Below are 57,671 nucleotides of genomic sequence, written 5' to 3' on the forward strand. Positions count from 1 at the left end.
CCAGGTAACTGTGTCGCTGTATAGTGACCGAGTCCACGCTTGCTGAGAATGTCGAGTGATGTGCCTTCTACAACATTGCGTTCCCACTGATTACCAAAGCGAGGTATATACAAACGGGCTACGAGTCCTTCAGGTTTTGGCTTATCTAATTTTGGTGGCTCACCAATTTGTGGTAGAGCAATCTTGGTTTTATCTCCAGTCCTCGGATTTTTCCATGATGTTTCTTGGCGAGCTTCTACTTGAGTATGCTCAGCTTGAGCTCCGGTCCACCACATTTGCCACGCAATGTATAGTGCACAAACAACTGCGAAAGCGATTAAAATTTCGCCTACAACTCCAGCAGCTTGCCACCAGAAGTTAGAGCTGCTGCTCTTCGTATCACTTTCCTGCGTGTCAGCAGACTGCATAATACGCTACTCCTTTATTGATGTACGAAAGTCTTGAGACATAATATCATGTATTTGATTTTTGGTTACCGTTGCATACCGTAACGGTTGTAATACGGCGGATGCTTCGGGAAAGCGTAATGTTTCTTTTCTTTCCACTTTCCAACCTAATCCAAACGAACTTACATACTCCTTGTAGGTGTGTATGGCTGGTGAACTATTAAGTGCATCAATCATACTATCTATTGGACCAATAGCAGATATCTTATATGGTGGCGAGTACTGATGACCTTGTAGCATAAGCACATTGCCAATACAAATTACTGCGGAATTAAACAATACACGTTGATCCTGTATGGTCATAGCTTCTGCGCCTCCACGCCATAAAGCATTAACCACGGCTTCAATATCTTGCTGGTGAATCACATAATCATTAATATTTGTAGATGTTCCAGAACCATTGACAGCACCTTTCCATAAGGGAGAGTCGTTCAGTGTTACGACAAGACCTGGTCCTTCAAGCTTTGGGAGTACAGTATTACTTCCTGTATCCGAAGATTTTTTGCTTTCATTAGTATTGCTGCCCAGTGTCTTATTGAGCAAAGTTATTTTAGAATCTAAAGATTTAATGTCTTCTCGTAAAGATTTTGTGCGTTGTGAGTTACTTTCAATCATTTGACTTGTGTTGGAGGTAACAAAAGATGAACGATTGACGCGTAAATTAGTGACAAACAAGTATCCAGTAAGAAATATTGCAAAAGCGAAAGCAAAACTACTCAACAACGAGCGTTGAGCGCGATGTTTTCCAGTTCTTTTCGCCATATTTTACCTTCATTCTTCACGCGTTCGAGTGTAACCACTATTATAGCGTGTAGCCGATTGATTGGAGAGTTACAGTTATGGCTGACGAAACATTGCACACGACTGCAGCTGACGACGCTGCAAAGACGAGCGATACGTCGAATGAGAATACTTATGGCGTTCCTATGGAAGAAGTTGAAGCTGTATTAAATGCTACTGCGGATAAAGCCTCACTTTCCCCTCAGATTCAGCATATGATGCAGCGTCAGGCAGAAAATAGGAGACGTGTTGAAGAAAGTATTAAGGGCACGAAAGCTAACGCTGCATGGTTTGTACCACTGTTCTGCACTTTGATGGTTATTGGCTTAGTGTGGGCTGTTGTGTATTACCTAAATCCTATGCTACCAATCCCTGGTATTGGAGCATGGAATTTATTGATTGCGCTGGTTGTCATTATGATTGGTTTCTTAATGACCATGTGGTGGCGTTAATACAATTACGTACTGCATACGCGAATTTAAGAATAATGCTATTAAAGTAGCTGCACATTTCGTGCGGCTACTTTTTTATCGTTACGAAAAGTTACGATATGCGAATTTGGTGTCGCGCTATTATTGCTGTACGGAACCTGCGCGAATAATCACATGATCTTTATTGCTGTCGGTTGTTGCAATAAGCCTAATATTTCCGCCGTCCTGTAAGTGCAAACGTTTCTTCAGCACTTCCGCTGGCATAGGAAAGTTTCGTGTAACAATATTTGCGTGAGTAAGATTGCTAAGCGTTTGCTTTATGTCGCGCTTGTTCATACTACACGTGCTCTCAATTTTCCATACTTTCCCCGGAAAATCAGCGTAATAATCGTGAGCAATGCAAATGTGGCTGTTAGGGCCAATTTCCTGGATCTTGTATTGTTCTTCTAAGTATTCAAAGCATCCAGCTTTCATAACTGCTGCGTTTGGTTCGTAAACGTACTGTGCCCATTGTTGCCAATTGCGTAAGTCGTTGCTCTGCCTGGTTTCAGTGCTGTCGCATGATTGTGCGGCACGCGTTGAAACTTGCTTGGTTACGGTATCGTAGAACGCTTTAATAGTGGTGCGCTGATTGTCGTTTACGCAGTGTATTGAAAGTTGGTTATGAATATGCGCATCAATAATGAGCAGTAGTTCTTTGCATTCGTTATTATGCGCAACAATATGCACTTCCGTAACGTTTCCACCAAAATCACTGACTGTTTTATGCCAGTCGAGCATTGGAGAAAGCTTAATCATAACAATTTGTGCTTTTTGAAGCAACTGATTTTTAAGTTCTAATACATTTGGTGTGCAATCTTCGATAGCGTACGTGCGTGCGCCCTGTGTATTCCTGCGAGCTGGGTCAACATATATCATCGTTACGTTGGAAATGTGGTTCAGTGCGTCAAGACTGTTGTTGTTATAGCATGCAACATGTGAAAGTCCCAAAGATTTCATGTTATGTTGCGCTATGCTAGAAAGTTCAGTTTGTTGTTCAATGCATATTGCAGAATCAAAAACCTCAGCCATTATTGCACAATCGACGCCAAATCCACCTGTAAGATCAACAAGAGTACGAGGAGTATTGGTATTTTCTTCACGTAGCTCACTAAGTAATTTTTGCGCAATATTAGCCTTATATTGCGCTGTGGCTTGCGAAGAGCATTGTTCCATAGATATATGTGCCGGATATATAATCTCTTCGCAGGAAGCCCATTTTGGCAGTTTTTGCTGTGCTATTTGTTTACCTGCGATTTGATTTACTGCAAAAGGAACATCAATTCCTGCGTTACGTGGTGCTTTAAGAGCTGCATTATTTGGATTTGATTTCGCATTTTCTTTTATAAAGGCAAGTGTTTGAGGCGTTGCGCAAGAAATTTCACAAGGTGCATGTAACTCAGAAAGCATAATCTTATTCTTACGTAACATATGGATGTGTTTGCATACTAAACATAAAGTGTTAAGTGAATAAGCGCTTGTTCTTCAGATTAATAGTAATTAGAATAAATTTTAGAGAGATAGCGTAGTCACAAAATTTTTACTCGATTTTCGCTAAATGGTTAAACAGTTGAAGAAGGAACAATGCGATTTTGTATTAAATGTGGTAATCAGCTTTCTGAAAATAGTAAGTTTTGCGATAATTGTGGAACTCCTGTTGAAGAAGACAAATTAGAAAATCAATTTGTTCAATCTAATAATTCTAAAAAATCTTATAAAAAAGTAATCGCTTATAGCATTTCTAGTTTTGTTATCGTAGTTCTTGTTGTGGTTGGAATTTTCTATTATTTGTATTCGCAGAAAAATGTTATTTCTTCTTTGAACGAAGGAAATGCTCAACAAATCATTGAGAAACTATCGTCATCAGGAGCTGCTGTAAAAGTAGTTAAAAAATTCTCCGCAAAAAATAAAGGTGAAATTCTCTCTATTAAAGGAATGAAAGAAGGCGAAAAAATATCACCTTCTTCGAGAATAACTGTGTATGAATCGTTAGGGCCTGGAGTTCCGGATGATATTACTAAATTGAAGCCAGAAGATGCTGTGCGCGAATTAAAAAAGATGAACGTTCCAGTAAAAGTGCATACTGCAACTGCTATTAATCCGGGTACGGTAATTGGAACTGAGCCTCAGCCTGGAAGTTCAATTAATGAGTCTACTGATCGCACTATTCATGTTTTAGTCGGCATTGAAGGTAAAGGTGTTCCAGCTGATTTGTACGGCATGGATTTTGCCAAGGCTGAGGATTTATTGAAGAGTCGAGGATTCAAAAATGTTGAAATGAAAGAACGACTTTCTTCTCGTAATAATATGTATAAAATAGTTGATTCAGATCCTGCGTTAGGAACTGAAACTACTAGTGATTCCATTACTCTTTATTACGGTGTTGGTGCAGGACAATCTTTGTTTACTGAATCTTCAGATACTTACGACGACCATATTTTGATGGATGCTATGAAACTAGATAGTTTTGCTGGTTTATGGTGCACGAATTCTGGAGATTGTCTTGATTTTCGTTTAGAGCCGTTTAATCCGCAAGATCCTGATTATAAGATTTTGAATTTATACGGGTCGCATGAAAAAGATTATATTAACATGCGAAAGGCTGACAATGCGAGCACTTATACAGGCCTGAATTTAAACAATGAATTGCATATGTGTCATGTTAATCAGAATGTTATTGGGTGCAGTGTTAATTACCCTCCGCGCGAAGAAAATTATATGAGGAATCATCTTATTTATGGAGATACAGGGGCTGTAGAACTGTATCGCGGAGGTTTTGAAACATTCTGTGGTAATTCTGAATTTGACGATATTACCGGTGATAAATGCGTGAACGGTAAACTCTATAAAACTGGTGATTACAGTTATGACTATCTCGATACGCTTGTGAACAATCCTGGCTACAATCACGGTTTAAGTTTTAGAATGGCTGATTTTTATCTTCTTGTCCCTGTAGGGGCTGATTTAATCAAATTAGAAAAAGACGGATACTTCCAAGGAATGGGAAAAAATAAGCCAAATATGGATAGGCCGTTTATTTTGCGTAGAGATCCCAAGTTATACAAGAAAACTGAAGAACCTATTAAGCCTGGTAAATCTATAGATCCTTTCCTAAATCCATTTATTCCATCATATAAGACTAAGCCTGTGAAGTTTGCACCTGCGCCTGATGACGATAATGCGTACTACTTAGTTGAACAGCCTTTTGATTGGAATAGATTGCCAGAAAAATAGTAGAATAGATTGTTTTTCTAGGTATGTTTCTGCGCTTTTCGAGGGTTAATTCACATAAAAACGTAATTGTGGATAACTCTTGTGCACTTATACACAGACTTGAAAAGGTGCAAGTTATCAACGTTTGTGTGTAACTATGTGGATAACTTGAGTAGTTGTTAGCAGCTTATACCCAACTTATCCACATGTCTGCGCACAGTAGTGGAAAACTACATACATGTAATTTGCTTAAGCTAATCATGCAAGACAAAATATTGCACATGCGCTGAAAATACCAAATAATAACGCAAAATAAACTAAAAAGCGCATGTTGAAAGAGAATTTTTGTAAAAGAGGATTTTGTGTACCAAGAAGTGCAGCGATAGCAGTTCCAGCAATTAATCCTCCAACATGTGCTTGCCAAGCAATATTAGGAACAATCAGTGGCATAGCAAGTGTAATAACAATCCAAATTAATGTACCTCGCATATTCTCGCCTAAACGCCACTGAGCTACGAGAAGTGCGCCGATAAGTCCCATAATGGCACCTGAAGCACCGTATGAAGCAACAAACCAATTGTTGGTGAGTTTACACCATATAATGTCTGCAACATCGCCACCTAACCCGGAAATTACATACAAGCCAAAGAACTTCCACTTGCCAAAGAATCGTTCTAATTCATCTCCTAGTGTCCAAAGACATAACATATTAAAGAAAATATGAGTAATATTCGGCGCATGGAAAAACATTGAAGTAAACCAAGTCCAAGGTGTTTGTAGTGCCGTTATAGGCGCAAAAGCGGTATATTCAATAAGTGTTGAATAAGTGTTTGGCGCTGTAAAATGCAGTACCATTTCTACAATCCACACAAAAACGCATGCATATACTAAAATTGCAGTAGTGGTATTGCAACGAAGCTTTATACGGTTCCAAAGATTTTTTATATCCAAATTATGCATATCTTTATAGTATCGGTTTTACTTCACAAATTTAATCAATAACATTACTTAAAAAGATGCAACTCTGAAGAAAAGCAACTATGATAGTGGGTAAGCGACAAAACGCTATGTAAATCGTTGACTTGGACGAGCAGGTCAGCTTAACCCGAAAGGAGCCATCATGGAGAACAGATCCTCTGGCGGTTGGAAGTTCTTTGCACTGCTCTTCGGAGCACTGCTCGCAGGTATTGCTGCGTTGTATGTGTATAAGCAGCACAATCCTGATTATGACCCATGGGAAGAGCCATGGGAGAACAGTTCTTCACCAATTGATTTAGGTGTTGAAAAGACGGATAAGGAAGAAGCTGAGGTTACTGATTCAACTGAAGCTTAGTAAGGGTAGTCAAGATTCCTACACTTAGTGTTCGTAATCGTATAGAGGGTGACATTTGCACTATGAATGCGAATGTCACCCTTTTATTTTGATACTTATTTTTAGATATTCGAGGAATAACCAAGGAAATAACCAGGAATTAGTCTAATATTTTATGTATTAACACAGAAGCGGTGACCAGCAGTAGTGCTAGTCACCGCTTCTGTTAGATCAAGCGTTTAAATGCTTTTCTATCTATACTCACTCAGCAACTGGAAGTGGGCCAGTGTGCCAAATGCGATCGAGGTAATCTTCGATAGAGCGGTCAGAAGAGAAGTAACCAGAATTGGCTACGTTCAAAACTGCCATGCGAGCCCACTTCATTGGATCGCGGTAAGTTTCCTCAATCTGAGCCTGAATGTCCATGTAAGAGCTGAAGTCAGCCATTGCCATGAAGTAATCGTGGGTAAGCCAATCGTTGACGAGTGGCTCATACACGCTCTTGTCGCCATTGGAGAAGGTGCCGTCAGCAACCATATCCACAGCAGTCTTCAAGCGAGGATCAGACTCGTAGTACTTACGGGATCCGCCGTGATCGTAGCCTTCAGCGTAGAGCTTATCAACTTCGTCAACGGTCATACCGAAGAGGAAGAAGTTCTCAGCGCCAACGCGCTCGCGAATCTCAACGTTTGCACCATCGAGAGTACCAACAGTCAAAGCACCGTTCAAAGCGAACTTCATGTTACCGGTGCCGGAAGCTTCCTTACCAGCCTGAGAAATCTGCTCGTCCAAATCGGTGGCAGGAATCAAGTTCATTGCCAACTCGATGTTGTAGTTTGGTGGGAAGAACACTGCAAGCTTGCCCTTGCATGCTGGATCGTTGTTCACCACGCGAGCAACATTGTTAATGAGCTGAATGGTGAGCTTTGCCATAGCATAGCCTGGAGCGGACTTAGCGCCGAAGAACACGGTGCGTGGAAGCATCTTGTCAACGTCGATTGTGCCGTTCTTAATTCCAGCGTACATGGAGATAACCTGGAGAATCTTCATGGACTGGCGCTTGTACTCGTGCAAACGCTTAATGATGGTGTTGAACATGGTGTCTGGGTTGATCTCAAAGCCATACTTCTGCTTTGCGAAATCAACGAAGGCAAGTTTGTTTTCGTGCTTAACTTTAGCGAACTTCTTTACGAAGGATGGATCATCAGCCAATGGCTTCAAACCTTCGAGAAGCTCCAAATCACCCTGCCATGCGTCGGTACCCAAGCCCTCAGTAATAAGAGCAGACATGCGTGGGTTGCTCAAACGTACGAAGCGACGAGGAGTTACGCCGTTAGTAACGTTCTTGAACTTATCTGGGTAAACGCTGGAGAAGTCTTTCAAAGTGACATCCTTCAACAACTCAGAGTGAAGCTCAGCAACACCGTTAACGTAAGAGCCTGCGTAGGTAGCCAAGTAAGCCATACGAACTACAGCACCTTCGCCATTTTCATCGGCGTCGGTAGCGATGCGCATACGCTCAACCTGATCCTCAGCAACGCCCTTGCCGCGAAGCTCGTTGCGGAACTGCTCGCTGATGCCCTGAATGATCTCAAGGTGACGTGGCAAAAGTTCGCCAATAAGCTTTGCTGGCCAAACTTCCAAAGCTTCTGGAAGCAAGGTGTGGCAAGTGTAGTTGAAGGTCTTAGTGGTGATACCCCAAGCGGTGTTCCAATCATAACCGTACTCGTCCATAAGAACGCGCATAAGCTCTGGAATACCGATAACTGGGTGAGTATCATTCAACTGGAAGTTGATCTTGCTTGGGAAGGTAGTGAGATCCGGCTTGTCTTGACCTGGATAGAATACGCGGATAGCGTCGTGAATAGAAGCAGCTACGAAGAAGTACTGCTGTTCAAGACGCAAAGCCTTACCTTCTGGAGTGGAATCTTCTGGGTAAAGAATCTTAGAAATGTTTTCTGCTGCAACCTGTGGCTTCACAGCGTCCAAATAATCAGACTTGTTGAAAGTGAGCAAATCAAACTCATCGTAAGACTTAGCAGTCCACAAGCGAAGAGTATTCACTCGACCAGAATTATAACCTGGAACCATGTAATCAACTGGTACTGCACGAACAGACCAAGCTGGTTTCCATACGCGTTTACCGTTCTCTTCGACAACTTCACCACCGAAGTTGACGCGCTGGTCACGACCGTAATCAATGTGACCCCATGGCTCTTCGTTGTTCAGCCAGTAATCAGGGGTTTCTACCTGCTTACCTTCTTCATCAAAACGCTGCTTGAAGATGCCGTAACGATACTGGATGCCGTAGCCGAATGCTGGCACGCCAATAGAGGCGAGCGAGTCGATAAAGCAGGCTGCGAGACGACCCAAACCGCCGTTACCTAAACCTGGCTCATACTCAGCATCGATAACAGCCTTTGGATCAAAACCAAGCTTAGTAACAGCCTTATTGAACTGGTCAGTAAGACCAGCGTTCAACAAAGCATTCTCAAGCTGCTTGCCCATCAAGAACTCTGCGCTCAAATAGCCTACAGCCTTAGTATTGCCGTTAACCATGTCATGCTGTGTCTGCATCCAAGAGTCCATCAAGTGACGACGAACTGCGGTAGCAGCGGCAACATACACATCTGCCGTAGTGGCCTGCTCTGGCGTTACACCTTGGGTGTACTTGAGGTGCTCTTGAAGTTCTTTGGCAAATGCCGTCGCAGTAGTTTTGGCTTTCGGCGCGACGTGTTTAGTCATATTTGACTCCTTGTGCCGTTTGATATATTTCCTTAAAGTGTGCAGCCTGAAACTTTATGCTTAGGCGATTAAACCACCACCGTATTGCAGGTAACTATAACAGATAACTACAAAAGGTACGTGAATGCACACGATGTTCCTAATAGTACCACTACCCGGTACCTTTATTTATTGGTATATAACGTTTTATGCTGAATATTTATGCAAAGTAGATTGTGTAGAAGATAATAAAAGGCATGAGTGTGATACTTGAACGGGATTTAAAACAAGGACAATATTCGTGGGAACGTTGGCGTAAAGCTGCACTAGAAGCATGTGATAATGGTACTTTGCCACTACAAATAGATAGTAATATTTTGCATATTTCGCGTAGTGATGAAGCTTTAGCAGTGAGGTATTCTTTGCATATTCTTGAATGCAAAGTTCCCGGAGCCAGTGTAGAAGTGAGAGTATCACCGTGGGGAGCTATAAAAATCTTGGATGGACCAGCTTCCGATCCGCATAATCTTACACCGCCAGATGTTATTGAACTTGATCCAGCAGTATGGCTGCGTCTTGCAAGTGGTATTACGAATTGGCAACAAGAAGAACAAGCTGGTTATATGGATGCAATTGGTGAGCGTGATGACTTAAGTGATGTTCTACCGCTCTAAGAATGTTTCCTACATAAAATGACAGTCGTAAATATCCTGGGTCAAAATATTCTCATTTAACCCAGGATATTTACGAAGTGATTATCGATAAATGAAGCTTTATAGTAAATCTTATCTATTACGAGCTTTATTTATCATGCTTATGTATGAAATTCGGCATCGGCATAGGTATGTGGTGATGTACACCAGCATGTGTTCCAGGATGCGCAGCGGAATTTTCACTACTCACAGCTTTGGCAGCTGCTTCTGCAGCCCATTTAGCATACTCGTCTAAATCGTCATCGCTGGAAGTATGAGTGGCGATACTTTCTGCAGTATCGTCTTTTTCTTGAAGATATGTGTCTTCTTCATAACCTTCGCTCGATGCAAATGGATCGAAGGATCCCTGTCCGGGTTCGCTGGAATTAAGTTCCTTAGCAAGCTCGTCATAATCCGTATCGGTCGTCAGGTATTTGAGCTTACGGGCAATTTTCTGTTGCTTTGCCTTCTGTCGTCCGCGGCCCATCTGACCCCCTCTAAAAATTACCGTAACAATCAGTTCATCACATAAGAGCGTACCACTGTGCCGCAACCGAGTATATTGTCTGTGTAAACTTTTACCATAAAAGCCATATTTTCAGCGTAAAAATACGCGTAGTTAAGGAGTTGGAAATGCCAGAAGAAGCACAGCTAACAGCTGCAGGAAATGAGATGAGCGCGAGCTTTATAGCAGCTCGTAAGCGTTCAGATGCAACACTTGCAAAATTAGAAGCTAATCCTTCATCATTTACTATGCTTACTGGTGATCGTCCAACAGGTCGTTTGCACTTAGGACATTACTTCGGTTCTATTCGTGAGCGTGTTGCTATGCAGAAGCGTGGCGTAAAAACAAATATTATTATTGCCGACTATCAAGTTATTACAGATCGCGACACAACCGAACATATTGAAGATAATGTGTTGAATTTAGTACTCGATTATATGGCAGCTGGGATTGATCCAGAAAAAACGATGATTTTTACGCACTCTGCTGTGCCTGCTGCGAATCAGCTTATGTTGCCTTTCCTTTCGCTAGTTACAGAAGCAGAATTACACAGGAATCCTACCGTAAAGTCGGAAATGGAATCTTCTGGACATGCTTTAACCGGATTGCTTCTTACGTATCCAGTGCACCAAGCTTGCGATATTTTGTTCTGCAAAGCTAATGTTGTGCCGATTGGTAAAGATAATTTACCGCACGTTGAAATCACTCGTACGATTGCGCGCCGTTTTAATGAGCGATATGCAAAAAAGAATCCTGTGTTTCCAGAACCGGCGGCAATTCTTTCTGATGCTCCAGAGATTCCAGGTTTGGACGGTCGTAAGATGAGCAAATCTTATGGTAATTCGATTATGCTCGGAGCTACTGCCGAAGAAACTGCTAAGTTAATCAAGAAAAGTCCAACTGATTCTGAAAGAATGATTACTTTCGATCCGGTTGCTCGCCCGCAAGTTTCTGCGCTTTTGACTACTGCTGGCTTGGTTACTGGCAGGGATCCTAAAGAGATTGCTGAAGAAATTGGCAACGCTGGTGCCGGCGCACTGAAAGCTTACGTAATTGAAAACGTAAATAATTTCTTGGCTCCTCATCGCGAGCGTCGCGCGGAATTAGCAAAAGATATGGATGCTATTCGAGATGTTCTTCACGACGGAAACAAACGTGCCAACGCTATTGCTGAAGAAACACTTTCTCAAGTTCGTGAAGCCATGGGAATGAAATACTAGAGTATGAATTAACTCTCAACAAACAAATTAATAAGCAAATTAGTAAAAAATAAAGCCGCTCGCAAGGAAACTTGTAAGCGGCTTTGTAAAATTGATGAACTACAATTTAGAATATTACACGTCGTAACGCCAGCTTTTATCGGTAATAACTCGCGCTACAGCAAGACCAATAGGCAAGCAAATAATTACCATAAAAGCGCGGAAAGTCCAATCTAACGCTGGAAGCGTGTGGAACTGGCCGAGATAAAACATTGCACGATACATATAAAGTCCCGGAACCATAATCACAATAGATGGAACGGTAAGACCTATTCGCGGATACCCTAAATATTGAGGTGCAAAGCCGTGACGAACAATAGCTCGCCAAGCAGAAGCAAGTAATCCTGCAAGTAAAGCTCCGCTAAAAGCTGCAATTTCAGCAGCAATACCGAAGTCTGTCATAGTTAAGCGCAGAGTATCTGTAATAGCGCCAATAATTCCAGCAACTAAACACATGCGTTGTGGAGAATTAAACAGCACGGAGAAGCCCCACACGCCAGCAAAAGCCGTAATAAGTCGCAGAACTGCGTTAAGCCAAGGGTTCAATCCGAGCGGAGGGAAGCCTTGTGGGTTAAGCTGCACAAGACTTGCAACAGTCCAACCTGCAAGAGTTCCCATCAAAATAATCGCAAGCGTATAGCACAGACGTTGAATGCCGGAAGGGAAATCTATTTTTGCAATATCCAAGCCACCGGTAATCAGCGGGAAGCCTGGAATAACAAATAATACCGAGCCAATATACGCAGTCGTGTGATTAAGCGCGCTTGGGTCGAAGTAGCCAATAAGTCGCAGTGAGCCGATGCAAGAAAGTGCGCCGATTGCAACAGCAACGAATGTAACCACAAATTGGTTAAGGTGATGCATAAACATGCGTCGACGAATGTAGTGGCCAATCCCAGCGCCAATAAAAGCACCAATCATGTCGTAAATGCCACCGCCAAGCAAAAACGCGAAGGATGCACAAGCGACTGCAGAAGCAAGACCTGCAAACCATGGCTTATAAAGAGGCTTACGATTTTTAATCAAATCAAGACGGTCATGTACTTCTCTCACTGTGAGAGGGTGATTATTGCTTTCATTTGCGTCGCTACTATGAGCTTGTTTGACGTGTGCAAAATGTTCAGCATAAGCGCTTTCTGGCTGCAATGCAAAAATTCCGCGCGGCTTTTCTTTTCTTATAGCTTCTTGTAAAGCTTTTTCTTCCGCAACTTTTGCCGCATGTTCCTCAGATTGCTTAGCAGTTTGTACAATATCGCGCTCTGCATCGCTTTCTTGGAGAGTGTCTACTAATTCCTTAGAAACTGCCGCTTTTGAATGATACAAGGAATCGTTTCCAAGTTTAACGTTAAACCAGTCGGCAAAATGCTCTAAAAGCCAAATGCGTTCAGTGTTGACACCAGTAGTTGGAAGGTCAACAACCTCAGTAATACGCTCATGCTTATCGGTGCAAGTTGCTTCAATGTCGGTGAGATTTACGTCTGCTCGGACGTGAACGCCCATTGGTTCACCAATTCGGTGCATAAGCTCACGAACGCGGTAGCTTCCAGTTCCTGCTCCTAATCCAAGAGCGCCGACGCGAATAATAATGCTTGATTTTGCAGCTATACACGCTTCAGTAACGGGCTTATCCCAATCGCGCTCAACATCGTCCATGTCAAGCGGGATAGCATGCGTGTGAAAACGGCCAGAAGGTTTACCAACTATATGCCCGGTTGGAAGAATTTCAGGTTTGTTGCTACAACTGTCATTATCCGCAGTATTACAAGCGTTACTGCCTGTATTGCTATCTGCATTACTGCTTGCATTATTATCTACTCTACTCACAATTTTTCAGTATACGCACCCCCTTTGCCTAGCAGATTTTTACAAATAAAATACGCTTCGAGCTACGTCCGGTGGTAGTTTCACAATTAACTTGGTATCTCGCTGGAAACAAGGCTGTGGGCTTGCAACTTTTGACCTACATAACCGCGGAGGAGCCGCGGAAGTCAGATGATCAAGCAACCTTTGTCTGGCGCAAGGAGGTCTGATGACAGAAGAAAATCAGCAGGTTACTCCAGCAGACGCAACTATTGTTACGTCTGGTTTAGGGCGAAAAGGCCCAGAGGAGCGTGACCTTCCAGCATCGCTTAAGCAAGACATGGATTTGTGCTTGCATATTCTCCGCGATGTTCTTGGTGAATTTGATGAAAAATTATTGGCAGTATTTGACGATGTTCGTCTTAATGCTGTAGATGCTAGTGCTGCGCATTTTGCACAAATGGTGGACGCAAAAGTAACAGCCGATGATGGCTTAAGCAAGGCTGTTAGCAAGATTAATGGTATGAACTTGCATGATATGCAGCTTCTAGCTCGTGCTTTCGCAACGTATTTCCATCTCGCTAATTTGTGCGAAGAGAATTATCGTGTTTCTGTACTTCATCAGCGTGAATGTGAAGTTGAGGATTCGTTGCCGGTTGACCCAGTAAACGAACTTACTTGCGCGTATCACAAATTATTGACGGAAATGAGTCCAGCTCAAGCTAAAGAATTGCTTGCAAAACTTGAGTTCCATCCTGTGTTTACTGCGCACCCAACTGAAGCCCGTCGTAAGGCTGTGGCTGGAAAGATTCGCAGAATTTCGCAATTATTAAGCGAACACCACCGTTTAGGTGGATCTGACAAGCGAGAAAATTATCGTCGTCTCTATAACGAAATTGATGCGCTTCTTAGAACTTCGCCTATTGCTTTAAAGAAGCCAACTCCAGTTGAAGAAGCTGACACTATTCTTGACATTTTCGACGCTACTTTATTTGATACGATTCCAGTTGTGTATCGTCGTTTTGACGATTGGCTGCTTGGTAAGAAGGCTGGTCTTGTGCCGCCTCGCTGCCCTGCTTTCTTCCACCCAGGAAGCTGGATTGGCTCAGATCGCGATGGTAATCCAAATGTTACCGCTAAAGTAAGCCGTCAAGTTGCTCGAAAGTTTAGCGATCACGTGCTTGCGGCTTTGGAAAATCGCACTCGCGAAGTTGGCAAGTGCTTAACTATGGAGACCCGCACAACTCCTCCAAGCGTGGAGTTGATTGAGTTGTGGAATCGTCAGCGCGAAATGAGCGAACAGCTTACGGAAAACGCTTCAGATGTTTCTAATAACGAGCCGCATCGTGCTGTAATGCTTGTGATGGCTGACCGCTTGCATCGTACTATCAGTCGCGATACGGATTTGATGTATCATTCTTGCGAAGATTTTATTGAAGATTTGCAAATTGTGCAGCGCTCTTTGGCTGAAGGTGGCGATCCTCGAGCCGCTTATGGTCCTTTGCAGGACTTGATTTGGCAGGCGCAAACCTTTGGATTCCACATGGTTGAGATGGAATTCCGCCAGCATTCTCTCGTGCATTCTCGTGCTTTGGAAGATATTCGCGAGCACGGATTGCATGGCGAACGCGGTCCGCTTCAGCCAATGACTCGTGAAGTGCTCGATACCTTCCGTGCTTTGGGTGCAATTCAAAAGCGTAACGGCATGCGTGCTGCTCGACGCTACATTATTTCCTTCGCAAAATCTGCTCAACATGTGCGTGACGTATTTGAGTTGAATCGTCTTGCTTTCGCTCACCCACAGGATGCGCCAATAATCGACGTTATTCCATTGTTTGAGCAGTTGGAAGATTTGCAAAATTCCGTAAATGTGCTTGAGGAGATTATTAAAATTCCTGAAGTGCAAGCTCGTCTTAAGGCTACTGGCCGAAAGATGGAAGTTATGCTTGGCTACTCGGATTCTTCCAAGGATGCCGGCCCTACTTCCGCAACGCTTGCTTTGCATTCCGCTCAGGAGCGTATTGCTCAATGGGCTAAGAAGCATGATATTGATTTGACACTATTCCATGGCCGCGGTGGTGCTGTTGGTAGAGGCGGCGGTCCTGCAAACCGTGCAGTGCTTGCTCAGCCTGTTGGCTCCGTCAACTGTCGATTCAAGCTTACTGAGCAGGGCGAGGTTATTTTCGCTCGCTACGGTAACCCTATTTTGGCTATTCGTCACGTCGAATCCGTTGCTTCCGCAACTTTGCTTCAGTCTTCGCCAAGTGTTGAGAAAACCAATACTGATATGACGAAGAAGTATGCGGATATGGCTGAAAAACTTGATGTTGCAGCCCATGAGCGCTTCCTTGACTTGCTGCAAACGGATGATTTCACTCCATGGTTCTCCACGGTTACGCCGCTGAGTGAGATTGGCTTGCTTCCAATCGGCTCTCGCCCAGCTAAGCGCGGTTTGGGTGCGAAGTCGTTGGACGATTTGCGCACAATCCCGTGGGTGTTCTCTTGGGCTCAGGCTCGAATCAACTTGGCAGCATGGTACGGTTTGGGTACAGCTTGCGAAAAGTTTGGCGACTTGGAAACTTTGCGCAGAGCTTACGAAGAGTGGCCTCTGTTTAGCACATTTATTGACAATATTGAGATGTCTTTGGCTAAAACAGATGAGCGTATTGCTCGCATGTACTTAAGCCTTGGAGATCGTGAAGATTTGAGCGATAAGGTGCTTTCGGAAATGCAGCTTACTCGCAAGTGGGTTTTGCAAATTGTTGATGACAAGTGGCCTTTGCAGCATCGTCACGTGCTAGGTCAGGCAATCCGCGTGCGCTCGCCTTATGTTGACGCGCTTTCTGTAATCCAATCTCTTGCATTGCACAAGCTCCGTAACAAGGTAGACAAAGAAGAGTTGAGCGAAAGCCAGCAGGCAGAGTTTATCTACCTTATTCTTTGCACTGTTTCCGGTGTTGCTGCAGGCTTGCAAAATACTGGATGATTTTTCATAAATTACTAAATCAAGAAGGCTCTCGTATTTGCGAATTACAATACGGGAGCTTTTTTGATAATAAGCTTTGATAATAAACTTAAATATTTTTAAACAGAAATTCTTATTTACTACGAAAGATACAATATATTCGGTAAGTAAAAATTTTAAACTTTAAGAAAATAAAAAATATTGCCAATGCCAATGTAGGAGGTAATAATGCAAGAAGAAGTCAGCGAAGATTTTGTTAATGAAGATTCAGTTTTAGCTACATCGGTGTGGAGCGCCATGCTTGCAGGGAATCGTAAATTTGCAGAAAATAATTCAACGCATGCAGGTGTAAATTCTGAAATGCGCATGAAACTTATTGACGGCCAGCATCCTGGAGCTGTTGTGCTTTCGTGCGCAGATTCTAGAGTTGCTCCGGAATTTATATTTGACGCTGGTTTGGGAGATATTTTTTCTGTTCGTACGGCTGGTGAAGTGCTTGATGACGCTGTAATTGCATCGCTTGAGTACGCTGTAAGCGATTTGGGTGTAAAAGTGCTTGTGGTACTAGGTCATGAGCATTGCGGTGCAGTACAAGCCGTTTTGCCGAATGTGCAAAAGCTGGTTTCTAAATACGGCGAAGATGAAACAAGCGAAATAATTGAGTCTAGTGAGTCAATATTGCTGCGTTCTTTAGGACCTGCTGCGCTCGCAGGTGTTGAAGAAGATTTAGATACGGACGATATTGAGCGCATCCACGTATCTAATATGTTGGCTGAAATTTGCGATAAATCTCAAATAATTCGCGAAGCTACTTTTAATGATGCATTGATGTTGGTTGGTGCTAGGTATCGTATGAGTGACGGCTTCGTAGAAGTACTTTCGTGTTGATAATTTGTACTGTATTGCAGAATCGTAAATATGAAAAAATTGTGTAGTAATACTCGAAAACGACCAGCTTCAGCGCACTATTTGTTCTTAATTGCAGGAGCGCCTTTCGTAGCTCTTATGGTTGCTATGGCTCCAGCTTTGCAAGCACGTTATCCATGGTTTCTTATTGATACAACAGTACGAGGTGTTGCTGGCCTACTCTTACAAGCGATTCCATTCACTCTTATTGGTGTGCTTGTTTCTGCTGCTGTGGAAACATGGGTAACAGCTGATTTTATTGAAAAACATGCTCCAAAATCTACTGCAAACGGCTTTTTGGCTGCAATACTTGCAGGCGTGTGCGTGCCGGTGTGCGACTGCGTTGTTGTACCAACATTTTCTAGACTGGTTGCAAAAAAATTGCCGCTTCCTTGTGCAATAACTTTCCTTTGTGCTGTTCCTGTTGTAAATCCTGTGTCTGTTTTAGCGACTTGGTACGCTTTTGCTGATGCGCCTGCTGTAGCCGTTATGCGCGTTGCTTTAGGAGTTGGTATTGCGTTATTAGTTGGATTAAGTTTTGCAATATTTCCGCCAAAATCATTTGTTTTGCGTAACGAAAATTTATTAAAAAATAATCTTAAATCAAAATGTTCTCGTGAACTAAATTGTGGTTGCAATCATGAAGAAAATCAAAATTTTTCAGAACAATTAAAGACGCAAAATCGCACAAAATCAAGTATTTATTTGCAAATAAAGCTGTACATAAAGCATATTCATGAAGATCTTTTGAAACTTTTACCAATTATTGTGTGCGGAACTATTGTTGCTTCTGTTATACGAGCTTGGTTAGGGGCGGATCCTGCTTCCAGAATACAAGCTAACAATATTTGGATTGCAATACCTGCAATGATGGCTATTGCCTATTTCAGCTCGTTGTGCTCAAGTTCGGATGCTGTAATTGCTAGAAGTTTAGCTGCTTCTTTACCAATGTCTTCCGTTTTAGTATTTTTGCTATTCGGCCCAATGCTTGATTTAAAAAATACTCTTATGCTTGTTTCTGATTGCAGAGGCAAATTCGTATTGCGCTTAACGCTAACGATTGCAGGCGTTTGCCTTCTAGCTTCACTGTTTTCTCACTGGGCTTGGGGGTTCATGCTATGAAAAATACAAGTTCTGTTAGTGAAGAAAATAAAAAGTGTAATCGTATTACTTTTGCAAAAATATTGGAATCTTTCGTGCTTCTATGTTTAGCAGCAGTTATTGCCACAGTAACTTTAAGCGGACAGTACACGCTTTTTACCACTCCTCGAGCGTTCGCGTATTTGATAATTGCAGCAGTTCTGCTTTTAGTTTTAGCATCTTGTGCTGCGTTGGGATGGTTTGATGTTTCTGCACGAGATTCTTGGAAAATACTAGTTTCTTTAGTGCTTCCTGCTCTGCTAATTATTATTCCGCTGCAATCGTCACAAAGATTTAGCGCTGGTGGTTTTGATCGTTACGCAGGAGGAAGGGCTATTGCTATTCGAAGCCACAATCCGAGACTTTCTGGGTTGAGTGAAAAATCTCGTGAAATAAAAGTAAAAAACGATGATTTCGGCTTATGGTATGACGAAATAGATCATAATATTTCAAAATATGAAGGCTACACGATTACGATTACAGGTTTCGTAAGTCGTGATACTACTTTAGGAGCAAGTCAGTTTCGCTTATCTCGTCAACTTATGTCTTGCTGCATTCTAGATATGTCTCCTTTTGGTTTAGTTGTAAACTATAAAAACGCCAACAAACTCCACGAACATGAGTGGGTTATGCTTCGCGCTCGCGTTTCTCGGGGGAGCATAGGAGTTAAAGGATACCAACGTTCTGGTGTTATACTAAAAGTTATATCGTTAAAATCTGCCAAAGCTCCAACTGGATATTTTTACCGTCCGTAATAATTTTCACTAAAGAATTGTTGATATCGCTTAGAAGTAAACTAAGATAACAATTATGGCGATTGGTTTTAATATTCTGCTCATTATAATTTTTCTACTATTCGGGTCCATATTTGCGGCAACCGAGTTGGCTTTAGTGAGCTTAAGAAGTTCGCAAATTGATCGCATGGAGCTTCAGGATGCTCGTGGAGCTAGAGTTGCGAAAATTGCGCGCGACCCTAATACTTTTCTATCTGCCTTGCAAATTGGCGTAACGCTTTCTGGTTTTCTTTCTGCATCTTTTGGAGAATCTGCTTTAGCTCCATATGTAGTGCCGATTGTGCGTTCGTGGGGAGTGCCGGCTCATGTTGCTGGCCCTCTTACTACAATCTTCTTAACTCTTATTATTTCGTATTGTTCTATTGTTATTTCCGAACTTGTGCCAAAGCGTATTGCAATGCAGCGTTCTGAGCAGATTGCACGAGCGGTTGTGCCAGCGGTGGATATTTTCTCAAAAATTTGTAAGCCTCTTATTTGGCTTATTGGAAAGAATACAAATGGTTTTGTGCGCTTGCTTGGATTTGATCCGAATGAGAAAGAAAGCGAAGTTTCTGACGAAGAATTGCGTGTGCTTGTTAACAGCAATAAGCGTTTAAGTCAAGATGAGCGCAATATTTTGGATGACGTGTTTGATGCGTCTGAAACTATTGTTGCTGAAGTGATGCGTCCTCGTGCTGACGTGGAATTTTTGGATGGTTCGTTAAGTCTTGAAGAAGCTGCGGCGAAAATTCGTGAGCTTCCGTATTCCAGATACCCTGTTATTGGCAAGGATTTTGACGACGTTATCGGTTTTGTGCATGTGCGAGATTTGTTGGATGTGCGTGATCCTAACGCAAAAACTGTCGCCGATGTGACCCGTGAAGGAATTAGTCTTCCTGGAACTTCTAAGCTTTTGCCGAGTCTAGAGTTGCTTCGCAAACGCGGAATCCATTTGGCTATCGTTATTGACGAATACGGCGGAACTGACGGCATTGTGACGCTTGAAGACATGACCGAGGAGCTTGTTGGAGATATTCGCGACGAGTACGATTTGCCTGAAGAATCTGAACAAAATAATGTGAATAAAACAACTGCTTTTGTAAACGGTGTTGCAAAAATTGATGGTGGTATGACCATTGAAGATTTTGCTGATATTACTGGCATTGAGCTTGAAGATGGCCCTTATGAGACGGTTGCAGGATACTTTTTGGCGCATACAGGTTCGATGGGAAGCGTTGGGGCAGTTTTGCATGATGCAGACGGTTATGATATGACGGTAACCGCGGTTGATGGTCGACGTATTGCTACGCTTGAAGTGCGTCGTCGCGCGTAATTTAAGCCATAGCAGTAGAATGAAATAGTAATAATATAACCTACGGAAGGATAAAACATGGCCTTATTGCATATTTTGCCGGGTCTCGACGAAGCGGCCAGTGAAAAGGCTGTTGCAGTTTTGCAGAATCGTTTAAGCCACGAGCAGGAGGCTGCTTTGGTTTTGAAGCATGCTCACTGGAATGTTACTGGCCCAGATTTTATTGCTGTGCATGAGATGCTTGATCCACAGGTTGCTGAAGTTTTGGCACAAGCAGATGAGACTGCTGAGCGCATTGCAACTTTGGGAGGTTCGCCACTTGGTCGTGCTGATGATGTTGTTGCTGCACGTACGTGGAAGCGTTTTGCTTTAACTGGTCGTAAGTCAACTAAAGAATATTTGCAGGCTCTTATTGAGTATTACAACGATATGATTGCTGATGATCGCAAGGCTATTGCGGAACTTGATAATCTTGATGTTGTGAGCTCTAATATTATCCAAGATCATGTGCAGCAACTGGAAAAGTTCCAGTGGTTTATGCGCAGCCATCTTGATTAATTAACCTCTGTTTGATTTTTTGATTCAAACCGCAACACGCTGTTTTCTTTTTATGGCGTGTTGCGGTTTGACATTTTCTGCGTCTGTGCTAATGTAACTACTTGTATGTTTTAGACATACAAGTTGGGCCCGTAGCTCAGGTGGTTAGAGCGCATCCCTGATAAGGATGAGGTCGGAGGTTCAAGTCCTCCCGGGCCCACGGAAATTGAATGAGCTTCATTCTTTTACCTTTGGGGCTATGGCGCAGCTGGTAGCGCATCTGCTTTGCAAGCAGAGGGTCAGGAGTTCGAGTCTCCTTAGCTCCACAAATAGGGTTCTGATTGATTTTTCAATCAGAACTTTTTTTGTTTATTAATTTCTTTCTTGAATGCGTGTTCTTAATTTTGCTTTAACTTGTGTTTTTGAGAATGTTTCTCATCAATGCCTATTGGTATGATTACTAAATACAAATAAATATAAATAAATACAAATATAAATTAAATATAAATCTTTACGCCGTGTATTGAGTGCACTATTTAAGTTGCGCTCAGTGGGTTAACAAGGCGTGAAATCGTGTGTTAAACGTCTTAAGCGGTTAACCTGATCAGCGTAAGGAAAGTGTATGCGTAAACTTTTAGCATATTGCCGTCGTGCACCACAATTAACAGTCGTAATTCTTGCTTTTCCTTTTATTGTGGCTTTTTACTCATGCAATTTGCCTATATTGGCTACTTTTAATGAGCAAATTTCTCATCTTTCGCAGCGAATTTTTGATTTTTTAAATCTTGATTACGATATTGCAATAAGTCTTAGTGTTGGCAAAACTATTATCGCTATTCTTGTTTTATATACCAGCCTTGTTTCTTTGCGTAACATGATTAAAAATTTATTGCGCGGAACTTTAGGTATTGATTTGCTAGCTTTTGTTGCTTTGCTTGCAACGCTTTTTATTGGTGAGTTCTGGGCAAGTTATTTGATTGTTGTAATGGTTTGGACGGGAGAGGCAATTGAGGATTTTGCGCATATGAAAGCTCAGCGCAATCTATCTCTTTTAGTAAGCGCAGCTCCAAAAACTGCTCATCTTATGACTTTGCCAGGTATTGAGCATGGAATGAATCATAATCAAGCAAATGATGAATCCTACGAACCGCCATGTTTGAGTGAAAATCAGTGCAAGCCTAGCTCGTGTGTTCTGTGCCAGCATGCTGAATTTAGAAAAGTAGATGCCGCTAATTCTAAGCAATCTAATAGTAGCGAGCAAAATTGCGAAAGTAATTGCGAAAATAATAACTTGCAAAATTGCAACTGTAAACGAAATAATTGCCCATTTTTGCAAGCATCTGCAGATGGCGAAATCACCTCAAATTTGCAGCGTTACGCTACAGTTGCAGTCGATGATTTAAAAGTTGGAAACATAATTATTGTGCTTCCTGGCGAAACTGTGCCAGTTGACGGTGAATTACTAAGCGGTTCTGCGATTTTAGACACAAGTGCTATTAACGGAGAATCTGTTCCTAGAGAAGTCTATGCGGGAGGTGCAGTGCTTTCAGGCTGTGTAAACGGTGGAGTTGTGCTTATTATGCGCGTAACCAAGCTGTCTAAAAACTCGCAGTATCAGAAAATCATGCAGCTTGTTGAGTCTGCTAGGTCTTCTAAAGCTGCAGTAGTTAGATTTGCAGACATGCTATCTGTGCCGTTTACAGTATTATCTTTTGCGATTGCAGGTCTTGCTTGGGGCTTTTCTGGCGACGCATTGCGATTTGCGCAAGTATTGGTTCTAGCAACCCCATGTCCTCTGCTTATTGCAGTTCCAGTTGCTTGCATGGCTGGCACTGGGCGTCTAGCAAAACTTGGAATTGTTGTTAAAAGTCAGGATGTGCTTGAGCAATTAAGTCGTGTAACAGACGTATTTTTTGACAAAACCGGCACGTTGACGGTTAAACAGCCGCAAGTTGCAAGAGTTGACGTAGTTGATTCTATGCAGAAGGCTGATCGCATAGTTATGCTTGCGGGCGTTCTAGAAACTTATTCTCAGCACATACTTGCAGGCGGTATTGCTAAAGCGGGAGCAAAGCTGTGGGAAAATGCTCACCCATCGTCGGTTCCGCAACTTCCTAGCGTACGAGAATACCCTGTAGTACACAGTGTTAAGGAAACTGCAGGCCAAGGCATTCAGGGCGTTGTAGACGGCATCTTAGTGCGTGTAGGCAGACACAAGTACGTTACAGAGCAAAACACGAATCAAACTATAGGTAAATCTCTTGCTGCAGACGAAATGGCAACCTATGTGTCTTTTGACGGCGTGCTGGTAGGAAGAATCGTATTAAAAGACGTGCCGCGCGATAATGCGAAATCAACTATTGCTTCGTTGCGTGCTTTGGGTGTGAGAACAATAGCAATGCTTACTGGTGACGGTTTGCAAGCTGCAACAACCATTGGCAAAAGCGTTGGTATTGATTCTGTGCATGCAGATTTGCTTCCGCAAGATAAATTAGCGTATGTAAAAAAGCACAATTACAATGCAGCCAAAAATAAGAAAGATTCAACCGTAACCATGATGGTTGGTGACGGAGTAAATGATGCGCCTGTGCTTGCAGCTGCCGATATTGGCGTAGCAGTAACGGATGGCACGGATACTGCAGCATCGGAGTGCGCTCAAGTAGTTATTATGAACAACAATATTGCGGCGGTTGCCAGTGCTATAAGTGTTGCGAAGCATACAAAACATGTAATGATACAATCAGTTTTGCTTGGAATAGGTTTGGCTATAATCAGTATGATTCTGGCTGCTTTTGGTTTCATTCCAGCGGTTCTTGGAGCCATGATGCAGGAAGTTATTGACGTTATTTCAATTACTTGGGCGTTAACTGCTTTGCGCTCGCGTGAAAAGATGAGATAAAGCGTTTTCATGCAAGCTTTTTAATGCAAGCATTTTGTAAGACTTAGCAATGCGCTAGTCTAAGTATGAAAGCACGTGAAGGAAATCTGTGCTTGAAGTCCGCGCATAATGCGCGCAAAAACGGCAAAAGTGTCGTATTGTACAGTTCAATATGGGGATAATAATGAAAAAAAATAAGGTAAAAGAAAATGTTTCATGTGAAACATCTCAATTGCGCATTGCAGTAATTGGTGCGGGACCTGCTGGAGTATATTCTTCCGATATTTTCTTGCGTCAACTTGCTAAACGTGGCGAAGAATTAGGTCTTGGCACAAGCGCTCGCATTGATCTTTTTGAAAAACTGCCTGTGCCTTTCGGCTTAGTGCGTTATGGAGTGGCTCCGGATCATCCAAGTATTAAATTTATTGCCGATGCGCTTGAAAAAACGCTTGATAATCCAAATATTCATCTTTATGCGAATGTTGAATTTGGTAAAGATATTACGCTTGAAGATTTGCTTCAACGCTATGATGCAGTGTTATTTGCTACAGGAGCTGTGGAAGATAGGCCATTGCGAGGTGTGCCGGGTGCTGATTTAGACGGAGTATACGGAGCTGCAAAATTCGTAGAATGGTATGACGGCTACCCAACCAGCAAGCGCACATGGCCGCTCGAAGCAAAGGAAGTAGCTGTTATTGGTGGCGGAAACGTGGCAATGGATGTTGCTCGTGAGCTTTTGCGCGACCCGGATTATTTGCGCGCACATACGGATATTCCAGACGATGTGTACGAAGGATTACAGCAAAATCGTACTCAAACTTTGCATTTGTTTATTCGACGAGGTGTAGCTCAAGCGAAATTCTCAGTGCAAGAATTGCGTGAAATGGAAAAGTTATCCGGAGTGCAAATAATTATTAACGAGGATGATTTTGAGCTCGACGATGAAACGATAGAAGTTGCTGGTAACGATAAGCTCACGCGTCAAATGGTTGAGGAACTTTTTGCGATTCGAGATATGGCAGAAGATATGGAAGACGGCGGTAACGTTGATTTTGAGGGCAATCCTGCCAACCGGCGTTACGTTATTCATTTCAATTCGGCTCCGGTTGAAATTCTTGGCGAGGATGGGAAAGTAAAAGCGATTCGTGTTGAGAAAACTGTTACAAGCGCGGACGGCACAATGACTCGCACAGGTGAATTTGAAGAATACCCTGTGCAAGCTGTTTACCATGCGATTGGCTATCATCCTGCAGAAGTTGCAGGCATTGCTTACGACGAAAAGCGCACGTTGCTTGCGAATGATGACGGCCGAATCGTAACTTCCGCCGAAAGTGGCGAAGTTCGTGAACGTTTGTATGCTACCGGCTGGGCTAAAAGAGGACCTGTTGGTTTAATTGGCTCCACAAAATCTGACGCTCTTCTTATTGTTGACCGCATGCTCGAAGATTTAGCACAATCTGGGCTTATTGCAGAAGATCGTAGCGAAAAGTCTATAAATGAATTGCTTGAATCGCGCGGTGTGAAAGCCATTGATTATGCCGGTTGGAAGCGCGTAGATGAGTATGAGCGTGAAGCTGGTGCTAAAGAGCAGCGCGCTCGAAAGAAAGTAGTATCATCTGCGGAGCTTATAGCTATTGCCTTAGGCTGTGAGTAACATTCGAATAACAGTTTGTAGTGAGTAAATACGCAGTATATATTCAGAAAAATTTAAGTTCACTTTATTAAACTGACTCACATGTTGAAGGGCGTAAGAGCATATCAGTATAACACTTTGAAGGCAGTGCTATTTTTTGGCATTTTATGGCTTTTTCTTGCGTTATGCTGGGTTCTTACGGGTGCTTCTTTTACCTCATTAATTTGGTTTGTCTTGCTGGGGTTTGTTGTAAGTGCAAGTGCTTACTGGTGCTCCAGCAAGCTTATTATTTTCGCTATGCGTGCTGTTGAAGTTACTGAAGATGAAGAACCAATACTTTATGGCATTGTGCGAGAACTTTCTGCTCGTATTGGTAAGCCTATGCCACGTGTCATGGTATCGCCTTGCGAGAGTCCTAATGCATTTGCTGCGGGTAGAAGTGAGCGTCATGCGTCAATTTGCTGTACTCGTGGATTGTTGAATATTCTTAATGAGCGCGAGCTTCGAGGTGTTGTTAGCCACGAGCTTACGCATATTTATAATCACGATATTCTTGTTTCTGCGTTAGCTACTGCTACAGCAACAGTGTTGACGTATGTTGGTTCATTATTAATGTGTATAGGTAATGCCCACCAGCATGATGTGCGTAAATATTGCAAGTTCGTAGGTAAAGGCTTGAATACGCTTTTTGCACCCGTTGCGGCTCTTATTATGAATGTAACAATTCCTGCGTCTAGAGAATTTGATGCTGATAAAGCTGGAAGTGAAATTACTGGAGATTCAGCTGCGCTCGCGTCCGCGTTGAACAAAATTACATATGGCATGCAGATGCATGAGATGAAATCTACTGCCGGCTTGCAAGCAGTTGCTTCGTTAATGATTATTCAACCATGGGATGAGCGTGCTTCAATATTAGTAAGATTGTGTGCAAACCATCCTCCTGTGCAGGAGCGTATTGGTCGTCTTATGCGCATGGCTGCGTAGTGTTGATGTGCAGGTTCATAACTTTAGCGTGCCTGTATTGTATATATGCGCGGTGTAATGTATTTGCTGTGTTGAAGCAGTAAGTGCTGCATGATATTCTTGAGTGGTTGCTGTTTTGTAATTTGTTGCAGCGCATGCGGATATAGTTCATCGGTAGAATGGAAGCTTCCCAAGCTTCAGAGGCGGGTTCGATTCCCGTTGTCCGCTCCACTTGGAAAACGTTGGTATATCAATGTTTGTGGCTTGTTTTTACGGCTTAAAAATAGGTTAAATGTGCAAATGATTTGCAAAATTCTATAAAAATGCTGACTTACTTAATAGAATTGTTGCATTAGGTAAGTCAGCGTTTATTTTATGCCTAATTAAATTGTGTAGAACGTGTAATCAAGATTTAGAATGTACGAACGTCATAGAAGTTATTAAGTTCTGGCATCCAACGTCCGGTACCAGCAATATTTCCTCTACTTCCTACGGTAAATCCTGCAAAATTGTTCATTCTTGGCTCGAAATAGCTGCGAGAGCCATGACCTTCGGCAGAATTACCGACGCTAATGGCTCCTGCGAAATTGCCTACAGAATGGATTACTTTGTCGTTATCAACCTTGTAATGCACTGCGTAGCCTTCGCGAGTTAAACGATTGCCAGCATTTGCTGCAGTGCGAAGCCATCGGTTGAATATGTTTCCCCAAATTTGTGGAGCATTAAAGGTATAAATCTTCTTAAGCCAAGTGTAGCCTTTGCCGTCAGCACGAATCAGAGCTCGCTGTGCTAAATATCCACCGAGAGAGTGTCCTGTAATATATAAGTTATTCACGGTATGTTCGCGACCGTATCGTTCGATAAGTTGTTCTACATCGTACGCTTGGTCAGGATTGCGACCTACGGCTATAGCTAAATCGTCATCGTAATCATTAAATTGTGAAGTTCCTCGAATGGCGAGTACTTGTACAGTTCCCTGTTCTAGGAATGGGTAAGGGCTCACATTTTCAAATAAAACAGCGTCAAATCCACCTCTATGGTGATAGGTTTCTTTCACTTTCCAGAATGGAGCAATTTCATTATGCATAAGGTGGTACTCGTTGCGATTCTTATAAATATCATGCAGTGGTCTTGTGTAATCGAGTACCTTATTAATGTAGTTATCGTCGCGATAAGAAAGTTCTGAGAATAAGGTCATGTCGCGTGCGCTAATATCCCAACGGCGAGGATGGGCGTCTTGATTATCTGGAATACCATCCCCATCTGTGTCATTCATCATTGGGTGAGAATTATATCCGTAGTATGTTTTTCCATCTTTGTTGTATGTATAAATCTCTTGGCTATTCGTTAATCCGTCTCCGTCTAAATCGGCTTGTGGATCGAGTGGCTTCTTGTGGAATAACGACATATCAAGAGCGCCTTTTTGCTCAAGTCCTATCGTTCCGTCTGCGATGCGTTGAGCGGTTTCTACAGTAAGTGGAGTATGTGCGACCGAAGAATTATTTGTGTTTGTTGCTGCGATTGCTGGCGTAGAGAAGGTAAATAAGCTTAATGCCATACAGAGGCTTGTGAGGCATCCTGCTGTGATAGTACTTCGTTTCATAGTAGCTCTCCCATATTTTATGTTATTTGCGGTAGTGAAAGATACTTCCAAATTGCTTTCTCTTGCGCTATTTGTTCGTAATAACACTACGTGGTTATTTGTGTGAGATATATCAGTTACTAGTTTGCGTCACTGCTATTCATATCTTACACTGTTAAACTTTAATCCGCACATAAACAAAAATCTATACCAATAAACAAAAGTTGGTTTTTAGTGATAAGTGCATTGATGCAATGTATCAATCGTATAGAAAATATCTATGTAACTAGAATTATTGATAGCAATTATCTATTCTTAATAATGAAAGTTATGCGCAACGATAGCGCGCGATAAACAATCGAGGAGCAAGCTATGAGTTTAATGAATACGCATATTCTCCCATTTAAGGTGAGTGCATATAAAGATGGTGAATTTATTGAAGTAACCGATGCAGACGTACTCGGCAAGTGGGCTATTTTCTTCTTCTACCCAGCGGATTTCTCTTTCGTATGCCCAACTGAGCTAGAAGATCTTGCTAATCATTATGAAGAGTTACAAAAGTTAGGTGTAGAAGTTTACTCCGTATCAACTGACACGCATTTCGTGCACAAAGCATGGCATGATAATTCTGAAGCTATTGCAAAAGTAAAGTACACTATGTTGGGTGATCCTTCCGGAGCGCTTTCTCGTAACTTTGATGCATGGAATGAAGAGTCTGGTTTAGCTCATCGTGCTACGTTCTTAGTCGATCCACAAGGTATGATTCAGTTCTTTGAGATGACAGCAGATGGTATTGGTCGTAACGCTGATGAACTGCTTCGTAAAGTCAAAGCAGCCCAGTATATTGCCGCTCATCCGGGTGAAGTCTGCCCAGCCAAATGGGAGCAGGGAGAAGAGACCTTAGAGCCTTCTATTGATTTAGTTGGCAAAATCTGATCTTTATAAAAGCGCGTGGGAAGCGGCAGTTGCAGTTTCTTACGCGCTTAATTTTTAGTATCAAAACATGTTATAGAAAATTATTGAAAGAAGTGTCTATGTCTTTGCTGAATACATCATTAACTGCTCAACTGTCTGAATTGTTGAAAAAAATGGTTTTGCCTGTTGAACTTGTACCGTATCTGGATGATTCGGATACGTCTCAAAAAGTTAATGCACTATTAAAAGAAGTATCTCAGCAAAGCAACAAAATCAATATTATTGAAAGTAACAATGACAATAGAACGAACAGTGTACGCGTTCCAAGCTTTATAATCCGACGCGCAGAATCGCAGAATAATGGTAACAAACCGAGTGAGGTAGCAGTAACTTTTGCAGGAGTACCTCTTGGACACGAATTTAGTTCTTTAGTATTGGCACTTTTACAAGTGAGTGGATATGCGCCAAAAATTAGTGATGAGCAACGCAAAGAAATACTAAAGCTTGGATCACATAACGTAACAACATATATGTCAGTTACCTGCTTGAATTGCCCAGAAGTTGTGCAATCGCTTAATACCATCTCAATAATCAACCCTAAAGTTCAGCATACTACTGTAGAAGGTAGCGCTTTTCGAGAAGAAGTAGACAAACTCGGTGTAATGAGCGTGCCAGCAGTGTTTGAAAACGGTAAACTTATTGCTTCAGGTCGTACAGGAATTGATGAACTCATAGCAATACTTGCATCTAACGAAAACGTTATTACACAAAGTGGTAATAGCGGTACTCAAGAATTTAATTCTGGTGCTTCTGTTGTTTCTCCTGTAGCTACTGCGCTTGCAGAAAAAATGAATAAGCAATCTCCTTATGATATTGTTCTTGTTGGAGGAGGCCCTGCTGCTTCAGCTGCTGCAATTTACACTGCACGCAAAGGTTTACGTACAGCTATGATTATGGATCATCGTGGTGGGCAAGTAGTAGAAACGGAAAGTATTGAAAATCATATTTCACAAACGCATACTACAGGTGCTCAGCTTGCTGCGGATTTAACACAGCATATTTCGCAATACAATATTGATGTATTTACACCAGATTGGGCAGATTCACTTGATATAGCCAAAGAACCTGACGGCTTACACACTATTCATGCTCGTTCCGGTGGCATGCTTAAAGCTCGTGCTGTGATTGTTGCAACTGGTGCAACGTGGCGTACACTTGGTGTGCCAGGAGAGGAGGAGTATCGTAATAAAGGTGTGTCTTTCTGCCCACATTGTGACGGCCCACTGTTCAAAGATAAGAGAGTAGTTGTTGTTGGCGGTGGAAATTCCGGAGTAGAAGCTGCTATTGATTTAGCTGGTGTAGCAAAACATGTGACAGTAGTCGAATTTATGGATACACTCAAAGCTGACAAAGTGCTGCTGGAGGCTTTGCATAATTTGCCTAATACTAGCATTATTACTAGCGCTGCTGTAAGCAAAGTTGAAGGAAATGGTAGTAAAGTAACAGCAATATATTACCGGGATCGCAGTAGCATTGATTCTGAAGCACAAGAGCATATTATTGAAGCGGACGGCGTATTTGTGCAAATTGGTTTAGCTCCAAATACTCTTTGGTTAGAAAATCAGTTGCCGCTGAATAAGCGTGGAGAAATTATTACAGATCGAGCAGGCTGTACAAAAGTTCCCGGCATTTTTGCTGCTGGAGATTGCTCAGACGAGCCGTACAAGCAAATAGTTACTGCGTACGGATCTGGTGCCAACGCAGCTTTGTCTGCGTTTGATTACATTATTCGTAGTCCGCAAAATAAATAAATTACGTAAGGCAGAACAAGCATAGCAATATTATTTGTGTTAATTTTTATGCATAGTATCGATAATGGGAGGCGTACTATGAATATCAGAGCATTGGAATATCTTATAGCTTTTGCACAAGAAGAAAGTTTTACTAAGGCCGCTATTCGCATGTGCGTTTCTCAGCCGACGCTTTCGACACAAATTAAAAAGCTCGAAGAAACTTTGGGTGTAGAGCTTATTGAGCGTATTCCTGGTAAACAGATTTTGACACCTGCCGGGCGAGAAGTTGTATATTATGCAAAACGAATTCAGGCAGACATGTCGCGTATTCGCCAAGCTGCAAGACGCTCAGAAGATCCGTGGGCATCAACAGTAGTATTAGGCGTGTTTCCAACATTAGGACCATATTTATTGCCGCGTCTTATGCCAGTGTTACGACATTTAAAACCAAATCTCACTATTCGTTTTGTGGAAGAAAAGTCAGCAAAACTTATAGAATTACTTGATAGTGGTCAGATTGATGCCGCTATATTAAGTGAAAGTTTGAATGTTCCTTCAGTAAAAATATGCCACCTTTTTGATGAAGATTTTTTGTTAGCAGCTTCTAAAAATTCTTCGCTTGGTCACGAAAGTAAGCCGATTGAGCTTTCAGATTTATCGACGCAGCGCGTACTTTTGTTAGAAGACGGTCATTGTATGTGTAGAAACATGATTGATGTATGTCAAAAAGTAGGCGCGAAACAATCAGAATTTAGAGCAACGTCGTTAGAAACATTACGTTACATGATTATTGGCAGTCGTGATGTGACATTGTTGCCACGGTTAGCAACAGTTCCACCTATTGTGCAGCCAGCAGGTTTAATGTTGCGCGAGTTTAAGAATCCTAGACCTTATCGCTCATTATATTTAAATTGGCGTGCAGCTTCTCCAGTAGACAAAATTATGGAAGGATTATGTAAAATAATTAGTTCTACATGCGCTGATTTGCATAAAAAATAAATAGAATATTCTGCTTAAAAATAGGCACTTCTGTTTGCTAAGTTAGCTACAGAAGTGCCATGTTCTTCTTCTCTTACTTTTCTTTTATTCTCACTTTATTCTGGGAATTATCTGCCTCGTTTTATTTACTATGTTTTATTTGTTGCTAAATTAATGATTTATAATTCAATTCCAAGATAGCGTGCTACCTGATTTACATCCTTATCTCCACGGCCGGAAACTGTTACTAAAACAATGTCATCCTTACTCATCTTTGGAACCATCTTCATAGCTTGTGCTATTGCATGTGAGCTTTCCAAAGCTGGGATGATTCCTTCTATTCTAGAAAGTGCGCGGAAAGCTTGGACTGCTTCATCATCAGTGATTGCGTAGTATTCTGCGCGACCAGAATCCTTTAAATATGAATGTTCTGGGCCAACTCCAGGGTAATCCAGGCCTGCAGAAATAGAGTAGGCTGGAAGCTCATTCCCATCATCATCCATAAGAACATAAGTTTTCATGCCATCCGTAATGCCAATTTTTCCGTTCGTCATAGTAGCAGCATTTTGAGGAGTATTAGCGCCTTTACCTGCGCCTTCAGCACCAATCAATCGTACAGAAGGATCATCAATGTAGGCTGCAAAAGAACCAATTGCATTAGAACCGCCACCAATGCAAGCAATTACAGCATTTGGTAATCTGCCTTCTTTTTCTAGGATCTGCTTTCTTGACTCCTTGCTAATAACGCTTTGAAAATCGCGAACCATTTGTGGATAAGGGTAAGGTCCCACTGCGGAACCAACGATGTAGAAGGTATCGTCCAAGTGCTGAGCATAATCCATAAATGCGGCAGTTACAGCATCTTTTAAAGTTTTTGTGCCTTCTTGAACAGCATGAACTTTTGCGCCGAGCAAAGTCATTCTAAAAACATTAAGTTTTTGGCGTTCACAATCAAGTGCACCCATAAAAATTTCGCATTCCATGCCGAATCGTGCCGCTGCAGCAGCAGTGGCAACACCATGCTGACCGGCTCCAGTTTCAGCAATAATGCGCTTTTTACCCATGCGCTGAGCGAGTAAAATTTGTCCGAGAACATTATTCATTTTGTGAGCGCCGAGATGGTTTAAATCTTCGCGCTTTAAATACACTTTTGCGCCGCCTAAATATTTTGTGAAAGATTCAGCATAGTATAAAGGTGTTTCGCGGCCGTCGTAATCCTTTAATAGTCCAGTTAATTCATTGCGGAATTCTGGATCGTCTTTGTACTGTAGATAAGCTGCTGCTACTGCATCGAGTGCTGGACGAATCATATCTGGTACGTACTGTCCGCCAAATTCGCCGTAATACATGTTTTGTTCAACTGCGTTTACCATAATTTTGCCCTTCTTGTGCGTGCCGAGAAAATCGGCATTCGGTTTGTTCTTTATTCTTTTTGTGTTGATTATTTTGTAAATTTGAAGGGCATGTGCTCAGATAACAAAAAAGCTGGATGGCAGCTTATATGCCATTCAGCTCAAATAATGTTGATGATGAATCCGGCATAGCCCCGTTGATTGTTTAAAATCAGCAAGCCCACACCGATATGTGAACTCGCTTTTAACTACGCCAGCTACGCCAGAAACGAGTATTCATGTTCATCAACCTCCAATCTTGTTGCTCAAGTTTAGCCTGACTTGTGACAATGTCAATCTTTTAGTATTGATTCGGCGTTTCGCGCGGAAAAATTAAACCCCGGCGTGTATGCGCCGGGGAAATAAAAAGGAGAGAAGAAAAGAATAAGTTTTAGTTTTAGTGCTTTACACCTGCCGTTTTTTGCGACACTATTATAAAACCATATCAGCCTGTACGGTATAGGAGTATTACCTGAGAATTTTCTAAAAAATATATACTTTTCTCCTGAATTTGGTGATTTTTTAGCAATAAAAAATCATTGCAAATACTATTCACTTAAATCAGCACGGTAAAAATGTTCGTATGAGCGCGACGGAGTTGGACCGCGCTGACCTTGATAGTGTGAACCATTAACAGTAGAACCATACGGATTTTCGCATGGGGAACTCAACTGGAAGAAGCACATTTGACCGATTTTCATGCCAGGCCAGAGCTTGACTGGCAAAGTACTTACATTAGAAAGTTCCAAAGTAATATGACCTTCAAAACCAGGATCAATGAAACCAGCCGTTGAATGAGTTAAAATACCAAGACGACCAAGTGAGCTCTTGCCTTCCAAGCGTGCTGCAATAGTTGCATCAAGTTTTACATACTCCCAAGTAGCACCAAGTGCAAACTCACCAGGATGTAAAATCCACGGTTCGTCCGGAGCCACTTCAAACTGTTCAGTAAGCTCACCTTGATTTTCTGCAGGGTCTACATACGTGTAAGCGTGGTTGTTAAATAAGCGGAAATAACGATCGAGACGCACGTCAATCGACGCAGGCTGTACCATTTCCGGGGTCCACGGGGTTAAATCGATGTGACCCTCATCATGAGCTTTGAGAATGTCGTGATCAGACAACAGCATAGCGTCAAATCTCCTTGTAATGTGTAAACGCATAAGCAACTTCATTGTTCGCACGAAATATTTACTGCTATTTTGCGCGAAAATTACAATACGCACAATTGTAGCGCGTGCCGCGGTCTGTCAGTATGATGCAAGCTATTTCCTGAAAACAAATAAGTATTCATGAGCAATAAGCAAAAATTTTATAGAAAAGAAAACACAAAACGCGGCACAGAACCGTAGGTAATATAAGAAAACTACGTACTGTGCCGCGTATTCGCAAGGCAGTTTAATAATTTATTTATTAAGCTGCAATAGTTAAGGTGTTTGCTGCTTTATGTTTTGCAATGAAGCGAAGCACGCACTTGCGCAATTCGGAAGCTACTAACACCACCATAGAAAGACCGAGGCACTCAAACCATTCAGTTACGCTCAAAGGAACAGTTCCAAATGGCTCATTCAAGAATGGTATGTAAATTACAGCCAGCTGTAGAAGCACAGAAACTGCAATAGCACCCCAAAGCCAACGATTTGCAAACAAACCTACAAATACGCTTTGCGAATCGGAACGGGATGCTAACGCATTCAGCATTTGCGCAAACACAAGAATGGTGAAGCCCATTGTGCGAGCATGCGTCATTTGTGCAGCGTGGCTCATAATTCCAACAGAACGGTCAGTAAATAATCCGCCTGCCAAATGCATATCCATTCCAATTAATGTAATAGCAGCCATAATTATGCCGATAAATACAATATCTCCCCACATTCGTCGATCAATAACGCTATCGGTAAGTTTTCGAGGCTTTCTATCCATTACGTCGTCAGTTTGAGGATCAACTCCCATAGCAAGGGCAGGAGCGGCATCCGTAAGCAAATTAATCCACAAAAGCTGTGTGGCAAGAAGTGGAAGCGTAACGCCTACGGAATTAGGCTGCGTGATGCCGAGCGCTCCAGCGAAAACAACGCCACCGAAAACGGTGCAAACTTCACCAACATTGGAGCTGAGCAGGTAGCGTAAGAATTTACGAATATTGTCGAAAATTCCACGGCCTTCGCGCACAGCTGCAACAATTGTAGAGAAGTTATCGTCTGCAAGAATCATCTTGGCAGATTCTTTCGTAACTTCTGTGCCGGTAATGCCCATGGCAACACCAATATCAGCAGACTTTACGGCTGGAGCATCGTTCACACCGTCGCCTGTCATAGCAACAATGTTGCCTTGACGTTGTAATGAAGAAACAATAGCGAGCTTATGCTCAGGCGCAACTCGAGCATACACGCTAGTTTTGTTTATTGCTTCATCAAAAGCAATATTGTCATCGTCTCGAGAAAGAAGTTCATCGAGATCATCACCTGTAAGAGCATGTTCGCCTTTGCCAACAATGCCAAGATCTCTAGCAATACGAGTGGCAGTAAGCGGATGGTCGCCTGTAATCATAACAGTGCGAATTCCAGCACGGTGAGCTTGAGCTACGCTATCTCGAACTTCAATGCGAGGCGGGTCAATAATTCCAACCATGCCGTTCCAAATCAAATCAGATTCCAAAACGTCGCTCTGCTCAGCGACGTCAGCGATCTGACCGGCAGCATTAGAAACCATGCCGTCAACTTTCGTCAAACTATCAACGCCAAGCGGACGGTACGCCATACCAAGAGTGCGGTAAGCTTCCCCAGAAAGGCGCTCAACAGTAGCCAAAATATCTTCACGATCGCCATCAGTAAGTGGACGTACAGCGCCAGCTACTGCAATTCGAGTGCAGTAAGAAAGAAGTACGTCTGGAGCGCCTTTAGCGCAAACAATTAGATTTCCAGAATCTGAACCATCTTTTATAACCACAGACATGCGTTTGCGTTCGGAAGTAAAAGGTACTTCAGCAACGCGAGTTAAGTGAGCGTAACGCTTATCTGCCTTTGTTTTACGTGCTGCTACTACTAGCGAGACTTCTGTAGGATCTCCCACAGGTTGCCAACTTTTAGTAGTTTCGTCATAGTGCAGATCGCCGTCATTTGCTAAACAGCCAGAACCTAACGCGCCTAATACTTCTGTGGCAAGATTTTGTGGAACTGCAAGATCCGCATCCGCAGAATCGAGTAACACCATGCGACCTTCTGGCTTATAGCCGCTACCAGTAAGCTGCACTTCGCCGCTAGGAGTAATTACGCGTTCGACGGTCATTTCATTGCGAGTAAGCGTGCCTGTTTTATCAGAACAGATAACGGAAGCAGAACCAAGTGTTTCTACGGAAGAAAGTTTTTTTACAACCGCATGGTGCTTCACCATTCGTTGTACGCCAAGCGCAAGAACTACCGTCAAAATAGCAGCCAAGCCTTCTGGAACCGCGGCAACGGCGAGGGAAACAGAAAGTAGCAGTGAATCAATAATATCTTGAATACTGTGGAAGCCTTCAATTAGCCACATGGAAGCGAGAACAACAGCTGCAATAATACACACTGCAATGCCAAGAACCTTGGAAACACGCACCATTTCGCGCTCAAGCGGAGTAGATTCTTCGTCTGACTTGGAAAGCATATCTGCAATTTTGCCAACTTGCGTGCGCATGCCTGTTGAAGTTACAATAGCGCGACCAGTGCCTTGTGTTACAGCAGTGCCATTAAATACCATATTGGTGCGATCGCCTAAAGCTTTTGCGGATTGCAATGTATCTGGACGCTTGCTTACAGCAACGGATTCGCCCGTAAGGCTTGCTTCCGCAATGCGCAACGATGCTGCGGCAATTAAACGACCATCTGCAGAAACTGCATCACCTTCACCAAGAACAAGAATATCGCCCGGAACCACTTCAGTAGTATCAATGCGTATTACATGACCATCTCGTAAAACTGAAGTTTGCGGCGCGCTCATTCTAGCCAAAGCTTCAACTGCCTCCTCTGCACGTGACTCTTGAATGTAGCCGAGTACAGCATTAGCAATTAAAATTATGATAATAACTATAGAATCAAACGGTAGTATTTCGCCTCCGCTGTTTCCTTTGTGTTGTGCTCGCTCTACGAACCATGCTATTGCAGAGATAATAGTAGCGGCAATCAGCAAGTAAACGAGCGGATCTTTGAACTGCTCAAGGAATCGCTTCCATGCTGGCGTTTTTTCAGCTGCCGCAAGTGCGTTCGGGCCAAATTGTGTAAGTCTGTGAGATGCTTCTTCGGAGCTTAAGCCACGAGTTACATCTACGTGTAGAGCTTCGGCAACTTGCTGAATGCCTTGTAGTGATGGATCTTGACTTGGAGAGTCAATTACTTTAGTTTCGGATTGATCAATAGTGTGATCAACCATATTTTCCCCCTTGGGAGCGCCGCGGAGTAGTCAATAATTGCGGTAACAGCGCCATTATGAGCTGCTTATTATCGTAACTATTGCGCGGTTGTGGATTATTGCAATAGTTTTGCAACAGTTGAGTACTGTTCTATTATGTCACATAACGTGCCGGAATATTTGCTTAAGTATTTTGATTGCAAAAGTAGCCTTTACAGTGATGAAACTTGGCGCAAACTCAATGCCTCGGGGGCATGTGAGAATAGAAGTATGACTACGAAAAAAGGACCGACCAAGGGGTCGGGTGGAAAGCATCGCAATGCATTGCGCGGCAAAGGCCCTACGCCAAAGGCTGAAGATCGCGTATATCACAAGGCATATTTCGCTAAAAAAGCAGCTATAAAACGTACTTTTGCAGATCCGCGATTGGCTGCAAGACGTAGAGTTGACAAGTTAGGTGTAGATTCCGATGAGTTGGTTATTGGTCGCAATGCTGCTTTAGAGGCGTTGCGAGTTGGTGTACCAAGCACTCAATTATATGTTGCTAATCGTATTGAGCACGACGATCGTACGCGTGAAATTGTAAAACTCGCTGGCATGCAAGGTTTACGTTTGCTGGAAGCGGATCGCTTAGAAATGGATCGTATCGCGCATTCTAGCAACCATCAAGGCATTATTTTGAAAGTGCAGCCTTACCAGTATTACTCTTTGCAGGAATTGGTTGAGCGTGCAGAAAAGAAGTCTCGTGCAATGGAAGCCGCTGATTCTTTGGCAGCTCGTATTAATGCCCGACCGTTGTTTATTGCTTTGGATGGTGTGACGGATCCGCAAAATTTGGGTGCTGTTATTCGTTCTGCAGCAGCATTTGGAGCTAACGGTGTGATTTTGCCGGAGCGTAGAAGTGCTTCCGTAACCGCAGCAGCGTGGAAGGTTTCAGCTGGGGCTGCAGCGCATTTGCCAGTGGCTCGAGTTGTGAATTTGAATAAGGCGATTCAGGGTTTGCGTGAGCGCGGTTGGTATGCGATTGGTCTTGACGGTGGCGGCGATAAGCTCGTTGGTGAAACTGGTTTTGAAACTGATCCGCTGGTTGTGGTTCTTGGCTCTGAAGGTAAGGGCATGAGCCGACTAACTCGTGAAGCTTGTGATGCTATTGCTGGAATCCCAATCTCTAACGCAGTTGAGTCACTTAATGCTTCGGTTGCAGCTGGAATCAGTTTATATGCTGTTGCTAACGCTCGTCGTTTGGCTGCATTGCAGTAGGATAAATTTTTTAAATTTGCTAAGATCACGCTCGCTAAAGTGCGGGCGTGATTTTCTTTGTATGATTAATAACAGAAACCGCACACAATGAATGAGATAAAGGTAATTATGAATGAGAATACTGTTACAGATCAACCCTCGCAAAATATATGGTTGCGAAAGTATGCTCGCATACTTACTTTTATTGCATATCTTGTTGTGATTATTGTTGTCATGTTATTCCATGAGCCTTGGTTTGACGAAGCACAAAGTTGGCTTATTGCGCGTGATTCTTCGTTTGCTGATTTGTTAACTCTTCGTCCGCATTACGAAGGGCATCCGCCGTTGTGGACGCTTCTTCTTTCCATTCCTGCAAAAACCGGGGTTCCGTACGAAATTGGTCTTAAAGGTGTGCAGTTTTTGTGCGCTGCTCTTCTAGGCGGATGGTTGATATTTCGCTCTCCTTTCAATCGTCTTGTAATTGTGCTACTTCCATTCACTTATTTCCTTTGCTTCCAATATGGTGTTACTTCGCGCCCATATGCGCTGCTGTGTGCTGCTTTGTTCATGACTGCATACTACTGGAAAGAAGCGGATTCTAAGCCTTCTAACACTTGGAAACTCGTGCTAAGTCTTGTACTTATGTGCGCTATAAGTGCCTACGGAATTGCGATTGCTGCAGGTTTTGCTTTGGCTTGGGTGCTGCGAACAGTACAGCTAGCTGGAATGAGGCATGCTGTTAGTGCAGTATTTTCTAACATAAATCGTTTGCTGGGCTGGATTTTGCTAGCTTTCGTTGGTTTTGCAAGTATTGCTTGTATTTGGCCTGCTGCTAACGCATTTGGTTCTCGCAAAACTTTCGATGGCAATTCACCGTTGCTGCAATTTTTGTCCTTTATTTTTATAATGCCATCGGAGAGCATGTTTACAGCATTCGCTGGAGACGTTTCCTTGCGAAGAATGTCTTTGGGAATAGTGCCAATTATTATTTGCGTTCTTATTTCAATACTGATTTGGGCTTTCGCTATTTGTATTGCAAAACGTAGGAAAATGTTGGTATCTCTTATTCTTCCTTATTTGACTTTTGCTATTATTGCAACGCAATATTTTACTTTGCATCATGCAGGAATCGTATTCGCATTCTTTATTTCTCAACTGTGGATGTGCATCGATCAGCGTCAACTTAATTTTGAAGATATTCCAACAATTATTCGTAGATTGCTCCAATATTTTTCAAAGAAAATTAAGTTTACCAATAAGTTTGTCAATAAGCGAACCCTAATTTATGCCCTTATTATTATTTTGCTAGCACCAAGTTTGATTTGGAATCTGTTTGCCTGCGTGCACGATATTAAATTTGATTATTCGGGATCGCGTGCGCTTGCGCAATTTATTCGACAAAATCACGCAGAAAATAAGCGTTTCGTAACTTCTTGGCTGCATCAAGATGAAAAAACTGACAAATCTGGTAAAGTTATTTCTCCAGAATTTGAGGATGTGCACCAGTATTCTTGGCAGCTTATCACTGCGAACCCTTATTTTGCAAAGAATCTTATTGATTGCAGTTATAAAAACAGTTCGTTTATTACTAATGAGCAATCAACAGATAATCAAATTTATGCCGAATTATCTACTTGTAAAGCAAAAAAGGAGCCACAGTTTTTCGTTACTGAATCGAATGAGCCGTGGTACTACTTTGTTGCATTGGATTACAATATCGATCATTATACGCAGCATGTTATTGCCCATACTCAAGCATCTTGGAAAGCTCAAACTTTTGGAAGCACAGTTACTGTTTATGAACGTAAAAGTAATGTTCAATAGTTACAGTAATTCAATTTTCGGATGATTCGCACAAAAGTCATTTGCAGGTGCTCTGCAGGCTTCAAAATTACGGCGTGTATTGCATTACGTGCAGAATATTGAGTCAATACGAGTTTTGCAAAGTCTGTATACGTCATAGTTTCAGCGTATTGCAAAAATAGTTAATATGATTTATTAGCAAACGTATTTATTAGCAAACGCCCCGATTGTAAGTTTTCACTAGCTTACTTTCGGGGCGTTTATGTTTTAGCGGTTTATAGTTGTTGAGTTACAAACTGCGCTATTTTTTGATTTTCGATTTACCAGAAGCCGAATGGATCAAAAATGCCGCCATCGTCACCATCGCCGTCGTCGTGCTGTTGCATATCATCATCATCGTCATCTGAATCATTTCCACGTTTGCGCAGGCGCTGTTTTTGCCCTTTTCTTGACTGCTTTTCTTGACGATTCATGCCATTGACTGCAGCTTCTTCTTGATCAAAAACTACCGGCAATTTTAGTGTACTGTTACCGCGCACTACTGTGAGCGTAGCCTTATTTTTGAATGCTGTTGCTCGAACATAGCCAAGCAGCGCATAGTTGTTAGTCACAGGTTTGTCGTTAAAAGCCACAATAGTATCGCCGGCTTTTAACCCAGCTTTAGCGCCAGGTGTACCCTGATTGACTGAAACAATTTGAGCTCCTCCGCGAGTGATGCCATTCGATTCAACAGCTACGTTCTTGATCATGATTCCTAATGCTACGTGTTTTACGGAACCATTTTTAATAATTTCAGAAACTACGCGTTTCACGAGATTTGCCGGTATAGCGAAGCCGATACCAATTGATCCAGCGGTACCGCCTTGAGCAGATGTTGCAGCAATAGAAGAATTAATGCCAATAATTTGACCTGCTGCATTAAATGTTGGTCCGCCAGAATTGCCTGGATTAATAGCAGCGTCAATTTGTACAGCATTGGTTACAATTTCTGAACGACTTTGATCATCCATTACTGATACTGGTCGGTTTAATGCGGAAACAATGCCTGTAGTAGCAGTATCGTCATATCCAAGAGGATTTCCAATAGCCATAACTGGTTCGCCCACAGCTAATGCGTCCGAGTTGGCAAATCCTGCGGTTTTCAAATTGTTTGGAGCATTGTCAAGCTTGAGTACAGCCAAGTCGGTTGTTTTATCGGCACCGACTAGTGTAGCTGAATACATTTGACCATTAGAAAGCGTGACTTGAATTTGCTTAGCTCCTGAAATTACATGGTTATTTGTTACAACATAACCTTTAGCATCAATTATTGCGCCTGAACCTTTTGCCATACCTTTGTCTGTGCGAGTTTGAATAGATACGACAGCACCAGAAACTTGGCGAGCGACACCACGCCAATCTGGAGCTTGGCCGCCTTTTACTGTTGCAGTACCTGGACCGGATGTGTTTGTTCCAACACTTGCTAAGGATCCGCTTTGTGGTAGAGCAATAAGACCTTGCGAAATTGCAAACGCTATAAGAACAACGCATACTACTGCAGAAACTGCGGCAGAGGCAATAGCAACAAAAATAGGAGATACTGCATGGTTTGTACTGTGATTTTTCTCAAAGTTATTGCCACTAGTGCTATTGCTTATTCCGCCGCCGATGTAAGAATTGGCATTCGCGTTAGTTTGGTATGGATTGCCGAAGCCTTGAGGAGAATCAGTATTGTTCTCATAAGGATTCTGCAATTCAATATGTGTTGTAGGTGCAGTGTTATCGCTTATATTGCCGAGATTATTCTGATTTATCGGCGCACTATTTGCTGCGTTCAACGAGCCAGTCGTATTGTTATTATTTTCGCTGCTTTCATTGCTAATAGGACCATATGCTCCAAATTCAGGAGCAGGGCTATACGCTTGCACTTCTTGTGTAGGCTGTTCCGATTGAACTGCCTGTGCTTGTTCTTGCGCGTTGTATGTATTATCAGTGATTTTATTGGATTCTTGCTGATTTGCACCATACATATCGTCAGCCATTCATCCTCCTTACAAAAGATTCTTAACACACCATCATAAACCATGCTGTTATCTATGTAAGAGTTAAGCTGTTTGCTCTTACGATTTTCTGAATACTGAGCTGTATAAATACTGTGAATTAGCTAGTTGTTTGTAGAGAAAACGTGCAGCAATGTGGGTTATGAGGATATGTCTTAGTAGATTTCAATATTAGAGGTAAGTTTATTAGAGGTAAGTTTTGTTTTACTCGTCATACCTCCTAATAAAGTAAAGATTATGACAAATCTTCTTGAACATCCACGCGGAGCCGAATCGGGAAAGCCGGGCGACCGCAAAGAATTTTCGTTTACAACTAAAACGCGACTTTCTAGCACTGCTGAAGGCAAGGGGCGTGACGGTGCTCGCTATGGTCGTACGGGCGTAATCCACACTCCTCACGGCGATATTCAAACTCCAGCTTTTGTGCCAGTTGCCACTCAGGCTGCAATGAAGGCCGTATTGCCTGAAACTATGAAGGATTTAGGTGCACAATGCATGCTTTCAAACGCGTTCCACTTGTATGAGCGACCGGGTGCAGATGTGCTTAACGAAGCTGGCGGTTTGGGAAAGTTTATGAATTGGGATAGGCCAACCTTTACTGATTCGGGCGGTTTCCAGGTGCTTTCTTTGGGTGCTGGTTTTAAGAAAACGCTTGCAATGGATATTACTGGCATGAAATCTGATGATGTTATTGCAGCCGGTAAGGAGCGTATGGCTTTTGTTGACGAGGACGGCGTAACTTTTAAGTCCCCTCTTAACGGAGCCAAGCACCGCTTTAGTGCAGAAATTTCTATGGGAATTCAGCACAAACTTGGTGCGGATATTATGTTTGCTTTCGATGAGCTTACGACTTTGATGAATACTCGTCGTTACCAAGAAGAATCTGTGGAACGTACTTTCCGGTGGGCTAAGCGGTGCGTTGTTGAGCACCAGCGGTTGACTGAGGAGCGCGTCGGCAAGCCGTATCAAGCTTTGTATGGCGTTGTGCAGGGCGCGAATTATGAGGATCTGCGTAGACATGCAGCCGAACAGATCGCCTCTTTAGATTTTGATGGCGTTGGCATTGGTGGCGCTATTGAAAAGCGAATTATTGGAGATACGTGTGCATGGATTTGCGACGCTATGCCGGAAAATCGACCTCGTCACGTGCTGGGTATTGCTGCAGTTGACGATATTTTTGCGTGCGTAGAAAACGGTGGAGATACTTTCGATTGTGTGGCTCCAGCTCGTTGCGGTCGAAATGGCGCAATTTTTACTCGTCATGGTCGTTACAATGTAAAGCGCGCTGAATTTAAGCACGACCAGCGTCCTCTTGAAGAAGGATGCGATTGCTATACTTGCACACACTATTCTCGAATGTACGTAGATCATTTATTGCGCGCTAGCGAAATGAACGGTTTTACGCTTGCGACGATTCATAATGAACGTTTCTTTGTGAAATTACTTGATGATATTCGAGCTTCTCTTGACGGCGGGTATTTTGAGGAGTTTCGTGATGAAACTCTTGCGCATTATTACGAAAACGGTTCCAAAGGCTGAGCTTTTATAGCAGAGCGCAACAGTACCATAATCTACAAAGTGTTAGTTGTTGAAAAAACGAAAAACGTTAGGCTGAATATTGCGAATTTATAGTAAATATGATAGCCTTGCACTTTGTATGCGAACGTGGCGGAATGGTAGACGCGCTGTCTTCAGGTGGCAGTGAGCGTATGCTCGTGCGGGTTCAAGTCCCGCCGTTCGCACTTGTCAAAAAGGCTGGAATTGCAAGGGTTTTGCTTCTTACGATTCTGGCCTTTTGTGCAAATATAATGTAAATATAAGTAAGTTTTGTGTGAGTATTTTTGCAAATGCTTAAGTATTTGCAAAATTTTATGTGTTACAAGCGGCGGTGATGCAATGAACACTAACGATGAACTAAATCGCAATAATGTAGACGGTAATTCTTACGAACCGCATATCGGTCGCGAATCTCACGTTGTGTCAGGTCGTTTTGGTGAACCACTTAAAGTAACGCAGGCACAATATTCACAAGGGAATGCTGCTGCACATCCAACGCATCCGTTGCTACTGTTGTTGCATGGCTGGGGTTCTAATGAAGAAGATTTACTAGATTTATTGCGAATCGTGGCGCCATATAACGATGCTATTTCATTACGTGCTCCGCTTAAACTTGCTGAAGGTGCATACAGTTGGTTCCATGACGCTGTGCCACAGCGTGAAGATTTGGATTATGATATGTATGCTGCTGCAGCAGCAATAGACGAGTGGGTGCGTGAAAACATTCCAGCGAATCGCGATATTGTGCCATTTGGATTTTCGCAAGGTGCTGCTTTAGCGGTCCATGTTTTGCGTCTACATCCTGCCCGTTATCGCGCATCCGTTGCGCTTTCCGGGTTCTTAGCTCCTAACGTTCCTGCTTCTGCTGCGGAAATTATGCTGCACGATGATGATTTAGCAGAACGTAATACTCCCGTATTTTTTGGCTACGGCTTAGCGGACGATGTAATTCCTCCTTATGAGTTTTCTGCTGCGTCTGCGTGGCTTGAGGAACACACGTGGCTTGAGGAGAAGCGGTATCGCGGTCTTGATCATGCCGTGCATATGGAGGAACTTGGCGATATTCGTAAATGGTTTGTGACCCACGATATTGCGTCTGGTCTTCTTTAGTAGCTGAAGTTTGTGGAATGATTTGGTGAACTTGATTCCAAAACTGATTTGGTGAACTGATTTCATGAACAAGTACGATGATGTTATTACTCGCGCAATGAGGGAAGCGCTGCTATTGGCGCGCGAAGCTGCTGAGGTTGGAGAGGTTCCAGTTGGTGCTGTTGTACTCGACAACGGTGGCAATATTATTGGTCGTGGCGCAAACTTGCGCGAGCGTGACGCCGACCCCTTGGCACATGCTGAAGTGCTTGCTATGAAAGATGCTGCATCGGTGCGTAAATCTTGGAATTTATCTGATTGTACTTTAGTGGTTACGCTTGAGCCTTGCCCTATGTGTGCTGGTGCGATTTTGCAAACCAGACTTCGTCGCGTCATTTTTGGTGCTTGGGATGCCAAGTTGGGTGCTTGCGGATCTGTGTGGGATATTTTGCGAGATCCGCATGTTGGCGCTCACCCGGAGGTTATTGGTTCGCTGTGTGAAGAGGAGTGTGCGCAAGTGCTGCGTGACTTTTTTGTATGTCAACGTTAGAAAAGTGTGGCATTGTTGGTAACTTTGCAAGTAATTTCATAGTGGAATACATACATCGTGTGGAAAATGTAAATTTTAGCGTGTTTCCCTTGTGTTCAGGGTGTCAAAATGTTATAGTTGCGGTAACGTTACCGCACGGGGCTGGTTGAGGAATCTGGCAATTGTGGGAACGTTATCTCAGTTTGTAGCTTCTAGTCGGCGCTGATGAAACTGCTCATTGAGAATAAGACTATATAGCGGCTCTTATGCACAGTTGCATAGGTGCTTTTCTCCAACGAGAGGAGTATATGGAAAAACGTAGTACAAAACATGGAATACAAGCTAGAATCAAAACATACCAATAACAGTGTAAAACTATACTAATTGAGCCTAAGAGATGAGCTGGAGGTGTCATGTCGTACATTACGATTCGCGATGTTGCACAACGTGCTGGTATATCAGTGTCAACTGTTTCGCGCGCATTGAATAATACGGGTCGTATATCGGCAAACACCAAGGCAAAAGTTGAGCGTGCGGTTGCAGAATTAGGTTATATACCAGATTCTCGCGCCCAAGCGATGCGGTCGTCTCGTACTAAAACAGTTGGGTTGCTTGTGCCAGATATTCGCAATGCATATTTTGCTGAACTAGCGTATACTGTGCAAGACTCCTTGTTTGATGCTGGTTATTGTGCGTTTATCGGAACATCTTCTGAAAGTGCAGCTCGTCAAGATGCATTCATTACGAGTATTCTTTCTCAACGCATTGATGGTGCGATTATTGTGCCTCAAGGTGAGGAGACTGATGCTATGGGAATGTTGCTTGAGCAGCATCTTCCACTTATGTTTATGGATCGCCACGTGGAGCCTCAAACTGATGGTTTGGCGCATGTGCCAGTTGTGGATTCGGATCCAGAGCAAGGTATTCGTGACGCATTATTAGATGTTAAGCAGCATGGTTTTTGCTCAGTTGGCTATGTGTCGGGTCCAATTATTGCTTCGCCGTCATTGCAAGAGCGCGAACAAGTATTCCGCACGGTGGCGTCGGAAATATTTGGCGAAGAACATGTGTTTGTAGAATCTACAGGATTTGAGCAATCCTCATGTGCCAGTGTGTTGCATCGCATGATGAACGTTGGCGTAAAAGCGCTTATTGTTGGTTATTCGCCGGATGCGCTGCGAGTGATGGACGTAATGGCTTGCGAAGGATTAGTGATAGGCAGTGATATTTCACTTATCTCATTTGATGATGTTGAAATATTCCGCTTAGCAACGCCGCGTATTTCTACTATTTCGCAACAAGTCCAGCGTATTGGTCGTACCAGTGCGGCACTGTTTTTGGATATGCTAGAACATAATGCTGATGTTCAATCGCAGCGAGTAGAAACTGTGTATATTCCGCGTGAATCGCTAGGGAATGCGTAGCTTGTAAAGCTGTTATTTTGTAGCTTGACACTATTTTCAATTGATTCTTGTGCTGTGACTTTGTAGTATGTGCGGCAATTGCTTGAGCGCACCGTTGTTGTTGCGTTTTCGCGTGTACGTTGCTGCACGTGTCTCACCAAAGCACAAACGTAATGTAGCGTAATTGATGGCATTTTCGCAAAGCAGTGGTGCTGTAGCGAAGAAAGAGGTAAGACATGACGGAACTATCGCTAGTAGGAGTATCGAAAATATTCGGTAATTCTACGGTAGTTGACAATGTGTCTGTAACAGTAAAACCAGGTGAAGTTCATGTTCTCCTCGGTGAAAATGGTGCGGGCAAGTCAACAGTTATTAAGATGATGAGCGGTATTTATCAACCAGATAAAGGCCATATTGAAATCAATGGTGAAACAGTGCGAATTCCTAATGTGGATGCTGCTCGCAAATTGGGTATTGCTGTGATTCACCAAGAGTTAAATTTGGTGCCAGAACTTTCTATTATGGAAAATTTGTTCCTTGGTATGCTCCCTACTAAGGTTGGTTTTATTGATCGTGCGACGATGCGTACTCGTGCGAAAGCTGCGTTGCAAGTTATCGGTTTAGATGAAGACGTTAATAAGCCAATGGGAGAACTTGGCGTAGCTCGTCAACAAATGGTAGAAATTGCTAAAGCGCTTATGCAGCATGCCTCTATTCTTATTCTTGACGAACCAACAGCAGCTTTAACAAAGCGCGAATGTGAACAATTATTCAGCATTATGGAAGATTTAAAATCCAAGAATGTTGGCATGGTGTTTATTTCTCACCATTTGGATGAGATTGCGCGCGTTGGTGATGTTGTAACTGTGCTTCGAGATGGTAAATATGTCGATACTGTTGATGCGAAAGTTCCTGAGAAGGAACTTGTAAAGCTCATGGTAGGTCGTGATATTACAAATCAATTCCCTCACGGACATCGTAGCCAAGGCAAAGAGTTGCTGAAAGTAGAAGGTTTAACGCGAAAAGGTGCCATAGAGAATGTGTCCTTTAGTGTTCATGCTGGCGAAGTTGTGGGGCTTGCAGGTTTGGTAGGTGCTGGTCGTACTGAAGTTCTTCGTGCAATATTTGGTGCAGATAGCTATGATTCAGGCACAATAACTGTTGATGGTAAGCCGATTGCAAAAGCGAATATTGCAGGAAGCATTGCAGCTGGTCTTGGCTTAGTCCCAGAAGATCGTCGAGTACAAGGATTGATTCTTGAGGCATCCGTTGCAGAAAATTTGGGAATTTCTACATTAGTTCCTACAGCACACGCCGGCTTTGCAGATTTGAAGGGGCAACGTACTCGAGAAGAAGAAACTGCAAAGAAATTGCGTATTCGTATGGCAAATATTGATCAACTAGCTGGTTCTCTTTCTGGTGGTAATCAGCAAAAGATCGTGTTTGGCAAGTGGTCTATGGCAAAAGTGAAAGTGCTATTGCTAGATGAACCTACTCGTGGCGTTGATGTTGGTGCACGTGTAGAGATTTACGAGCTGATTAACAATATCGTAGAAAATGGTGGTGCAGTATTGATGGCATCTTCGGATTTGCCTGAAGTACTTGGCATGTCAGATCGCGTATTGGTGATGTCAAACGGCAGAATCAGCGGTGAATTAGCGGCAAGTGAGGCTACTCAGGAAAGTGTGATGGAACTTGCAGTGACGCATCTTAATACATCGGGTAGTTGAGCATAGAAAAAACTGTAAAACCCTACTGCTTTCAATATGAAACGAACAATATGAGACATATTGAAAGGCTAAAAAATTAAAGTTACCAATTAAACGTGAAACTTGCGTACAACAATTTATTGCACACAGCAGTGCAATGGATTGTAGCAAAATTTGTTAAAGGAGTATGAGTTATGGCTGCTACGAGTGGTGCAAAATCTGAGCATTTAGGCTACGGCGCGGTTGATAAAGGATTTTTGCCTGCAGCGAAAAAGTTTGCATCTCGCAATGGTGCTCTTATCGGCTTGGTTATTTTATGCGCTGCGCTTTCATGCGCTACGCCGGCATTTTTGACAAGTGTAAATATTCTCAATGTGGGTATTCAGGCTGCGACTGTTGCTATTTTGGCATTCGGTCAAACCTTTGTTATTGTGTCGGCTGGTATTGATTTGTCTGTAGGCGCTGTGGCTGCAATTTCTAGCATGCTGGTTGCGTATACAGGTGTTTCCATGGGTTTGCCGCCGGTGTTGACTGTTGTGGTCGGTATAGCAACCGGTGCGCTTTTTGGGCTTATTTCTGGTGTAGCTAACGCTTTCCTTAAGTTGCCATCGTTTATTGCCACATTAGCAATGATGTCTGTGGCGCGCGGTCTTACCCTCGTCGTTTCAGATGGTCGTCCTATTTCTACATCCGGCATGGTGAATTTCTTTGGTGCCAACATTTTGGGTATTCCAATGCCAATTGTGATGATGATTATTATGGGCGTTATTTCTGCAGTAATATTGAACTTCACTACTACTGGTCGTTCTATGTACGCTGTTGGCGGCAATATGGAAGCTTCGCGCCTTTCTGGTATCAATATTCATAAAACACAAATTATGGTGTTTGTTCTTTCAGGTATTTTTGCTGCTGTCGCCGGTTTAGTTATTGCTGGTCGTTTACATTCCGCTCAGCCTCAGGCAGCTACTGGTTACGAAATGGATGCGATTGCTTCCGTTGTTATCGGTGGTGCTTCACTTTCTGGCGGCAAGGGTAAGATTTCCGGCACTTTCGTAGGAGCAATTTTGTTGGCTGTAATTCGTAACGGCTTGAATATTTTGAATGTTTCCTCCTTCTGGCAGCAAGTAGTTATCGGTTTGGTTATTGCATTCGCTGTAAGCCTTGATACTTTGCGTCGTAAGGAAGATACGCACTGACAGCAAGTTAGTACTTCTATAAACTTGACCTTCTTACGGGAAGGAGGTGGATTTTGCCGATATTGATTCGTAAGTGGTGAGTAATCAATATCCTCAGCAAAAATTGAAGCAAATTTGAATATATAACTGAACTTTATAACTGAACTTTATAATTCAAAACGACTTAACAATAAGGTAAAGAGATGGTGAAACATCAGCCTTATGCCACTGCAATAGTGCGCATATATTGAGCTCAAACCTGCGGCGACATAGGGCAAGAATCAAAGGAGATATGATGAATTATCCAATTATGCGTCGTGGCATGAAGCTTGCCTGCGCAGTTGCTGCAGCGTCTGCACTTATTGTCAGCATGAGTGCATGTGGTAGTGCTAATGCCAGTGATAAAGTCGCATTGCTTGTTTCTACGCTGAACAACCCGTTCTTTGTAGATTTACGTGATGGTGCCCAGGCAGAAGCAAAGAAACTTGGTGTTGATTTGCAAGTTTCCGATGCTCAGAATGATTCCGCAAAGCAGCAGGATCAAGCGCAGAATGCTCAGTCTCAAGGTGCAAAGGCTGTTATTATTAACCCTGTAGATTCCGATGCTGCAGGTCCTGCAGTTGCTCCACTGTTAAGCGCAAATATGCCTGTGATTTCTGTTGATCGTTCTGTAACTGGTGAAAAAGTTACTTCGCATATTGCTTCCGATAATGTTGCTGGTGGTGCTCAGGCTGCTGATGCGCTTGCTAAAAGCATGGGAGAGAAGGGCGAAGTTTTGATTTTGCAAGGTATTCCTGGCGCAGCTTCTACTCGCGATCGTGGCAAAGGATTCAAAGATCGTATTAAGAAATATTCAAATATCAAGGTTGTAGCAGAACAGACTGCTAACTTTGACCGTGCTGAAGCATTAAATGTAGCTACTAATTTGTTGCAATCGCACCCGAATGCAACCGGCATTTATGCTGAAAATGATGAGATGGCATTAGGTGCAATTCAAGCGTTAGGTGCTAAAGCTGGTAAAGAAGTTAAGGTAGTTGGTTTTGATGGCACTGCTGACGGCATGAAAGCTATTAAATCTGGCGCAATGGCTGGCACTATTGCTCAGCAGCCAAAAGAACTTGGTCGTTCTGCTGTTGCTGCTGCTGTAAAAGCTATTAAGGGGCAAAGTGTTCCAAAGACTGAGCCAATTACTGTGAAAACAGTAACAGCAAAGAATGTAGGCGATTTCGAGTAGTACATATTTGTGTAACTATGTAAGGTGTATATAAACAGCAAAGTTTATATCAATGAATGGTATCAATTAATACAATTCATACAAAATTATATATTATATGGCGTTGAGATCGTTCATGATGATTTTATGAAAGAATCTCATAACAGTTGTGAAAGACTCGCAACAGTAAAAGCTACGAAAGTTACGTGATTTTAGCGTTCTCAACGCCATTGCTTTCTTATAAGATTTTTTATCATATATGTTCGTGGCGTCGCACTTGTTATGAAGGGTGATAATCATCGTTGATTTCACTTTTATGAGCCACGATATGAGGTGAATTATGTTAACTCATGGTATTTTGAACGCACAATTAGCAGCTGCTATTGCAAGATTAAGGCATAAGGATCAATTTGTTATTTCTGACTGTGGTTTGCCTGTTCCATCTGGCGTAGAAGTCATTGATTTAGCTTTAGTTTTTGGAATACCGCGATTTCCTGATGTGCTTGCAGCAATCAACAATGATCTTGTTCTTGAGTCTGGCATTATGGCGAAAGAAGCTTGCGGTGATACTCCAGAAACGTGGGTTAAAGATCTACTCGGAGTGCCGCTGACTTATGTGCCACACGATGGCGAACAAGGTTTTAAAGCTCTTGTTTCACAAGCTAAATTCGTGATTCGCACAGGTGAAACTACGCCATATTCTAACGTGTTGTTGCGTTGTGGTGTTCCATTCTAAGCGTTGTTTTGCACAATATTTAGGAGAATTATGTGTCGTTATCATATGCTCGACTCGTTGGAGAGTTTAGAAAAAATTAGGTCCGTTCGGTCTACTGAGGCTGGTGTGCTACATGAAACATTGCTTGCACAGCAGAATATCAATCAGCCTACTATCGCAATAGTTGGTTCCATGAATGCGGATTATACGATTGTTGCTCATCGTCTTCCTCTTCCTGGTGAAACTATTAACGGTAACGAAATACGCATATTACCTGGAGGTAAATCAGGCAATCAAGCAGTATCTGCTGCCAAACTTGGTGCGCATGTATGTATGTTTGGTGCTGTAGGCGATGACGCTAACGCTGATTTTCTTATTAACGCTTTACATGAATCTGGTGTTGATACGACGTATGTGCGTCATGTAGCAAATTGCAATAGTGGTGCAACCGTTATTACAGTAGATGCGCAAAGTGGCGAAAATACTATTGTTTACGCGCCTGGATCTAACTCGCAAGTTGATGTTGATTATATTCAGTCGCCATCCGTGCAAGCTGCCATTACTCATGCAAAAGTATTAGGACTTTGTTTAGAAAGTCCATTGGAATCGGTTACGATGTGCGCTCGCTTAGCGCATGAGCATGGCGTAAAAGTTTTGCTTAACGATTCTCCTTTTTCGGATACATTACCGCAAGAGCTTATATGCGCTGCGGATATATTACTGGTTAATGAACATGAAATGGCGCAGTTGTTGCATATTTCAGAACCTGATAATGGTGATTGGGATTCGTTTGATTGGCGGCATGCACTTCATGCAATGCATGAGTTTGGCTTTAATGAAGCGATAGTCACACTTGGCTCAAAGGGGTCTGTAGTGTTGGATTATGGTGATAATTCGGTGCATCGAATTATGCCTCAGCGTGTTGATGCTGTTGATACCACTGGTTGTGGCGATGCTTTTATGGGTACTGTGCTCGCATGTTTGTCTGCAGATATGCGACTGGTTGATGCAGCTTCGTTGGCTTCTTATGTATCTGCATATGCTGCTACTGGATTTGGAGCGCAAGCTTCTTACGGTACTGTTGCGCAGATTCGTCAATTTTTTCATGCATAGGTGATGTGATGTATGTGTGAATGGTGCGCATAGTCAGTTGATGATTGCACCTTGCCAATATGAAAAATTTTGACATTCTCTAAAAACTGTGTAATATGCTGTAAAAACCAAAAAGCAGTTGGCTGATTTTAGTCACTACAATCAGCCTTACTGCTTTTTACTATATTTGCAGTCGCTTCGACGAATTTCCATGTATGCACGAATTTCGCCTAAGCACATTTTTACCTAAAAGGAGGTGTCACTATGAGTGGCATGAAATATGCAATGATCGGTTCGGGAGCTATGGGATATCGCTATGGCGTTTTGTTGCAGGAAACGGCTGGCATTCATGTTGATTTCATTGACGCCTGGGATGAGAATGTGAACAAGGTTCGCGAACAAGGCGGTGTGATGGTGAGTCGAGACCATGAAAACCGCCATTTAGTGCCGATTAATATGTATACGCCTGAAGATTATGACGGCGATCCAGACGTGTGGATCGTGTTTATGAAGCAAATGCAACTTGCGGAGATGTTGGAGCGTTGCAAGCATTTGTTTAAGGATCATCAGGTTGTATTTGCTGCTATGAATGGTTGGGGTCATTTTGAAAAGTTGCAGCAATATTTCCCTGATGACCACATTTATGGCGGAACTGCCATGATTGCAACTGTTTTGAACGGTCCGGGCGACGTTGATTTTATTGGTAAAGTTGGCGTTGGCACCATGAACATGTGCGCGTTGAACGAGCAGGTAACTGATGTTGAGCTTGCTATGCGAGATGATTTTAAAGCTGCCGGCTTGAACCCTACTGTTACGGAAGATTTTAAGGGTACTTGCATGGCTAAAGTTGTTTTCAACTCTGTAGTTAACACGTTGTGCACCATGTACCAGATTCAGATGGGTCAGTTTATTTCGTACCCTGGTGCAATGGACATGGCTCGACAGCTTATTAACGAAGCATACGACGTGTGCGATCGCGCCGGAATTCGTATGGTTAATACGCGTCAGCAGGAGCTGGAAGCTATCGATTACGTAAGTCGTGTGGCAAATCCTTTGCACTATCCTTCTATGTACCAAGATATGAGTCGTGGACGAAAGACTGAAGTTGATTATATCAATGGTTATATTGCAAAGCTTGGTCGCGAAAACGATTACGTGTGCCGCACTCATGAGTTCTTGACTCACGGCGTGCACTTAGCTGAGCTTGCGTTCAAGCTGCATCATCAGCAGTGATTGAGAGCATTGATGTAAAGAGCTGATTTGGTTGGTTGAAGTCAGGAGCTGATTGAGGTAGCTGAATCGGGTATATTATTACACTCTTTGCCAGAGTAAAGAAGAAGGTGGCGGCTCGTTGCATAGTTGCAGCGAGTCGCTTTTTTATTATGTTATTTGCACTATTTTTCACATTGATAAACAGTGGTGCTGGTAGCTGATGTGGATTATTGGTTAGTGCGCAATGAAACGGTGATGCTGACAAGTAGTTATGAATCAAAAGATACAAAGATAGGAAAGCATATTGCATGGTACTTCTATATTGATTTTATTGAGTAAGAGGTGATAAATTTAAGTCAGTATTGGTTTTGTATAAGGAAAATCAGTGCTGTTTATTCTTTGAATATTTTGATTCAAAGTAGCTATTTTCAACATTGTGGTTAATGCCTCAAAGTGAGAGAAAGAGTAAAAATGAAGAAAATTACGAGAGTACTGTATGCTCTTCTAGTTTGCGTTGTAAGCGCAGCTATGGGGCTTGCAGTATCTATTCCAGCGGCACACGCTGAAGTTCATGTTTCTGAGGTTAGTAGAAGACATGATGAGATTCCTGGTATTCAAAAAAAGGTTTTGAAATTTTACGTAATTGGCGATTCTTATACTGCTGGTAATGGCACGATTGGGAATCCGGGATATCCAGGAAATTATGACGGCGATTCGTTAAGAAGCCCATATAATTATGGGCAAGTTGCAGCTAATCTTATGAATGAAAAGGGTTTTCATGTAATTTATAAGAATTTTGCTGTAAGTGGCGCTGTTATTAATGATATAAAGAGACAAGTTCAGTCACTTCCTGAAGATACTGATTTGGTTGCTTTTACCGCTGGTGGTAATGATGTAGATTTTAATAACATTATTAGGGAGTGTATTGCGAATCCTTTTACTGCCCCTGGGTGTAAACTTGACGCCGCAAAGTCTAAGCTTAAAGACGTAATTAACAATACACGGGATTTATTAAGCACTATACAAAAGCGCATTGCTAATGGCCGCACAGCACATGCTGTTCTTATGGGCTATCCTTTGTTGAGTAATAAATTCAACTATCATTATGCCAGATTATATGCTACTGATAAAGTTGCCAAGGAAATACGTCTTTTAGGCATCAAGGCTGCTGATTTACAGGAAGAACTAGTCAAGGAATGGAATGCAGAAGGATCTTCTCTTAAAGTATCATTCGTGAATAATATAGCTTCGTTTGATGAAGGTGATACTCAGCATGAGCCAAAGCCTTATAGCATTTCGCAATCTGGTATTTTTGGATTGAAAGATCTTGGACTTAGTAAACTATGCGGAGATTGGGATAATGCACTTAAAAATGCTGACGAAATAAAAGCTAACTTACTTAAAAGCTTTAAAGTTGTGGCATTTTGTGAAAATCCTTTGAAAATTCAACCTTGGTACATTGTAAATAATCCAAAGCGTTGGATTAATTGGTTCCTGGAAACAGGGGGCGTTCAAAAGGGTGATTCTGACGTAGTGTCATATAAATCGAAAACTATGATGGAATGGTATCATCCTAATATTACAGGTCACCAAAAAATGGCAGAGAATCTTGTGAACAGTCTTGATTTATCAAAGATTGCTAAAACTGTTGATTCAACTGGTTCAACAGGAAATCCGATTGACATTGCATTCGTAGTAGATGCTACTGGATCGATGTGGGACGATATTGCTGTAGTGAAGCGGAATATTAATAAACTTCTTAATGACATAAAGGCATATTCTTCTGATGTACGTTTTGCACTAATAACCTACAGGGATCACGGTAGTAGTTTTACTGCGAATGTTAATCAAGATTTCACTACCAACGCAGCTGATATAGCTCTTAAATTGGCTGGTGTGAATGCTGATGAAGGTACAGGTCCCAAGAATGAATCCGTATACAGTGGTATTAAAACGGCTTTGGATTTGAAGTGGCGAGATGGTGTTAAAAAGATTGCTCTTGTATTCGGTGATGAGCCGGCAGAGGATCCTGAACCAAAAAGTGGCTTAACAGCGCAGCAAATTATTAAAATGTCCAAAGATATTGATCCTGTTGAAATTTATGGCATAGATTCAGATGAGCTTACTGATGACGGCGGAATTTTTGAAAAGATTTCCAAAGATACTGGTGGTGCAATCTACAAAGCAAAGGATGAAGCAGAGATTGTGAAGGCTATTTCAGGAGCTTTGCATACGTCTGCTAAGAAACCATTTGGTTGGCTGTACGGTCCGTACGTTGCTAAGACTGGCACTACTTTGAAGTTAAACGCTTCTGGTTCCTACGCTATGCAAGGAAAAATTGCCAAGTATGATTGGGATTTCAACGATGATGGTAAGTATGATGCCACAACTACCGTACCTACAATAGAACATCTGTTTAACGATGTTTACAGCGGTAATGTGGTAGTCCGTGTTACTGATAGCAAGGGGGTAAGCGCTCTCGGTTCAACGCATGTTGATATCACGAAAGATGGTGACACTGTTGATGATGCTCACGACAACTGCCCGACGGTTGCTAACCCAACGCAAACAGATACTGATGGTGATGGTATTGGCGATGAATGTGACCCAACACCAGGCTTTGAAAAGCTATTTGGCATAAATATGGTTGACGGCAAACCAGCAGCTGGTCAGCAGGATATTAAACTCGCTAAAGACACAGTAAAGCCAGGTGAAAAAGTCAAATTCGCTACGGGTCTTTTTGCAAAAGGTGATCAAGTGCAATTATCTATTGACGACAAAAAGATTCAGGATTACAAGGTGCCTGAAGGAATGATTGTTGTAGGTGATTTAGCTATTCCTAGCACGCTTGTCCCAGGTAAGCATAAAGTAACTGCAACATCTGGCAAGATTTCAGTTTCTGCAACTATTACAGTTGTAGCTGGCGAGCAGGGCGCACAACCAGAGCCAGACAAGCATCATCATGATATTAACACCGGTAGTTCAAGCTTTACGCAACACGATCAGCAGAACTCTACGCAGCAATCTCAGGATGAAAAGAATGCTGACAACAGTGCTGCCGATACTGCTGAAAATAAAAATGAAGCTAAAGTAAAGCATGAAAAAGTGAAGCGTGCAAAAGAACTCACAAACACAGGATCTTCTGTAAGTTTGATTGCTTCTGCTGCTGTGCTTCTATTACTGGCTGCAACTTTGCTGCGTTCTTACGTAAAAAAGCGCGAATAATACCATTGTGTAGCGCAGCTAAGTAGTATCACGAAGGTAGTTGCCTCTCAAGTTTTAAGCATAAAAACTTAAACATACAACGGTAGCAAGCCTTCATACAAGCACTTTCGCAGATTGTTTATTATCGTAACAATAAGCTTTCTGTGAAAGTGCTTTTGTATGAGAGGATTTAATGATTTGCAAAATGTGCAATGAATGAGATGGAGTAGTGGCTCGCGGTTTTTTACTTCGAGCCACTTTTTTGTAGCCTTTAACTATAATATTTACCAGTATAATAACTTTTATATATGCTTGTAAAAAGCATAGTAAATATACATGTATTAA

General features: G+C 42.5%; 42 protein-coding genes and 4 tRNA genes (1 of these 46 running past the window's edge). 34 read left to right on the plus strand and 12 right to left on the minus strand.

Going from position 1 to position 57,671, the window contains the following annotated elements:
• Positions 1-407, minus strand: partial view of a class E sortase gene (locus tag HXT28_RS05915; protein ID WP_016637860.1) — the start only. Its footprint begins 700 nt before the window's first position; the window shows 407 of its 1,107 coding nt (coding positions 1-407); the start codon lies at positions 405-407; the stop codon falls past the left edge of the window.
• Positions 408-413: 6 nt separating this feature from the next.
• Positions 414-1,208 carry a DUF881 domain-containing protein gene (locus tag HXT28_RS05920; RefSeq protein WP_032814025.1) on the minus strand — a complete coding sequence of 265 codons (795 nt, stop codon included), beginning with the start codon at positions 1,206-1,208 and terminating at the stop codon, positions 414-416.
• Between the two features lie 77 nt (positions 1,209-1,285).
• Here HXT28_RS05920 and crgA point away from each other — a divergent pair, with 77 nt between their 5' ends.
• Positions 1,286-1,678 carry a cell division protein CrgA gene (gene crgA, locus HXT28_RS05925; protein WP_016637591.1) on the plus strand — a complete coding sequence of 131 codons (393 nt, stop codon included), beginning with the start codon at positions 1,286-1,288 and terminating at the stop codon, positions 1,676-1,678.
• Between the two features lie 120 nt (positions 1,679-1,798).
• On the opposite strand, the gene HXT28_RS05930 is transcribed toward crgA, so the two are convergent.
• Entirely contained in the window at positions 1,799-3,127 is a 1,329-nt protein-coding gene (locus HXT28_RS05930) for a THUMP-like domain-containing protein (RefSeq protein ID WP_016637592.1), read from the minus strand.
• Between the two features lie 153 nt (positions 3,128-3,280).
• Here HXT28_RS05930 and HXT28_RS05935 point away from each other — a divergent pair, with 153 nt between their 5' ends.
• Entirely contained in the window at positions 3,281-4,930 is a 1,650-nt protein-coding gene (locus HXT28_RS05935) for a PASTA domain-containing protein (protein ID WP_422113373.1), read from the plus strand.
• 237 nt (positions 4,931-5,167) lie between these two features.
• Here the strand turns inward: HXT28_RS05935 and HXT28_RS05940 are convergent, their stop codons facing one another.
• Entirely contained in the window at positions 5,168-5,869 is a 702-nt protein-coding gene (locus tag HXT28_RS05940) for a rhomboid family intramembrane serine protease (RefSeq protein ID WP_016637594.1), read from the minus strand.
• Between the two features lie 160 nt (positions 5,870-6,029).
• Between HXT28_RS05940 and HXT28_RS05945 the strand changes: the two genes are divergently transcribed.
• Positions 6,030-6,242 carry a hypothetical protein gene (locus tag HXT28_RS05945; RefSeq protein ID WP_016637595.1) on the plus strand — a complete coding sequence of 71 codons (213 nt, stop codon included), beginning with the start codon at positions 6,030-6,032 and terminating at the stop codon, positions 6,240-6,242.
• 240 nt (positions 6,243-6,482) lie between these two features.
• Here the strand turns inward: HXT28_RS05945 and HXT28_RS05950 are convergent, their stop codons facing one another.
• Positions 6,483-8,966, minus strand: coding sequence for a glycogen/starch/alpha-glucan phosphorylase (locus tag HXT28_RS05950; protein ID WP_422113374.1), 2,484 nt, complete (start codon positions 8,964-8,966; stop codon positions 6,483-6,485).
• Between the two features lie 236 nt (positions 8,967-9,202).
• Between HXT28_RS05950 and HXT28_RS05955 the strand changes: the two genes are divergently transcribed.
• Positions 9,203-9,619, plus strand: a complete 417-nt coding sequence (locus HXT28_RS05955; protein WP_032814028.1) for a sterol carrier family protein — start codon at positions 9,203-9,205, stop codon at positions 9,617-9,619.
• Between the two features lie 127 nt (positions 9,620-9,746).
• Here HXT28_RS05955 and HXT28_RS05960 read toward each other — a convergent pair whose 3' ends face one another.
• Entirely contained in the window at positions 9,747-10,124 is a 378-nt protein-coding gene (locus HXT28_RS05960; RefSeq protein ID WP_064346695.1) for a DUF3073 domain-containing protein, read from the minus strand.
• Between the two features lie 146 nt (positions 10,125-10,270).
• Between HXT28_RS05960 and trpS the strand changes: the two genes are divergently transcribed.
• Positions 10,271-11,362 (plus strand): tryptophan--tRNA ligase, encoded by a 1,092-nt coding sequence (gene trpS, locus HXT28_RS05965; RefSeq protein WP_422113375.1) that lies wholly within the window; start codon positions 10,271-10,273, stop codon positions 11,360-11,362.
• Positions 11,363-11,476: 114 nt separating this feature from the next.
• Here the strand turns inward: trpS and HXT28_RS05970 are convergent, their stop codons facing one another.
• Positions 11,477-13,225 (minus strand): threonine/serine ThrE exporter family protein, encoded by a 1,749-nt coding sequence (locus HXT28_RS05970; RefSeq protein ID WP_422113376.1) that lies wholly within the window; start codon positions 13,223-13,225, stop codon positions 11,477-11,479.
• A gap of 205 nt (positions 13,226-13,430) precedes the next feature.
• Between HXT28_RS05970 and HXT28_RS05975 the strand changes: the two genes are divergently transcribed.
• The 12 genes from HXT28_RS05975 (at position 13,431) to HXT28_RS06030 (ending at position 26,539) form a co-directional block, all read left to right on the plus strand.
• The gene (locus HXT28_RS05975; protein ID WP_422113377.1) at positions 13,431-16,187 is read left to right on the plus strand and encodes a phosphoenolpyruvate carboxylase; all 2,757 of its coding nucleotides are present in this window, start codon (positions 13,431-13,433) and stop codon (positions 16,185-16,187) included.
• A 207-nt stretch (positions 16,188-16,394) separates the two neighbouring features.
• Positions 16,395-17,054, plus strand: coding sequence for a carbonic anhydrase (locus HXT28_RS05980; protein ID WP_064346692.1), 660 nt, complete (start codon positions 16,395-16,397; stop codon positions 17,052-17,054).
• A gap of 30 nt (positions 17,055-17,084) precedes the next feature.
• The gene (locus HXT28_RS05985) at positions 17,085-18,194 is read left to right on the plus strand and encodes a permease (protein WP_422113378.1); all 1,110 of its coding nucleotides are present in this window, start codon (positions 17,085-17,087) and stop codon (positions 18,192-18,194) included.
• Positions 18,191-18,967: a TIGR03943 family putative permease subunit gene (locus HXT28_RS05990; protein ID WP_422113379.1), complete on the plus strand. Its 777-nt coding sequence runs from the start codon at positions 18,191-18,193 to the stop codon at positions 18,965-18,967. The genes HXT28_RS05985 and HXT28_RS05990 overlap by 4 nt, the downstream gene beginning before the upstream one ends.
• Positions 18,968-19,022: 55 nt before the next feature.
• Complete coding sequence (locus HXT28_RS05995; protein ID WP_016637607.1) at positions 19,023-20,318, plus strand: hemolysin family protein; 1,296 nt, start codon at positions 19,023-19,025, stop codon at positions 20,316-20,318.
• A gap of 57 nt (positions 20,319-20,375) precedes the next feature.
• Positions 20,376-20,855: a Dps family protein gene (locus HXT28_RS06000; protein ID WP_016637608.1), complete on the plus strand. Its 480-nt coding sequence runs from the start codon at positions 20,376-20,378 to the stop codon at positions 20,853-20,855.
• Positions 20,856-20,980: 125 nt separating this feature from the next.
• A tRNA-Ile gene (locus HXT28_RS06005) sits at positions 20,981-21,054 on the plus strand.
• A 33-nt stretch (positions 21,055-21,087) separates the two neighbouring features.
• Positions 21,088-21,160: transfer RNA gene (locus HXT28_RS06010), tRNA-Ala, on the plus strand.
• 296 nt (positions 21,161-21,456) lie between these two features.
• Positions 21,457-23,733, plus strand: a complete 2,277-nt coding sequence (locus HXT28_RS06015; RefSeq protein ID WP_016637616.1) for a heavy metal translocating P-type ATPase — start codon at positions 21,457-21,459, stop codon at positions 23,731-23,733.
• Between the two features lie 163 nt (positions 23,734-23,896).
• Positions 23,897-25,366, plus strand: coding sequence for an FAD-dependent oxidoreductase (locus HXT28_RS06020; protein WP_422113380.1), 1,470 nt, complete (start codon positions 23,897-23,899; stop codon positions 25,364-25,366).
• 81 nt (positions 25,367-25,447) lie between these two features.
• The gene (locus HXT28_RS06025) at positions 25,448-26,329 is read left to right on the plus strand and encodes a M48 family metalloprotease (protein ID WP_016637618.1); all 882 of its coding nucleotides are present in this window, start codon (positions 25,448-25,450) and stop codon (positions 26,327-26,329) included.
• A gap of 136 nt (positions 26,330-26,465) precedes the next feature.
• Positions 26,466-26,539, plus strand: a tRNA-Gly gene (locus tag HXT28_RS06030).
• Between the two features lie 181 nt (positions 26,540-26,720).
• On the opposite strand, the gene HXT28_RS06035 is transcribed toward HXT28_RS06030, so the two are convergent.
• Positions 26,721-27,866: a triacylglycerol lipase gene (locus HXT28_RS06035; RefSeq protein WP_422113381.1), complete on the minus strand. Its 1,146-nt coding sequence runs from the start codon at positions 27,864-27,866 to the stop codon at positions 26,721-26,723.
• A gap of 396 nt (positions 27,867-28,262) precedes the next feature.
• On the opposite strand from HXT28_RS06035, the gene ahpC reads away from it, so the two are divergent.
• The 3 genes from ahpC to HXT28_RS06050 all read left to right on the plus strand — a co-directional run bounded on the left by ahpC (position 28,263) and on the right by HXT28_RS06050 (position 31,597).
• Positions 28,263-28,826, plus strand: coding sequence for an alkyl hydroperoxide reductase subunit C (ahpC, locus tag HXT28_RS06040; protein ID WP_032814033.1), 564 nt, complete (start codon positions 28,263-28,265; stop codon positions 28,824-28,826).
• Between the two features lie 98 nt (positions 28,827-28,924).
• On the plus strand, positions 28,925-30,616 hold the full coding sequence (ahpF, locus tag HXT28_RS06045; protein WP_422113382.1) for an alkyl hydroperoxide reductase subunit F: 1,692 nt from the start codon (positions 28,925-28,927) through the stop codon (positions 30,614-30,616).
• Positions 30,617-30,694: 78 nt separating this feature from the next.
• Positions 30,695-31,597 carry a LysR substrate-binding domain-containing protein gene (locus tag HXT28_RS06050; RefSeq protein ID WP_032814034.1) on the plus strand — a complete coding sequence of 301 codons (903 nt, stop codon included), beginning with the start codon at positions 30,695-30,697 and terminating at the stop codon, positions 31,595-31,597.
• Positions 31,598-31,755: 158 nt separating this feature from the next.
• Here the strand turns inward: HXT28_RS06050 and trpB are convergent, their stop codons facing one another.
• The 3 genes from trpB to HXT28_RS06065 form a co-directional block, all read right to left on the minus strand.
• Positions 31,756-32,949 (minus strand): tryptophan synthase subunit beta, encoded by a 1,194-nt coding sequence (gene trpB, locus HXT28_RS06055; protein WP_016637624.1) that lies wholly within the window; start codon positions 32,947-32,949, stop codon positions 31,756-31,758.
• Positions 32,950-33,515: 566 nt separating this feature from the next.
• Positions 33,516-34,097 (minus strand): dCTP deaminase, encoded by a 582-nt coding sequence (gene dcd / locus HXT28_RS06060; protein ID WP_422113383.1) that lies wholly within the window; start codon positions 34,095-34,097, stop codon positions 33,516-33,518.
• 283 nt (positions 34,098-34,380) lie between these two features.
• Entirely contained in the window at positions 34,381-37,368 is a 2,988-nt protein-coding gene (locus HXT28_RS06065; protein ID WP_422113384.1) for a cation-translocating P-type ATPase, read from the minus strand.
• A gap of 249 nt (positions 37,369-37,617) precedes the next feature.
• Here HXT28_RS06065 and rlmB point away from each other — a divergent pair, with 249 nt between their 5' ends.
• Positions 37,618-38,607, plus strand: a complete 990-nt coding sequence (gene rlmB / locus HXT28_RS06070) for a 23S rRNA (guanosine(2251)-2'-O)-methyltransferase RlmB (RefSeq protein ID WP_422113385.1) — start codon at positions 37,618-37,620, stop codon at positions 38,605-38,607.
• Positions 38,608-38,715: 108 nt separating this feature from the next.
• The gene (locus tag HXT28_RS06075) at positions 38,716-40,410 is read left to right on the plus strand and encodes an ABC transporter ATP-binding protein (protein WP_422113386.1); all 1,695 of its coding nucleotides are present in this window, start codon (positions 38,716-38,718) and stop codon (positions 40,408-40,410) included.
• A 299-nt stretch (positions 40,411-40,709) separates the two neighbouring features.
• Here HXT28_RS06075 and HXT28_RS06080 read toward each other — a convergent pair whose 3' ends face one another.
• Positions 40,710-42,410: a S1C family serine protease gene (locus tag HXT28_RS06080; RefSeq protein WP_016637631.1), complete on the minus strand. Its 1,701-nt coding sequence runs from the start codon at positions 42,408-42,410 to the stop codon at positions 40,710-40,712.
• A 255-nt stretch (positions 42,411-42,665) separates the two neighbouring features.
• Between HXT28_RS06080 and tgt the strand changes: the two genes are divergently transcribed.
• The 12 genes from tgt (at position 42,666) to HXT28_RS06140 (ending at position 57,347) form a co-directional block, all read left to right on the plus strand.
• Positions 42,666-43,967 (plus strand): tRNA guanosine(34) transglycosylase Tgt, encoded by a 1,302-nt coding sequence (gene tgt, locus HXT28_RS06085; RefSeq protein ID WP_016637632.1) that lies wholly within the window; start codon positions 42,666-42,668, stop codon positions 43,965-43,967.
• Positions 43,968-44,087: 120 nt separating this feature from the next.
• A tRNA-Leu gene (locus HXT28_RS06090) sits at positions 44,088-44,170 on the plus strand.
• 154 nt (positions 44,171-44,324) lie between these two features.
• Entirely contained in the window at positions 44,325-45,095 is a 771-nt protein-coding gene (locus HXT28_RS06095) for an alpha/beta hydrolase (protein ID WP_422113387.1), read from the plus strand.
• A gap of 64 nt (positions 45,096-45,159) precedes the next feature.
• Complete coding sequence (locus HXT28_RS06100) at positions 45,160-45,624, plus strand: nucleoside deaminase (protein WP_016637634.1); 465 nt, start codon at positions 45,160-45,162, stop codon at positions 45,622-45,624.
• Between the two features lie 392 nt (positions 45,625-46,016).
• Positions 46,017-47,027, plus strand: a complete 1,011-nt coding sequence (locus HXT28_RS06105) for a LacI family DNA-binding transcriptional regulator (protein ID WP_016637635.1) — start codon at positions 46,017-46,019, stop codon at positions 47,025-47,027.
• 215 nt (positions 47,028-47,242) lie between these two features.
• Complete coding sequence (locus HXT28_RS06110; RefSeq protein WP_422113388.1) at positions 47,243-48,736, plus strand: sugar ABC transporter ATP-binding protein; 1,494 nt, start codon at positions 47,243-47,245, stop codon at positions 48,734-48,736.
• A gap of 173 nt (positions 48,737-48,909) precedes the next feature.
• A complete protein-coding gene (locus HXT28_RS06115; protein ID WP_422113389.1) occupies positions 48,910-49,911 on the plus strand; it encodes an ABC transporter permease in 1,002 nt (333 codons plus the stop codon).
• Between the two features lie 274 nt (positions 49,912-50,185).
• A complete protein-coding gene (locus HXT28_RS06120; protein ID WP_419185089.1) occupies positions 50,186-51,124 on the plus strand; it encodes a D-ribose ABC transporter substrate-binding protein in 939 nt (312 codons plus the stop codon).
• A 319-nt stretch (positions 51,125-51,443) separates the two neighbouring features.
• On the plus strand, positions 51,444-51,839 hold the full coding sequence (gene rbsD, locus HXT28_RS06125; RefSeq protein ID WP_016637640.1) for a D-ribose pyranase: 396 nt from the start codon (positions 51,444-51,446) through the stop codon (positions 51,837-51,839).
• A 45-nt stretch (positions 51,840-51,884) separates the two neighbouring features.
• Positions 51,885-52,931, plus strand: a complete 1,047-nt coding sequence (locus HXT28_RS06130) for a ribokinase (protein ID WP_422113709.1) — start codon at positions 51,885-51,887, stop codon at positions 52,929-52,931.
• Positions 52,932-53,174: 243 nt separating this feature from the next.
• A complete protein-coding gene (locus HXT28_RS06135; protein WP_422113390.1) occupies positions 53,175-54,143 on the plus strand; it encodes a ketopantoate reductase family protein in 969 nt (322 codons plus the stop codon).
• Positions 54,144-54,593: 450 nt separating this feature from the next.
• Positions 54,594-57,347, plus strand: coding sequence for an SGNH/GDSL hydrolase family protein (locus tag HXT28_RS06140; protein ID WP_422113391.1), 2,754 nt, complete (start codon positions 54,594-54,596; stop codon positions 57,345-57,347).
• Positions 57,348-57,671 lie beyond the last annotated feature (324 nt).

Origin of the sequence: Gardnerella washingtoni (assembly GCF_049262705.1) — a bacterium.
Taxonomy (GTDB): domain Bacteria; phylum Actinomycetota; class Actinomycetes; order Actinomycetales; family Bifidobacteriaceae; genus Bifidobacterium; species Bifidobacterium vaginale_D.

Coding starts and splice junctions, on each gene's coding strand:
- HXT28_RS05920 (WP_032814025.1), bottom strand. CDS start 1,208: ATGGCGAAAAGAACTGGAAAACATCGCGCTCAACGCTCGTTGTTGAGT.
- crgA (WP_016637591.1), top strand. CDS start 1,286: ATGGCTGACGAAACATTGCACACGACTGCAGCTGACGACGCTGCAAAG.
- HXT28_RS05930 (WP_016637592.1), bottom strand. CDS start 3,127: ATGTTACGTAAGAATAAGATTATGCTTTCTGAGTTACATGCACCTTGT.
- HXT28_RS05935 (WP_422113373.1), top strand. CDS start 3,281: ATGCGATTTTGTATTAAATGTGGTAATCAGCTTTCTGAAAATAGTAAG.
- HXT28_RS05940 (WP_016637594.1), bottom strand. CDS start 5,869: ATGCATAATTTGGATATAAAAAATCTTTGGAACCGTATAAAGCTTCGT.
- HXT28_RS05945 (WP_016637595.1), top strand. CDS start 6,030: ATGGAGAACAGATCCTCTGGCGGTTGGAAGTTCTTTGCACTGCTCTTC.
- HXT28_RS05950 (WP_422113374.1), bottom strand. CDS start 8,966: ATGACTAAACACGTCGCGCCGAAAGCCAAAACTACTGCGACGGCATTT.
- HXT28_RS05955 (WP_032814028.1), top strand. CDS start 9,203: ATGAGTGTGATACTTGAACGGGATTTAAAACAAGGACAATATTCGTGG.
- HXT28_RS05960 (WP_064346695.1), bottom strand. CDS start 10,124: ATGGGCCGCGGACGACAGAAGGCAAAGCAACAGAAAATTGCCCGTAAG.
- trpS (WP_422113375.1), top strand. CDS start 10,271: ATGCCAGAAGAAGCACAGCTAACAGCTGCAGGAAATGAGATGAGCGCG.
- HXT28_RS05975 (WP_422113377.1), top strand. CDS start 13,431: ATGACAGAAGAAAATCAGCAGGTTACTCCAGCAGACGCAACTATTGTT.
- HXT28_RS05980 (WP_064346692.1), top strand. CDS start 16,395: ATGCAAGAAGAAGTCAGCGAAGATTTTGTTAATGAAGATTCAGTTTTA.
- HXT28_RS05985 (WP_422113378.1), top strand. CDS start 17,085: ATGAAAAAATTGTGTAGTAATACTCGAAAACGACCAGCTTCAGCGCAC.
- HXT28_RS05990 (WP_422113379.1), top strand. CDS start 18,191: ATGAAAAATACAAGTTCTGTTAGTGAAGAAAATAAAAAGTGTAATCGT.
- HXT28_RS05995 (WP_016637607.1), top strand. CDS start 19,023: ATGGCGATTGGTTTTAATATTCTGCTCATTATAATTTTTCTACTATTC.
- HXT28_RS06000 (WP_016637608.1), top strand. CDS start 20,376: ATGGCCTTATTGCATATTTTGCCGGGTCTCGACGAAGCGGCCAGTGAA.
- HXT28_RS06015 (WP_016637616.1), top strand. CDS start 21,457: ATGCGTAAACTTTTAGCATATTGCCGTCGTGCACCACAATTAACAGTC.
- HXT28_RS06020 (WP_422113380.1), top strand. CDS start 23,897: ATGAAAAAAAATAAGGTAAAAGAAAATGTTTCATGTGAAACATCTCAA.
- HXT28_RS06025 (WP_016637618.1), top strand. CDS start 25,448: ATGTTGAAGGGCGTAAGAGCATATCAGTATAACACTTTGAAGGCAGTG.
- HXT28_RS06035 (WP_422113381.1), bottom strand. CDS start 27,866: ATGGCATTAAGCTTATTTACCTTCTCTACGCCAGCAATCGCAGCAACA.
- ahpC (WP_032814033.1), top strand. CDS start 28,263: ATGAGTTTAATGAATACGCATATTCTCCCATTTAAGGTGAGTGCATAT.
- ahpF (WP_422113382.1), top strand. CDS start 28,925: ATGTCTTTGCTGAATACATCATTAACTGCTCAACTGTCTGAATTGTTG.
- HXT28_RS06050 (WP_032814034.1), top strand. CDS start 30,695: ATGAATATCAGAGCATTGGAATATCTTATAGCTTTTGCACAAGAAGAA.
- trpB (WP_016637624.1), bottom strand. CDS start 32,949: ATGGTAAACGCAGTTGAACAAAACATGTATTACGGCGAATTTGGCGGA.
- dcd (WP_422113383.1), bottom strand. CDS start 34,097: ATGCTGTTGTCTGATCACGACATTCTCAAAGCTCATGATGAGGGTCAC.
- HXT28_RS06065 (WP_422113384.1), bottom strand. CDS start 37,368: ATGGTTGATCACACTATTGATCAATCCGAAACTAAAGTAATTGACTCT.
- rlmB (WP_422113385.1), top strand. CDS start 37,618: ATGACTACGAAAAAAGGACCGACCAAGGGGTCGGGTGGAAAGCATCGC.
- HXT28_RS06075 (WP_422113386.1), top strand. CDS start 38,716: ATGAATGAGAATACTGTTACAGATCAACCCTCGCAAAATATATGGTTG.
- HXT28_RS06080 (WP_016637631.1), bottom strand. CDS start 42,410: ATGGCTGACGATATGTATGGTGCAAATCAGCAAGAATCCAATAAAATC.
- tgt (WP_016637632.1), top strand. CDS start 42,666: ATGACAAATCTTCTTGAACATCCACGCGGAGCCGAATCGGGAAAGCCG.
- HXT28_RS06095 (WP_422113387.1), top strand. CDS start 44,325: ATGAACACTAACGATGAACTAAATCGCAATAATGTAGACGGTAATTCT.
- HXT28_RS06100 (WP_016637634.1), top strand. CDS start 45,160: ATGAACAAGTACGATGATGTTATTACTCGCGCAATGAGGGAAGCGCTG.
- HXT28_RS06105 (WP_016637635.1), top strand. CDS start 46,017: ATGTCGTACATTACGATTCGCGATGTTGCACAACGTGCTGGTATATCA.
- HXT28_RS06110 (WP_422113388.1), top strand. CDS start 47,243: ATGACGGAACTATCGCTAGTAGGAGTATCGAAAATATTCGGTAATTCT.
- HXT28_RS06115 (WP_422113389.1), top strand. CDS start 48,910: ATGGCTGCTACGAGTGGTGCAAAATCTGAGCATTTAGGCTACGGCGCG.
- HXT28_RS06120 (WP_419185089.1), top strand. CDS start 50,186: ATGAATTATCCAATTATGCGTCGTGGCATGAAGCTTGCCTGCGCAGTT.
- rbsD (WP_016637640.1), top strand. CDS start 51,444: ATGTTAACTCATGGTATTTTGAACGCACAATTAGCAGCTGCTATTGCA.
- HXT28_RS06130 (WP_422113709.1), top strand. CDS start 51,885: ATGCTCGACTCGTTGGAGAGTTTAGAAAAAATTAGGTCCGTTCGGTCT.
- HXT28_RS06135 (WP_422113390.1), top strand. CDS start 53,175: ATGAGTGGCATGAAATATGCAATGATCGGTTCGGGAGCTATGGGATAT.
- HXT28_RS06140 (WP_422113391.1), top strand. CDS start 54,594: ATGAAGAAAATTACGAGAGTACTGTATGCTCTTCTAGTTTGCGTTGTA.